The sequence below is a fragment of the Megasphaera sp. UBA4233 genome, assembly GCF_002395615.1.
GTDB classification, from domain to species: Bacteria; Bacillota; Negativicutes; order Veillonellales; family Megasphaeraceae; genus Megasphaera; species Megasphaera hexanoica.
Genome location: NZ_DGXL01000029.1, coordinates 57,672 through 101,376 on the forward strand (window position 1 = coordinate 57,672; position 43,705 = coordinate 101,376).

A 43,705-nucleotide genomic window follows, 5' to 3' on the forward strand; every position below is an offset into this window, starting at 1 on the left:
CGGGGGTTTGCCGCAATTTGGGTAAAGTATTCTGCCATGCCAGGCAGGAAATCGCCGGTTTGTGTCAAATTATATATATAGAAAATAAAATCATAACCGGCGGGCATATTGCAGAACGAGATGCCTGCTTATAAAGGAGTGATTTATATGGCACAGCATATAGCATCAGAAATCATGGAAAAAGCCTTTGTGACGGCCGGCCCGGATACATCTGTCTATGAACTGGTCAATTTATTTGTCAAGAATAAGGTGACGGCCATCCCCATCATCAACGATGAAGATGAACTGGTCGGTATCGTCACCGATGCGGACCTGCTGTACAAAAAAGTAAAACCCCACGTGCCGCATTACGTCAACCTTCTCGGCGCCAGTATTTATTACAGTGGCATCAGCGCCTACAACCGGGGATTCAAGAAACTCATGGCCGGGACGGCGAAAGAACTGATGACCAAAGATGTCATCATTGCCGCACCGGATGCACCGGTCGAACAGATTGCCGGCGTCATGGTGGCGGAACATCTGAAAGTCATTCCCATCGTGGACAAGAAACACGTCGTAGGCATCGTGACACGTGGCAACATCCTGGACGAATTGTATCAGGAATACGGTGAATCGTAGGGGAGGCGGGCTATATGGATGAAGCAGAACTGAAGAAACAGCCCGGCACAGACGGAACGGAAAAGAAACAGGCTCCTGTCGTACCGGTCCGCGATGTCATGTACAAGATGTTTGTCTCTGTCACGCCCGATACGCCGGTGCGCAAGTTATTCCGACTTTTCGTCAAACACCGCCTGCTGGCCGTGCCCGTCGTCGATGATGAAGAACACCTTATCGGCATCATTACCAGTGCGGACCTCATGTACCGCAGTTCCAGGCCCCACATTCCCCGGGCTCTGCCGTTTATCGGTTCGAAAATCATGACCAGCCGCATCAATAAGTATGCCAAGGAATTCCGGACGCTCATGGATGAACCCTGTGAAAAACTGATGACCCGCGACGTGGTCATCACGACGCCCGATACGGACGTAGAACAAGTAGCGGCCGCTATGGTCATCGAACACCTGAAAGTCATCCCCGTCGTCGTCAACAAGCGAGTCGTCGGCATGATTACCAGGTCTAATGTCTTGAAGCAGCTCTACAAAGAATACAATGAATAACAGAATATAGAAAAAGCGGCTGGTGCACTACGTAATCACACGTAATGCACCAGCCGCTTTTATCATTTGAAGTCACGTCAAACGTCAAACATCAGGCTTCTTTCTGCTGTCTGTACGGCGTGAACGTAAATTGCTGGCCATCGTAGTTGATGGAGACCGTATCGCCTTCACGGACGACGCCGCTGATGATGTCGCGGCTGAGTGCCGTTTCGACGGTATGGACAATCAGGCGGCGCAGCGGACGGGCACCGAACTGCGGGTCATAGCCCTGATCGGCCAGCGCCTGCAGTGCTTCATCGGTCCAGGTGAGGTGAATCTTGACCTGTTTTTCCAGACGTTCACTCAGGCGTTTGAGCAGGATGGTGGCAATATTGCGTACCTGATCTTTGCCCAGAGCCTTGAAGACGATGATGTCATCGACACGGTTGAGGAATTCCGGACGGAAGTATTTTTTGAGCAGTTCCCGGACGGCTTTTTCTGCCTGGGCGAAATCTTTCGTTTCCAGGATTTCATGAGAGCCGAGGTTACTGGTCATGATGATGATGGTGTTCTTGAAGTTGACGACCCGGCCTTTGCCATCGGTCAGACGGCCATCGTCAAGAATCTGCAACAGGACGTTGAAGATATCGGGATGAGCCTTTTCAATTTCATCGAGGAGGATGACGCTGTAGGGATGACGGCGTACGGCTTCGGTGAGCTGGCCGCCTTCATCATAACCGACATATCCCGGAGGCGCACCGATCAGACGGGATACAGTGTGCTTTTCCATGTATTCTGACATATCGATACGGATGATATTGCGTTCATCATCAAAGAGGGCTTCTGCCAGTGTCTTTGCCAGTTCTGTCTTGCCGACACCCGTAGGGCCGAGGAAGATGAACGAGCCGATGGGACGGTTGGGGTCCTTGATACCGGCACGGGCACGGATGATGGCATCGCTGACGACGCGGACTGCTTCGTCCTGGCCGACGACACGCTGATGAAGCGTATCATCGAGGTGGAGCAGTTTTTCCCGTTCGCCCGTCATCATTTTGGAAACGGGGATACCCGTCCAGCGGCTGACGACGCCGGCAATATCTTCTTCGCCGACTTCTTCCTTCAGGAGCTGGGAATCCTTGTGGGCATCCATGAACTTTTCCTGTTCTTCCATCTGTTTCTGCAGTTCCGGCAGTTTGCCATATTTCAATTCCGAAGCTTTGCCCAGATCGTATTCCCGTTCGGCCTTTTCCATTTCATTCTTGGTGGCATCGATTTCTTTCTTCAATGCCTGGGTGCGGGTGATAGCGGTCTTTTCTTTTTCCCACTGTTCTTTCAGGGCATCTTCTTTTTCTTTCAGTTCATTCTTCTGGGCGGTGATTTTTTCCAGACGTTCTTTCGAAGCGTCATCCGTTTCCTTACTCAGTGACTGTTCTTCGATTTCCAGCTGCATGATCTTGTGAGTCAGGTCATCAATGGGAGCCGGCATGGATTCGATTTCCGTACGCAGTTTCGCCGCAGCTTCATCGACCAGATCGATAGCTTTATCGGGCAGGAACCGGTCGGAAATATAGCGGTCGGAGAGAACGGCTGCCGCGACGAGGGCCTTATCACGGATGCGGACACCGTGATGGGCTTCGTAACGGGATTTCAGGCCACGGAGAATGGTGATGGTGTCTTCCACAGACGGCGGATCGACCATGACCGGCTGGAAACGCCGTTCCAGAGCGGCATCTTTTTCGATGTATTTCTGATATTCGTTGAGGGTTGTAGCCCCGATGCAGCGCAGGTCACCGCGGGCCAGCATCGGTTTGAGGATGTTGCTGGCATCCATGGAGCCTTCGGACGCACCAGCGCCGACGACCGTATGGATTTCATCGATGAACAGCAGAATCTGACCATCCGATTTAGCGATTTCATTGAGGACGGATTTCAGTCTTTCTTCAAATTCACCACGGTATTTGGCACCGGCAATGAGGGAGCCCATATCAAGGGAATAGAGTGTCTTGTTCTTCAGTGATTCCGGCACATCACCGGATACGATACGGCGGGCCAGCCCTTCGACAATAGCTGTCTTGCCGACGCCCGGTTCACCAATCAGCACGGGGTTGTTCTTTCTCCGGCGGGAGAGGATTTCTACGGTACGACGGATTTCATCATCACGGCCAATAACCGGGTCGAGTTTGCCTTTGCGGGCAGCGGCTGTCAGATCGCGGCCGTATTTTTCCAGTGCCTTGTAATTGCTTTCCGGGTTATCGCTGTTGACATTCTGTTTGCGGTTTGCCCGGATAATGGACATGATTTTGTCCTTGGCCAGACCGAATTCACGGCACAGCGTCTGTACGTCACTGTCGCTTTCTTCGACGATGCCGAGGAGCAGATGTTCCGTGCTGATGTATTCATCGTGCATTGATTCGGCATACTGCTGGGCCTTGCCGATGACACGGGCCATTTCTACAGCCATGGTCAGCTGGCTCTGTCCCTGGACGGACGGAATCTTTTTCAGGAGTTGTTCCAGCCGGGCCTGGAGCATAGGCACATCGGTGCCGCATTCTTTAAAAATCGTGGCCAGCAGGCCTTCCGGTTCCTTGACCAGTCCCATGAAGACGTGGACGGACGTAATTTCCTGATTGTAATGCAGGGCGGCTATCTGCTGCGCTGTCTGGAACGCTTCGATGACCTTCTGCGTATATTTTTCATTTCCCATACTAAGACCTCCTTACGTAGGGCGTAAGTTGCATGTAAAAGTAGTGAACAACTAAGTTCAATTATCATTATATCCATAAAAGTCAAAAAGTCAATAAGACAAAAAGAAAAAATTGAACTTTTTTGTTTTTTTTCATTGCGAGTGCTGCCGCTGCCGGAAACATTGACAAGAAAGGCCGTTGTCCGTACAATCAGGTACAGAATAGAAAGGAGAGATATATTGATGGGACGGACGTTGTGGCAATGGGAAAAACAGGCTTTTCAGGGAGATGTACAGGCCCAGCGCGAAGTGGGCGACCAGTATTTCTTTGCCGCCTATGAAGAAGAAAAAGAAGAATTGCTGCAGCTGTCGTTGTACTGGTATGGCATGGGCGCCCGGGCCGGTGATGCCCGATGCCAGTATGATCTGGCCTATCAGTATGAACACGGCCTGGGGATAGAACCGGATATCCGTAAGGCTGCGTACTGGTATGCCCGGGCGGCCGTCCAGAAACTGCCTGAAGCGGAAAATAACCTGGGCCATCTCTACGAAACAGGATGCGGCGTCGTACAGAATTACGAGCTGGCCGTATATTGGTATGAACGTTCTGCCCGCCACGGCGATGCTGATGGACAGTGCAATCTGGCTATTATGTATCAGTTTGGCTACGCCGGGACAGCCGATTACAAAAAAGCCGCCATGTGGTATACACAGGCGGCAGAGCAGGGCAATGTCATTGCCCAGAATAATCTGGGATATTTATATGAAACGGGGAAAGGCGTTTCTCAGGATTATACAGAAGCGGCCTACTGGTACCGGCTGGCTGCTGAAGGTGGTGACGGGCCGGCAGCCAACAATCTGGGCCAGCTCTATGAACAGGGATTTGGCGTCGAAAAAGATCCGGAAAAAGCGGCCGTCTGGTTTTCCCGTTCTGCCCGGACCGGATACACGGAAGGCATCCGCAACTATATCCGCATACTGGAAACGGGAACAGGGCTTCCCATGGACAAAGAAGCTGCCGCGTATTGGCGCAGGCAGCTCGATGAACAGATTAATGGAAAAGGTTGATAAAAATCGTAATGACCGATGCGTTGACCGGGTCGATGATGAGTGATCCGATGAGGGGGATGACGAAGAATGCCGTCGGTGCCGGGCCGAATAATTCTGTCATGGCCGTCATATTGGCGATGGCGTTCGGTGTAGCACCCAGACCGAAGCCGCAGACGCCGGACGTCATGACCGCTGCTTCATAATCCCTGCCCATCATGCGGAATACGACGAAATACGCAAAGAGGGCCATGATGACGGCCTGACTCAGGAGCATGACAATCATGGGCACGGCCAGATCGCTGAGCTGCCATAATTTGAGGCTCATGAGGACGCAGGTCAGAAAGACTGTGAGCCCCAGATTGCCCAGCACTTCGCTTTCTCTCTGATACACCTTATATACATGGGTGAAATCGGAGATATTGCGGATAACGGCAGCGACCAGCATAGAGCCGATATAAGCCGGGAAAATCAGTCCCAGGCTGTTCAGGAATCCGCTGACCAGTGTTCCCAGCCCCATGGCCAGGAACAGATGGGCCATGGCATTCATGAAATGATGATTGTTGATGGACTGGCCAGTGATGTGTTCCTGCTTGATGACTTCTGCCGCTTTTTCTTTGCTGCTGGCAATAGAGGACAATTTGTCTACTTCTTCCTGGCTGACCGACGGGTCGAGACGTTCCGTATCGGCATGACTGTGCAGGTGGTGTTTGTGGACCAGCTGTTCACCGACAGGGCCGCCGATGAGGCCGCCGGCGACGAGGCCGAAGGTAGCTGCGGCGACGGCGATGGTAGCGCCGCTATCGAGACCCATTTCTTCCAGGAGGGGACCAAAGGCAGCCGCTGTAGCATGACCGCCGACCATGGGAATGGAGCCGGTTGCCAGCCCCATATAGGGACTGAGGCCGAACAGGGAGGACAGGCTGATGCCCAGGATATTCTGGATGACGATGAGTACCGTCGTGATGACAGCCATTTTAAAGACCATGATGCCGCCGCGGCGGATCAGGCTCAGACTAGCCGTATAGCCGACGCTGGTGAAGAACAGCATCATGCAGACGTTCTGCATGACTGTATCCTGCTCATAAGACCAGATGCCCTGTGTATACAGCAGGCAGTTCAGGACTGCGAACAAGATGCCGCCGATGACCGGGGCAGGAATGCAGTACGTCCTGAGGGCAGAAATTTTTATACGCAGGAAAACGCCGGCATAATACACCAGGATGGCCGCAGCCAGCGTCTGATAGATATTGAGTTGTATAGACAACGAAATACTCCTCCTTTGCACAACGTGAAATTGATTTGCTGGTATAGAAAACAAATCTAATCATATCAGAAAAAATCCACATTGACAACATGGGAGCAAGAAGGAAAATGTGTCAGCGTATGCGGGGAGACTGATAATAATCCTGCCGCGACAGGCGGGCCTGAGTGCCATGGAAGCAGTAGTACTGCATATCGGTGCAGCGCAGGTCCAGTGCCAGCTGTTTCCGGCCCAGTGGGGAAAGAGAATCGGCGGCTGTGATGCGGGTGATGACAGGCAGTTCTTTCTTTATTTCTTTTATATAAAAGGATGCCTTTTGAGATAAGGCCAGCAGCCGGGCATACTGGGGTCCTAGCTGGTATGACTGGTCCATGAGGCTGCGGCCGGGTGAAAGGAGCGTATAAGCGCCCATGCGGCACAGACGGCTGTAGGCATAGCGGCGGGTCTTGATGGCAGCCAGTGCCTCTTTGTACGTGACGGAATCCTGCATACAGCGGTGCCAGCGGTTCTCCAGCCCTTCGTTAAAGGCCGGGAGCTGGCGGAGCATTTCCGGTGTCAGCAGCCTGTTCTGGAAGAGAATGAAATCGCCATAGCGGTCATAATCGGTGTATGCTCCCTGTGAGAGGAGTGCGGCCATATCTTCCCGGGCTTGTGGTGTCAGATAGCGGTGAAGATGCTGGCAGCGGCCTGTCTGGATTATATCCTGACGCAGGGCAGAGGCGCTGGCAAAGGAATGGGCCAGCGACGGGTCGTGATGGCTGCCCTGACGCAGGATTGGCCAGAACTGCAGGGACAGGTCCTGTTGCACGATGGCTTTGGCGTAGGATGCCGCCAGCAGGGCATTGGGCTGATCCAGAAGTAAGGCCGTTTGTTCCCGAATCCGGGCAGCCAGGGCTATAGTCTGCCGGCGTCCGGCCGTTTCCCTGCCCCGGCAGGGCCGGATATCCTGTGCAGCCCGGGCCAGAGCGTAAAAATCGTCTGCCGTGCCCCGTTCGACACCACAGGCCAGATGGCTGCATCCCAGCCGGGACGCCAGCCATACGCCTCCCAGGGCGAATCCGTCGGCACTGGACAGACTATAGACCGCTGGCAGTTCAAAGACCAGATCGGCCCCGCCTTCAACAGCCCAGGCGGCACGATGCCACTTATCGAATAATGCCGGTTCGCCCCGCTGGACAAAGGAACCGCTCATGATGACCACGATCAGCGACTGGGGACCGGCCTGCTGCCGTACCTGGGACAGCAGCCAGGCGTGGCCTGTATGAAAGGGATTAAATTCTGCAATAACGGCAATACGCTTCATACCATACTCCTCGGACATACATATCCTATGTATTATGCTATTTCTTCTTCAACACATTAATCATAATATATATATGAATAAAAAGAAAGGAAACAGTCGATTTGCCCGGCAGATTGACAAATTATCCTTTTTCTCTTATGGAGAATATGTTATAATGAAACCAGTCTGTGAGAAAGTATAATAGGTGATAGCATGAAACGAATGAGAAAGTTCCTGGTAACGGTGCTTGCGGCTTCGACAATACTCATGACTGGCTGCGGCAATGCATCGATTCTGGAAGAATATAGCTTTGGCTATACACAGTTGAAAAGCGGTAATTCCGAAGTATACCTCATGACTCCTATGGAAATGGGGAAATCCCAGAATAATGATGGAACCGTATTATATGGCGCCAACGATTCCCATTGGTGGATGGCTGCCGAATCGCGTCCCGCCAGTGAAATCACCATACAGCAGTGGGCCGAAAAACCTATTTCCTTACTGGAACAGACGCATTATACAGATCTGCAAACGAAGGTCTCTGAAACGACTGTCCTCGACAGGCCGGCGACAGAAGTCCACTGTACGTTCAATCTGAATGTGCAGGGCCATGCCGTTCAGATGGTGGGGCAGAGTCTCTTCTTTGAAGATAATGGTCAGATATGGGATATTACCTACTTGTACAATCCGGCCGACCCGGTGGGCAAAGAAGTAATAGACCATGTATTTGGCCAGATAAAATAATTTCGTAAACATGAAAGAGGGTAAATTGCATGATCGTATTGGTTGTAAACTGCGGCAGCTCGTCCTTGAAATACCAGTTGGTAAACATGGACAATGAAGAAGTCATGGCAAAAGGGTTGGTAGAAAAAATCGGTCTTCCCGATTCCCAGCTGACTCACAAATGGAATGGCCAGAAAAAGGAAATCCAGCAGTCTATTCCGGATCATAAAGTCGCTGTAAAGCTCGTTCTCGATATTCTGACCGATGCCGAATGCGGCGTTATCAAATCCATGGATGCCATTGACGCGGTAGGTCACCGTGTTGTCCATGGCGGCGAAGCCTTTGCCAGCTCCACGGTAATTGACGATGAAGTCATGAAAGCCCTGGAAAAATGCTCCGCCTATGCACCCCTTCACAATCCGCCGAACATCATCGGCATCAACGCCTGCAAAGCTATCATGCCGGGCGTACCGCAGGTCGCTGTTTTCGATACAGCATTCCATCAGACCATGCCGCCGGAAGCCTTCATGTATGGCCTTCCGTATGAACTCTATAAAGAAAATGGCATCCGCCGCTACGGCTTCCATGGCACGAGCCATCGCTATGTAGCCGGCCAGATTGCCAAAGTCATGGGTGTTCCCGTTGAAAAACTCCGCATCATCAACTGCCACCTTGGCAACGGTTCTTCCCTGGCTGCCATCAAATATGGCAAATGCGTAGACACGACTATGGGCTTCACACCGCTCGCCGGCTGCCTCATGGGCACGCGCTGCGGCGATATCGACCCTGCTATCGTTACGACGGTCATGGAACAGAAAGGCCTGTCCACGAAAGAAATGGATACGCTCATGAATAAGAAATCAGGCGTACTCGGCATTTCCGGCGTTTCCAGCGACTTCCGCGATCTCGGCGAAGCTGCTAAAGAAGGCAACGAACGGGCTAAACTCGCTCTCGATATGTTCCATTATCAGGTACGCAAACTGATTGGCGCACTGGCTGCTGCTATGGGTGGCGTCGATGTCATCACCTTTACAGCCGGCGTTGGCGAAAATGGTATCGAAGACCGTGCAGCTATCTGCCAGGGCCTGGAATACCTGGGTGCCAAACTTTGCCCGACCCGCAATAACGTCCGCGGCAAAGATGCTATGATTAGCACCGATGATTCTACGGTAAAACTTTATGTCATCCCGACAAACGAAGAAATCATGATTGCCCGCGATACGAAAGAACTCGTTTCCAAATAATAAGGGCATGAAATAATACTGGCTGAGGGGGCTGGGTATGCGGCATACAACGGCGGCTGTCGTTGCGTGCTGCTGCCCGGCTCCTTTTCGTATAGGGGGGAGAATTATGGATATATTATATTGGGATATAGATGGGACACTGGTCAATACGGGAATGGCCGGCATGCATGCCATTCAGGAAGTATTTCACGAATTGCAGGGTGACGACCAGGCCGTGCCGAAAATCGCTGCCGGCGGCCGGACGGATAATTACATCTGCCAGCAGCTGCTCTATCAGGCCAGAGGCGTCATGCCTACCGATGAAGAAGTCAATCACTTCTGCCGGAATTACGAACAGAAACTGATGAAATGGCTGAAAAAAATGAAAGGTGAAGTCATTCCGCCGGCCCGGGAACTCCTGCCATACCTGGCTAAAGCCGAAGGATACCATCAATGTCTGCTCACGGGAAACAGCATCTATGGCGCTAGACTGAAACTTGATTTCTTCGGCCTGACCCAGTACTTTGACTTTGACCATTCAGGATTTGCCTGTCAATTCTACTATCGCGACGACATGGCCCGCCACGCCTGGGAACTGGCGAAAAAAGCCTGGGGTGACACTATCGGTACCATGTACGTCATCGGCGACACCCCCTACGATATCCAGTGCGGCAAAGCCATCGGAGCAAAAACCATTTCCGTCGCCACCGGACGCTACACCTACGACCAACTGGCAGAACACACTCCCTGGCGCCTACTGCATCGCCTGCCCGGACCTGAAGGATTTATGCAGATACTGAAAGGATAGGAAAGGATAGTTTGCAGTGGTAAGTTTGTAGTTTGCAGAAAAAGCCGGTTTGTCGAATCGGCTGCTTTTCATACCCCAAAGATTAGCAAAATAGGACCCCCGACCGGGGACGATTCAGGATGAGAACCGTCTCCGGTCGGGGGTCCGGCATTACAATATATTCATACATTTAATTATGATAATATAAATCAATTGCATTGACATAAAACCTTGTCTGATAGTATACTATGTATATATTTAGTACGTGCTTTTTTGCACGTAAAATAGATGAGAATGTTAATTTATTGCTAAAAATAGTAAATGAGAGGAAACTAGGAACACTCGCCATTGAACTTTTTGTCAATAAGTTGCTTCTTGTCAGATACATATTTCTATCAGAAAAGAGGCTATCGAATGAAAAAGAAAATCATTTCAACTCTCGCTGCTACTATGGCTGTCGGTGCTACCTGCGCTTTCGCAGCGAATCCGTTTATTGATGTACCGACCGATTCCTGGGCTTATAAATCCGTAGTAGAACTCGCCGACGCTGGCATTATCCAAGGGGGAGACGGCTCCTATTTCCAGGGCGACCGCAACATCACCCGTTATGAAGCAGCTGAAATGACGGCTAAAGCGATGGCTCACATGGACAAAGCTTCCGTTGAACAGCGTGCCCTTATCAATAAACTGGCTGATGAATATGCTGATGAACTGAACAACCTCGGCGTTCGCGTATCCAATCTGGAAAAGAGAGTAGGCAATGTCAAACTTACCGGTGATGCGCGCATCCGTTTCCAGCATCAGAACGGCAATGATGATTATCGCAACGACCATTCCTGGGATTATCGTGTCCGCCTCCGGGCCAATGCCCAGGTCAATGACCGCACAACCGTAACTTATGGCATCAGCACCGGTGATATTAATTTTGGTGATAATAGTGCAGCATCAGGCGCCGATGACGACAATGGCGATACCTTCACAGATGATGCCAAAGTGGATTACAATTTTGGCGGCGACCGCTGGAATCTCAGCGTTGGCCGTACCGATACATATATCCTCGGTGGCGACAATGCCTACGGATTCCAGTATGGCGACGTATTTGACCGTGCCGAATTGAAATACACCAGTGATCACTTTGCAGCGACTGCCGGTTATGGTAAATTTAAAGAAGGCTATGCAGCTGATGATGCCGATGCAGAAGTGGTAGGCAATGGCCTCCTCGGTGTCAAGACCGGCTATGGCGAATTAGAAGGATTCTTTGGCGGTGGCCGTGCAGCTGGTTCGGCTGTTGGCGTATATTACAATGATTTCAGTGGCGGCGCGAAAGGCTTTAAAGCCGATGACCTCTGGGGAGCTTATGCCAGCCTGAATCTCGGTAAATGGAATGCATTTGCAAACTATGAAAAAATCAGTAATGACGTAACCGATGACCCGGAAGTATGGATTGGCAAACTGACCTATGGCAGTGCCGACAGCGAAACCCGCGGTACCTGGGATGCCTGGGTTGAATACATCAACTCCGACAGAGGAGCTCTCCTCGGCGGTGCAACCAACTCCTGGCGTGACGACAGCGTCCTCGATAACGTGAAATCGTGGGGCGTAGGCATCGACTACACACTGGCTAAAAACGTAGTCCTCACAGCAGCTCAGACCTTCGGAACTGAAGCCAAACATGGTTCTGATGATCCCGATGAATTTACCGACGTAGAAATCAACTTCTTTTTCTAAAAGAAATAGTGAACAAGCCGTGTGCCGAAATGGTGCGCGGCTTGTTTTTTTTACCCCTAAAATCAGCAATACAGGACCCACGACCGGTGACGGTTTCCATCCTGAATCGTCAGCGGGGCCGTCATATGCAAGGAGGATGGAGGGAGGCATAGCGGGGCTACGTTGACCGACGACGCAGTAGATGATGGTCACGCTGGCGAGGCAGGGAAAATAAGTCACTGGCCGTGGGTCCTAATTTATACGTTTAACCCTAAATCAATATGATGTAGATTTATATCTATGCAAAATTGGCATAAGCAATAGTTCCCGCTGGCAAAGTATGTGAAAAAAGTGGTTTTTGCTATGGCTTGTGAAGGGCATAACGATGGGACGGAGAGCGATTTTTTAACGGTTTATTTTACCGCCTGTTTTTGTTACAAATCCGATACAAATTTAAGAATGATTGAGATAAAATTTAATAAATTTTTAACTGCAAGGTTTACATTTACCTTGTAAAATGCCTGTAAAGCGCATGGTTGACACATTCTTTACGCCATTTTGACAAAAAATCAATCTTGGGGTATAATGTCATCAAGGTCGCAGGTGGGAATGTTCCCAGGCAGTGACTGAGATTGAGAGCAGACAAACTTATAGAAACCAGGGTAGTAAAAGAGAGGAAACTAGGACAACTCGCCAATGAACCCCTTGTGGAAATAAGTACAATGCTCGACCGTAATGAGTGGTAAAACTTATTTTTAGAAAAGGGGTAATTCACATGAAAACAAAAGTTTTAGCAGCTTTAGTTGCAACCATGGCTGTTGGCGCTACTTGCGCTTTCGCAGCTAACCCGTTCGTTGATGTACCGACCGATTCCTGGGCTTATAAATCCGTAGTAGAACTCGCTGACGCTGGCATTATCCAGGGCGTAGACGGCACCTACTTCCAGGGCGACCGCAACATCACCCGTTATGAAGCAGCTGAAATGACGGCTAAAGCTATGGCTCACATGGACAAAGCTTCCGTTGAACAGCGTGCCCTCATCAACAAACTGGCTGACGAATATGCTGACGAACTGAACAGCCTCGGCGTTCGCGTATCCAACCTCGAAAACAAAGTTGGCAACGTAAAACTCACTGGTGACGCTCGTATCCGTTATCGTTTCCAGAACAATGCGAAGGAAAACGATGATTCTTGGCAGTATCGTATCCGTCTCCGCGCTAATGCCCAGGTTAATGACCGCACGAAAGTAACCTACGGCATCAGCTCGAACAACCAGACTTTTAGTCAGAATGGTGCAGCTTCCGGCGGAGATACAAATGATGAAGATATCTACACGGATCTCGCTAACATCGATTACAACTTCGGCGGTAACAATTGGGATCTCATGGTAGGCCGTTACACTTATATCCTCGGTGACAAAGTTGGCTACCAGTTCGGTGATGCTTTCGATGGCGCTCAGTTGCAGTACAAGAATGACAAATTCAAAGCTATCGCTGGCTTTGGTAAGTTCAAAGAAGGCGATTTAGCAGGTGTAGCTAAGTTTGGTAATACAGCTGAAGTTGACGGCGTTAAGACCGGTTATGGCGAATTGGAAGGCTTCTTCGGTGGCGGTTCCTTCGCTGGCTCTTCTGTAGGCGCTTACTACAATGATTTTTATGGTCAGAAAGGCTTCACAGCTGACGACCTCTGGGGCGGTTTTGCAAGCTTCAACTTCGGTCAGAAATGGAATCTGACAGCTAACTATGAAAAGATTAACGACGATGCAACGGACGATCCGGATATGTGGTATGGCAAGCTCCAGTATGGCACAGCTTCCTTCGCAGCTCCGAAGTCCTGGGATGCTTGGGTTGAATACCTCAATGCTGAAGACGGCGCATTCCTCAATGGCTCTACTAACATGTGGAGATGGGCTGGCATGGATAACATCAAGACTTGGGGTGTAGGCGTTGACTACACATTTGCCAAGAATGCTATGTTCTCCGTAATGCAGTCCTTCGCTTCCGAAGCTAAAGATAACTCGAAGGATCCGGAAGAATTGACTCGTGCACAGTTCGTATTCGTATTCTAATCTGTACGGTGCGGAATCAAAAAGACCACTCGAAAGAGTGGTCTTTTTTTCGTTGGGAAAAGGGATAGTGGGAAAGGCCGTAGTTCGTTCGTTGCAGGTCATTCATCGAAGCCGGAAGGCCCGCAGGTAGTAGGCCGGTTTGACGGACAGAGTGTCTTTGCCGTCCCCGTGAGGGGAAGGAGGGCCACAAAGTGGTGGAAGGGGCTTTATTTCAATCCAAAGTCTTATTATGAGTCCGTTTTTACATGCGTTGATAAAGCCAGTTTGCAAGGTTGGAGCCAGTCCGGCATGCTACGTTTCTCGGACTCAGATACTGGAACTCAGATGATATAAAGCCCCCTCTGCCGAAACTACGATATTCATATATATCTGGCAATGTGCTACAATAGGGCACTGTGTTTCGGCATAGGCGAGGGCTCACGACTGGGGCGCTTTGCATCGGAATCATCGGCTATGGTGTCAGATACAAGGCGGAGGAAAGAGGCGTAGCGGGGCTACGTTGATAGACGACAACGCCGTAGATGATGCTATAGCCGGTGAGGCAGACAGAAGAAGTCCCCCGGCCGTGAGCCCCTACACACATTTGCGCGTCGCTACGCTCCTTCAAATGCGGTTCTCTGCCTAAGTCGGCCATTGGCGCCAGCTCCCGCTTCCCAGGGGAGCCATGATACACGGTGCTTCTAACCGACGATATATACTGATAGCTGGCTCGTCGAACTGGCTATTTTTTATACCCCAAATCAGCAATACAGAACTCACGACTGGAAGCGATTTCTGTTCTGAATCGTACAAAGTGGTTGCTTATAGACCGGAATTTTCGGTTTGTAGAAATGCCGATTCATCGAACTGCATGTTGTTATACATAAATATTAAGCATAGTGCCACAATGGCTTACATTAGAATAATCCTTACTCAAATCTTGCCTCTTGATAGCATTTATGCTATCATCTAAATAAGGGAATAAAGGAGATCATAATGTACAAGATTGAATTTTATGAGAACAAGCGTGGTGAATCAGAAGTCTGGGATTTTCTGGAAGCCTTGCGGGAGAAAAGCCAAAGCAGCAAGGATGCCCGTATTCAGTACAACCAGATTATCTTCTACATCGATCTGCTCGCAAAAAACGGCACCAATCTGCCGGTCAATATCACAAAGCATCTGGAAGAAGATATCTGGGAACTGCGTCCAGGAAACAACCGGGTCTTTTACTTCTACTATGATGAGAGCCAGTATGTACTGCTCCATCATTTCCGCAAAAAATCACAGAAAACGCCAAAACGGGAAATCACCCGTGCCAAGGCAGAACGTGACGATTACATCCGCCAGAAGGAGACAGAACAATGAGAACATGGGAAGATTATAAAAATCATGTAAAGGCAATCAGCGAAGAAGAACGCCACAATATGGAAGAAATTGAAGAAGTAAGCGACATTGTTTCCTCCATCATCCGGCGGAGACGGGAGTTGGGTATCAGCCAGCGCGCCCTTGCAGAGCAATGCGGTATCCCCCAGTCCTCAGTAGCCCGTATCGAAACGCTGAAGACAACGCCAAAGCTCGATACCCTCATCAAACTCATGCGGGCCCTTGACCTGAGACTCCAGGTAGCTACAGCTGGTTGACAAAATCAAAACGCAATAACATCCCCTTCATTATAGATACATTTACTGATTGGACTGTTGCAGATGCAGCAATCCAGGTCCTTATTTTTATTCACAGTTCTATTATGAGTCCTTTTTTGCGTGTAGTGTGATAAAGCCAGTTTGCAAGGTTGGAGCCAGTCCGACATGCTACGTTCTCGGATTCAGATACTGGAACTCAGATGATATAAAGCCCCCTCTGCCGTAACTACGATATTCATATATATCTGGCAAGGTGCTACAATAGGGCACTGTGTTTCGGCATAGGCGATTCACACACATTTGCGCGTCGCTACGCTCCTTTAAATGCGGTTCTCTGCTTATCACGGGGACGCCATGCTACACGGTGCTTCAAACCGACGATATATACTGATAGCTGGTTCGTCGAACTGGCTATTTTTTATACCCCAAATCAGCAATACAGAACTCACGACTGGGAGCGGTTTCTGTCCTGAATCGCTGGAAAGGGTGTCAGATACAAGGCGGAAGAAGGAGCCATAGCGGGGCTATGGTGACTGATGACAACGAAGCAGATGGCGCCCTTTCCGGCGAGGCAGGGGAAACAAGCTTCCAGCCGTGAGTTCTATACTAGTCACTCTATGTTACCTATGGTATAATAAAAAATAATCAAATGGAGGCAGCACAGGTTGTTTCCGGGAATGTATAAGAGGAGGAAGTAATGGATAACAAAGAACTTGTCATTGTTGTCGATTTTGGCGGACAGTATAATCAGCTCATTGCGCGTCGCGTCCGTGAAAATCATGTATACTGTGAAGTGTATCCGTATCATAAAGCCGTAGCTAAAATCAAGGAATTGCAGCCGCAAGGGATTATTTTTACGGGTGGTCCGGCCAGTGTATACGAAGAAAATGCGCCTAAGATAGAAGCCGACGTATTTGAACTGGGGATTCCTGTACTGGGGCTTTGTTATGGCATGCAGTTCATGGCCCAGACGCTGGGCGGGGAAGTGCGTCATGCCGACCGCCGCGAATTTGGCAAGACGGAAACCGACGTAGATACGTCGTCGCCACTTTTCAAAGGACTGGCGGAAAAGGAAATCGTCTGGATGAGTCACCAGGATTATGTAGCGGAATTACCGGCTGGTTTTTCTATCGTCGCTCATTCGGAAAACTGCCCTGTGGCAGCGATGCAGAATACGGAACGCAAATTGTATGCCATGCAGTATCATCCGGAAGTGCTTCATACGGAACATGGCAAGGAAATGCTCCATAACTTCCTCTTTGAAGTCTGCGGATGTACGGGATCGTGGACCATGGCCAATTATGCCAAGACGGCAATTGCCCATATTAAGGAAACGGTCGGCAACGGCAAGGTCGTATTAGCTTTATCTGGCGGCGTCGATAGTTCCGTTGCCGCGGCTCTGATTTCAAAAGCCGTAGGAAGCCAGCTGACCTGTATTTTCGTCGATCACGGCCTGCTCCGCAAGAATGAAGGCGATGAAGTAGAAGCAGCTTTCAAAGACAGCGGCATGAATTTTGTCCGCGTCGATGCTTCTGAACGCTTCCTGGGGAAACTGGCCGGCGTGACCGATCCGGAACGGAAGCGGAAAATCATCGGTGAAGAATTTATCCGCGTCTTTGAAGATGAAGGCCGCAAAATCGGATCTGTCGATTTCCTTGCCCAGGGAACGATTTATCCGGACGTCATCGAATCCGGTGCCGGCGATGCCGCTGTCATCAAGAGCCATCATAATGTAGGTGGTCTCCCGGCGGTTGTCGATTTTAAAGGCCTCATTGAACCACTCCGCAACCTCTTTAAAGATGAAGTCCGCGAACTGGGTGCAGAACTGGGCCTGCCGGATTATCTCGTATGGCGCCAGCCATTCCCCGGTCCGGGCCTTGCTATCCGCATTATGGGTGAAATCACGAAGGAAAAACTGGCTATCCTCCGCGATGCCGATGCCATATTCCGTGAAGAAATCGCCAATGCCGGCCTGCAGCGGGATATCAACCAGTACTTCGCCGTTTTGACCAACAACCGCTCTGTCGGCGTCATGGGTGATTTCCGTACCTATGATTACACGCTGGCACTGCGCGGCGTTACGACGACCGACTTCATGACGGCCGACTGGGCACGCATTCCTTACGATGTCCTCGATAAAATCTCCAGCCGCATCGTCAATGAAGTAGATCACATCAACCGCATCGTGTACGATATTACGAGCAAACCACCTTCCACTATTGAATGGGAATAATAGCGAAAATCCCCGCAAGCTGTTCACTAATAAGCAGCTTGTGGGGATTCTTTTTTTTGCATCTGGGAGCAGGAATGAATAAAAGATGTTTACCCCTTCTTCCCGTCCTTGTTCTATTCCTTCCCGGCGTTCCTGTGCTAATAGTGCTGTCAGTTTCATATATTCCCGCCTCGTTTCTCTTTACTTAAAAATGATTATACCATGAATAGTTTAGCCTTGTGAACGGCCCGGGATCACCAGCTTTCCTGAAGAGACTTTTCGCTAACGACCTTGTATGTTATAATCATGATATATTTGAAAATAGAAGTTGTTTATGTGAAGCGTGGTGTCATTTATGTGGCTGCAAAGTTTAACCGGAGGATGTTCGCTATGCTATGTATGAACAAGGACGCAGTGTAACGAGAGAACGCGCGAATTGAATGGTGATGGTGGACGGACGACCAGCCGTAATGCTAAGGAACTTATGGATTATGCTGCCTGCCTTCAAAAAAATATTCGGAATGGCAATTAGAATGGGAATATGAGATTATTAGTCTGTTTTTTATAAGAAAGGTCTGGCGGATATTTATGAAAGGGGAGGACGGTATGTTTCAGATTGGGCTTACGGGAGGTATTGCTTCGGGGAAGAGTACAGTTGTGGCCATGCTGCGTCAGCTGGGGGCGGGAATCATCGACTGTGACCAGATCGCCCATGATGTCGTCCGGCCCGGGTCGGAAGGACTGAAGGCCGTTGCTGACGCCTTCGGACCGCATACGTTGTGCGCAGATGGCACGATGGACCGGGCGTATATAGGCCGCGTCGTTTTTGGAAACAGGGAGAAAAAGGCGCAGTTGGAAGGCATTTTATTTCCTCTCATCCAGCGGGGAATCAATGATACAATTGAAATAATTGAAAAAAATAAAAAAAATCCGGTCATTTTCCTTGACATGCCATTGCTATTTGAGATAAAATACAACACGTACGTTGATGAAGCATGGCTCGTATATGTGGATCCGGCGACGCAGCTTTCACGGCTGATGGCGCGGAATCACTATACACGGGACGAAGCAATGGCACGCATCCATGCTCAACTTCCTATTGATACAAAACGGTCATTGGCTCAGGTTATCATCGACAATACTGGTTCTTTGGAAGATACAGAAGAACAGGTGCGGTATGAGTGGCATGAACTGATGAAACGGATTCAATCTGGGGAGTAAGCTGTGAGACGGAGAAATAATACAAAGGTAAAAATTGTAGCAGCTGTATTGGTTGCCTGTTTCTCTGCGTCGTATTTCTTTACCTGGAAAGACGATGTAATGCGTAAAATCGTATATCCTCTGCAGTATGACTATATGGTCAGACAGTATGCCTATGAAAACCATGTGGATCCGGCGCTGGTAGCGGCAGTGATTCTGGTGGAAAGCAAGTTTGACCGGTCGGCCTCGTCTCACCGGGGTGCCAGCGGTCTGATGCAGATTATGCCTGATACAGGCAAATGGATTGCTGAAAAGATGGGGATGGAAAATTTTCGTCCTGCCCAGCTGAACGATGTACAGACGAATATCAGGATGGGTACCTGGTATCTGGCATATCTTCTCAAAGAGTATGATGGCAATGAAGTTTTGGCTCTGGCAGCGTATAATGCCGGACGCGGCCATGTCGATTCCTGGATGGATGAATATGGCTGGGACAAAAACTTTAAAAAAATTGAAGAAATACCCTTTACAGAAACGAGAGAGTATGTTAGAATAGTCTTGTTGAACGAAAGGCAATACAAAAAACTGTATAACTTTTAATTTCTTTTTATGCGGTTGTGGCGGAATGGCAGACGCGCTGTCTTCAGGCGGCAGTGATCATCGATCGTGTGGGTTCAACTCCCACCAACCGCACCATTTTTTTGCCCTATGGATGATACATTGATTGAAACAGTCAAACAATGGAATATCACTTCGAGTCTCCCACTTCAGGTGGGAGATTTTAAGTTAACGGCAGAGCAGCACATGGTACAGGATCATGGGAAAGATAAGGAATACCTGATTTTTCTATATACGAATGACGATAATGGCTGGACCGTACGGGGGACAATCAATCCGGAAACGAATGAATTATTTGTCCGTACGGATATTGGAATGCTGGAGTTTGCGCTCATTGAATTTATTACGGAAAATTTTGAAAGTTTTCGTAATATGGTAGAATCCCGGCTCCCGGAGCTGATCCGGACGTATTATGTAGATCGGGAAGAGAATTTCAGTGTATTGTTGAAGGATAAAGGAATCACGACGGTGGACTGGGATGACTTCCTGCCGAAATCATATGCCGGTTTCAGGCGGCTGATCCGTCCCAATGATGCCGTGCGAATCATTAATGGGTCGTATATGATCCTGGCTTACTATGATGGAGCGACGCGTAGCGGTTTGTCACTCATGTACAACATACTCCGGGATGATTTTTTTGCCGAACGGCGGATACATAATTTCCCCAATCTGGTACATGATTTTGACAGCAGTGATCTGAAGCTCCTGAAAAAAGCATTGCAGGAACGTCTCCTGCCTGTGCTGGACTCCATTGCTGCTGATTTAAAGGCGGCAGAGTGAGCGTTTTTCATTGTCAGAAAACGCTGTTGGTGGTATACTTTAGTTAATTAGATGTAAACTTTTCTAAGAGTGGGTGGAAGCCCACTCTTAACTTTTACTTGCAGGGTTTCGTCGGGAAAGATACAGGTGAATTATGAGACGCGAACATATTGAAGAACTGGTAGCTGAAGAAGTTGAAAAAATCATTGCCGGTACGGCATTAGAACTCGTCGATGTGGAATACGTCCGGGAACGGAACTGGTATTTACGGGTTTTTATTGATAAGCAGGGAGGCGTCGATCTGGAAGACTGCCAGGCCGTCAGTGAAAAACTCAGTAAGATACTGGATGAAAAAAATCCCATCAGTGACAATTATCTTTTGGAAGTATCTTCCCCGGGACTGGACCGGGTCCTGAAAAAGGAAAAAGATTTTATCCGTTACCAGGGCCGCGATGTCGATATTCATTTCTTCAAGCCCCATAATGGAACGAAACTTCTGACCGCTGTGCTGAAGGGCAGGGAAGGCGATGTCCTGACAGTCAGCCATGATGAAACGGAAGAAACATTGGACATGAAAGATATATCCCAGATACGGTTACATATTGATTTTTAGTGGAGGTACATGAAAGTGAACAAGGAATTACTCAATGCGATTGCCTATTTGTCCAAAGAAAAGGGCGTTTCTGCCGATGTCATCTGTGATTCGCTGGAAGCGGTCCTGATTACGGCCTATAAAAAAGAGCCAGATGCCAATCCCAACGCCGTCGTAGAATTAAACCGCCTGACTGGCGATTATAAAATCCTGGCTCCTAAGACGGTAGTGGAAACGGTAGAAGATGAAGACGCCGAAATTTCTCTGGCCATGGCCCAGATCCTGGACCCGGAATATTCGGCAGGCGATGTCATCAATGTCAATGTGACGCCCAAGAATTTTGGCCGTGTCGCTGCCCAAGCAGCCAAACAGGTCATGATCCAGCGGCTGCGTGAAGCCGAACGGAGCATCGTCTACGATGAATTTTCCAACCGTCAGGATGACATCATCACGGGAATCATCCAGCGTATCGAACAGCGCAATGTCTATGTTGATCTGGGGAAAGCAGAAGCGGTCCTGCCCGTTTCCGAACAGATTCCGACGGAAACGTATACGGTCGGCCAGCGTATCAAGTGTTATGTGGTAGAAGTACGCAAGACGACCAAGGGCGCCCAGATTCTCGTTTCCCGGACACATCCGGGCCTGTTAAAGCGCCTCTTTGAACTGGAAGTTCCGGAAATTTATGATGGCGTCGTAGAACTGAAATCCGTTGCCCGTGAACCGGGCCGCCGGTCGAAAATTGCCGTCTATTCCCGCGATGAAAATGTGGATTGTGTCGGCGCCTGTGTCGGTCCGAAAGGAGTACGGGTGCAGAATATTGTGACAGAACTGCAGAATGAAAAAATAGATATCGTGAAATGGGATGAAGATCCGGCTGTCTACATTGCCAATGCCCTGAGCCCGGCAACGGTGGTTTCGGTAACGGTTGATGAAGCGGAAAAGACCTCTAACGTCGTCGTTCCCGATTACCAGCTGTCCCTGGCTATTGGCAAAGCCGGTCAGAATGCCCGTCTGGCGGCTAAGCTGACCAACTGGAAAATCGATATCAAGAGCGAAAGCCAGGCTGCGGAACTGGCGGAACAGAAACAGGATGAACCGGCTGGCGAAGAGCTGGACGGTGATGACCTGTTAGCCGACCTGGCCATGCCTTCTGCTCCGGAAGCAGAAGATGCAGCAGTTTGCGATGTGGAAGCGGACCAGCATACGGAAGAGTAGGTGAGGACCATGAAAAAGAAAAAAATTCCCTTGCGGGTCTGTGCCGGCTGCCAGGAACAGAAGAGCAAAAAAGAGATGATCCGCATCGTACGCACGCCTGAAGGAGATGTCGAAATCGACAAGACAGGGAAGAAATCCGGGCGCGGCGTGTACATCTGCCAGAATCCGGAGTGCCTGGAAAAGGCCTATGAGGAACACAGGCTGGAACGTTCTTTAAAGACAAAGGTGTCTCCTGAAATTTATGAAGAACTCCGCAAGGATCTGGAATGACAGGGCAGGAACGGATCGGCAATCTTCTGGGCCTTGCCTGTCGGGCACGGAAGACGGTGTGTGGTGATTTTGCTGCAGAAAATTATTTGAAGAAACATGCAGTGCCGCTCCTGTTTGTAGCCAGCGATGGCGGTGAGAATGCAGAAAAATACCGCCGCATTGCAGTGCGCAGGAATATAGCGGTTGTAGATATATATACGAAAGAAGAACTGGGCAGAACAGTCGGGAAGTCTCAGAATGTGGTAGTATTATTGACGGACCGGGGATTTGCCAAGGCGATAGATGACGTGATACAGGCGATGAAGAAGGGGGCAACCAGATGACGAAACGAGTATATGAAGTGGCAAAGGAGTTGGGCGTATCGGCCAGCGATATTATTAAAACTCTGGGAGAACATAATATAAAGGCAACGAATTTTTCTGGTGTAGATGATCAGGCAAAGCGTGTACTGGATAAGGCATATGCGCCGAAAAAAGAAAATACTGATGCTCATGGCACGAGAAAAAAGGCGGCTATGCAGGCTGGGAAAAATAACGGCCAGAACGTCCGTAAAAATGAACAGAGACCAGAAAAGAACAACAAGAACCGGAATAACCGCCCGCAGAATAATCAGGGACAACGGCCGGAAACAGAAAAGGGAAATGTCAGAAAAGAAGGACAGTCCCGCAATAATTTCAATCGTCAGCAGCAGAATATGAAGAAGACTCAACAGACTAACCAGAATCATCAGGGCAATCAGAATCCCAATCACAAAGGGAATGTGAATAGTAAAAACGGCAGTCAGCCGGCTCGTGAAAATGATACGAAGCGTACGAAGTATTTTGGCCACAGTCAGCAGAATAATACGGGACGCAATGACAACCGGAAGAATAACAAACATTCTGGTCCGTCCGGTCATAATGGCAAGAACGCATCAAACCAGAACCGGCCTCATACGCTTTTGTCCAATGTCCTGAATAAAGGCAAGAATAAGAATAAACGGAATAAGAACCAGCATGGTGGCCAGAATGTGGCTATGCAGGATACGTCGGCGAAAAAGAAAAATTACCCGACGTCTATCGAACTTCCGGAAACGATTATCGTCAAAGATTTTGCCGAACGGCTGGGCCGCGAAGTCAGTGAAGTCATTAAAAAGCTGCTCATGGGCGGCATTATGGCTACCATCAATCAGGAAATCGATTATGATACAGCTTCGCTGATTGCCGATGAATTTGGCGTCGCCGTCACGAAGGAAGCACCGCCGGAAGATCCTACGGAAATCGAAGAAATCATCGATCCGCCCGAATCTCTTCAGCCGCGTCCCCCCGTCGTCACAATCATGGGCCACGTTGACCATGGCAAGACCAGTCTGCTCGATGCTATCCGCCAGAGTCATATCACGAGTCATGAAGCAGGCGGTATTACCCAGCATATCGGGGCTTATCAGGTCCGCTATGAAGGCAAGAAAATCGTATTCATGGATACGCCGGGGCATGAAGCTTTTACGGCCATGCGTGCCCGCGGTGCCCAGGTAACGGATATTGCTGTCCTCGTCGTTGCCGCCGATGATGGTGTCATGCCCCAGACGATTGAATCAATCAACCATGCCAAATCGGCTGGTGTCCCGATTATCGTTGCTATCAATAAAATCGATAAAGAAAGTGCCAATCCCCAGCAGGTCATGCAGCAGCTGACGGAATATGGCCTGATCAGTGAAGAATGGGGCGGCGATACGATTATGGTCCCCGTTTCCGCTCATAAGAAAATCGGCCTGGATGATTTGCTGGAAAACATCCTGGTACTGGCAGAAGTACTGGATCTCAAAGCCAATCCTAACCGTCCGGCCCAGGGCGTCGTTATCGAAGCCAAACTGGATAAAGGCCGCGGTCCTGTAGCCTCCGTACTGATCCAGAAAGGGACGCTCCACGTAGGCGATACGATTATCGTCGGCTCCTGCTACGGCAAGGTGCGGGCCATGACCAATGAACGGGGCGAACGTGTCAAGAAAGCAGAACCGTCTATCCCGGTAGAAATCCTCGGTCTGAATGATGTACCGGAAGCCGGTGATATCCTCGATGCGACGGATGAAAAGACGGCCCGTTCGGTTGCCGAAAAACGACTGGAAAAGAAACGGTCGTCTGAACTGCACGTCAATGCCAAGGTTACGCTGGATGACCTGTTCAATCAGATTCAGCAGGGCGAATTGAAAGAATTGTCCCTCATTGTCAAGGGGGATGTACAAGGGTCCGTAGAAGCGCTGAGCCAGTCGCTCATGGCCATCAAGAGTGATGAAGTCCGCATTTCTATCGTTCATTCCGGCGTTGGAGCTATCAATGAATCGGATATTATGCTGGCGTCGGCATCGAATGCCCTCATCATCGGTTTCAACGTCCGCCCTGATGCATCGGCCCGCAAGGCTGCGGAACATGAAAATGTCGATATGCGTACGTACCGGGTCATTTATGATGCCATCAATGATGTTGAAGCAGCTATCAAAGGGATGCTGGAAAAGAAATACGAAGAACATATTACCGGACGGGCAGAAGTACGCAAAGTCATTACGACTCCCAAGGTCATTGTCGCCGGTTCTTATATCAAAGAAGGCAAAATCTCCAGCACATCCAAGGTACGCCTGATCCGCAATGGCATCGTCGTCCATGAAGGCGAAGTAGACGGCCTGCGCCGTTTCAAAGATGATGTGAAAGAAGTTGCCGAAGGGTATGAATGCGGTATCACGCTGGAAAATTACCGCGATATCAAGGAAGGCGACGAAATCGAAGCGTACGAAATGGTAGAAGTCGAACCGGAATAAAGTGAGGGAAGACAACTATGGGAGAATTACGAGTACGTAAAATACAGGAATTCATCAAGCAGGAAGTTTCCAATATTATTTTGCGGGAGCTGAAAGATCCGCGCATCGGTTTTATCACCGTAACCGATGCACGGATTACAGGCGACCTGCGGGAAGCGACCGTATATGTCAGCCTGTTTGGCAGCGATGCCGAAAAGGCCGATACGCTGAAAGCACTGAAAAGCGCGAATGGATATATCCGTTCCGAAGTCGGGAAAAGGCTGGGAATCCGCTATTCGCCGACGATTGAATTCAAAGAAGACACATCCCTCGATTATGGGATGAAAATCGATAAGATACTGCGTGATATAGAAAAGAAGGACTGATGTCCATGAATATTACACCAGAAGAAATCCGCCACCTGCTGCAGCATTACAGCCATGTCCTGCTGACGGCCCATGTCAATCCCGACGGGGACGCCATCGGGTCCCTGGTGGCCATGCAGGACTATCTGGAGCGGATGGGCAAGCAGGTCGTCACCGTCATCGATGATGACATTGACGACAAGTTTTTCTTCCTGCCCGGTGTCAGCCTGTTTAAAAAGCCGGCTGCTGTCCATACGGATGATTCCTGGCTGACCGTTATCCTCGATGCGACGTCAGCCGACCGCTGCGGTGCCGTTGAATCACTCATCCATGGGGATGTACTGAATATTGATCACCATATTTCCAATGCGCATTTTGCCCGGTACGAATATATCCGGCCGGAATGCGCGGCGACGGGAGAAATCCTGACACAGCTTTTTCTTACATGGGGCGACGGGGTGAACCAGCCGGAGGCCATGGCTCTGTACATGGCTATTGCAACTGACAGCGGCTTCTTTAAATTCAGCAATACGACAGGTCATACATTGCGCATGGCAGCCTCTCTTGTCGATGCCGGTGCCATGCCCCATGTCATTTCGGAACATCTGGAAGCCCAGTCTCTGGTAAAGCTTCACGCCCTTTCAGAAGTGCTGAAACATATTGAATTATTTGGCAACAACAAAGTGGCGGGCATTACATTTTCACCGGATGTCCTGAAATATACGGGAGAACATACAGGCGGGTATATTGACTATGCCCGGACAGTCAAGGGCGTCGATATAGCTTTTACGGTGAAGTATATCAGCGATGAGGAAACGCGGGTCAGTCTCCGTTCCAAACAGGCGGATGTCAACGCCATAGCGTCTGTTTTTGGAGGGGGCGGTCATGTCCGTGCGGCTGGATGTACTATCGGTGCGCCTCTGGAAAAAGCAAAAAAAATGCTTATAAAGGAAATTTTAAAAGCTGTATGATACAGGGAATTGTCAATGTGTTAAAACCGACTGGCATGTCCAGTCACGATATAGTAAGTCAGATGCGCCGCATCTACCAGATGAAAAAAATCGGTCATGCCGGTACACTGGATCCGCTGGCGGCAGGTGTACTGCCTGTGTATCTGGGACAGGCAACGCGGCTCATCGAATATGGAGACAGCGATACGAAGACGTATCATGCGGAATTTCTGCTGGGAATTGCGACCGACACAGAGGATATTACCGGACAGGTCGTAGACCGGAAGCCCGTTCCTGCTGTGAGCGCCGTGGACATGACAGCGGCGCTGCAGCATTTTATGGGGCCGATCAAGCAGACGCCATCGCGGTATTCCGCTATCAGTATACACGGCGTGAAGGCTTATAAATTAGCCCGCAGCCATCAGGATTTTACCCTGCCGGAACGGGATGTGACGATACATGATATACGGCTCCTATCCTGGCAGGAACGCCGGGGGACGCTGGCCGTGACCTGCTCCAAGGGGACCTACGTCCGTTCTCTGGTCCGGGATCTGGGCGAGTATCTGGGAACCTGTGCCTGTATGTCTTATCTGGTGCGCGTACAGGCCGGCGTGTTTACTATCGAAGATGCGGCGACGCTGGAAGAACTGACCTGTGACCCGCTGCGCTATGTCCTGCCGGCAGATGCTTCTATGGGAGCCGTACGGAAGGTAACTCTGTCCCGGGAAAACTGCCTGTATCTTCTTCAGGGCAGGCCTGTTCCTTTCGCCGGACGGCAGATGACGCATGGTGAAATCCTGCGTGTCTATACGGACCGGGGCGTGCTTACGGGGATTGCCCGTTTCGATAAAGAACATCATGTCATCCGCCCGCACAAAATGTTTGCGGATTCATTGTGAGGTAATCGACGATGCAAGTATTTCATTCTTTTGAAGAAGCGCAAGACTACACGGCAACGGTAGTCGCTCTGGGAACCTTTGATGGCGTACATCTGGGGCATCAGATGGTCATGAAGACGGCTATTGATACGGCGCGCAGGCTGCAGGCCAAAGCTGTAGTCGTGACCTTTGCAGCTCACCCGCTGTCCGTGCTGTGTCCGGAAAAGGAACCGGCGCGCCTGGCTACGGTAAAGCAGAAGGAACGGTATATAAAAGAACTGGGCCTGGATGGTCTCGTCCTTTTGCCCATGAATCGTCACCTCATCGATGAATCACCGGATGAATTCTGCCAGCAGCTGCTGGATTATCTGCATCCCAAATCGGTAGTAGTGGGAGCGAATTTTACTTACGGCGCCAGGGCGGCAGGCAACACGGAAACACTGCGTGACTTTATGGATGGCCATGGAGTTCCCGTACAGGTGCTGCATCTGCTGGAACGGCCCGGCCGGGCGACGCCCATCAGCAGTACGGTCATCCGCAAACTGGTCCTGCTGGGTCACATGGAAACGGCGGCCAACCTGCTGGGCAGACCTTTTGAAATCGAAGGGATGGTCGTGGAAGGTGACCGGCGGGGACGGCTTATCGGCTTCCCGACGGCCAATATGGAAATACCACCCCGCATGGCTATGCCACCGGATGGCGTGTATGTAACCGAGGTATTCGTCGATGGTGCGTACCGGCCGGCTATGACCAATATTGGCGACAATCCGACTTTTACCAATCAATACCGCCGGATAGAAACGCATATCATCAACTGGCAGGGAGACATATATGGCAAATGCCTTTGCGTCCGTTTTTATAAACGGCTGCGCCATGAAATCCCCTTTCAGACGACGGAAGCGCTCCAGCGTCAGATGGAGCAGGACCAGGTTGATACGCTGAATTATCTGGATGATAATGACAGGACTTGTTTTAAATGACAGGTCCTGTCATTTTTAATCTGCTTTTAATCTGATTTTAATTTAATTCTCATCTGAGTTAAATTGAATTTATGTCATAACAATGATATAATTAAAGCATAGATAAAGGTTGCGTTCAGTTTTGCGAAGGAGTGGTAGAGTATGGAATACAAATTTTCAGATCTTGCAAATGGATTAAAAGCTTCGGAAATACGTGAACTGTTGAAATTGACAGCCCAGCCAGAAATTATCTCTTTTGCCGGCGGTCTTCCGGCTCCGGAATTATTCCCTCTGGAAGAATTAAAAAAAGTAGATATTGCTATTATTGATAAGGAAGGGAAAGCGGCTGTACAATATGGCACGACGGAAGGATATGTACCACTGCGGCAGCATATTTGTGAACGGATGAAAAAATCATTTATGGTCGATTGCGGAATCGATGAAGTCTTTATTACGTCCGGGTCGCAGCAGGGCCTGTCGTTCATCCCTCAGATTTTTATCAATCCTGGCGATATCATGCTCGTTGAAAGTCCAACCTACCTGGGAGCACTCAACGCATTCAAACTGTGCGGACCTAAATTCGTAGAACTTCCAACCGACGACAAGGGCGTCATTCCCGAAGAATTAGAAAAAATCCTGAAACAATATGGCGATAAGATCCGCCTGGCCTATGTCATTCCTGAATTCCAGAACCCGACAGGGGTAACATGGCCTATCGAACGGCGTAAAGCGTTCATGGAACTCATCAACCAGTACAATTTCCCGGTCATTGAAGATGACCCGTATGGCGAACTGCGGTATGACGGTGACAAAGTTCCGTCCCTGAAATCGATGGATACGAAGGGGAATATCATATTCCTCGGCTCGTTCTCGAAGATTATGATGCCAGGTCTGCGCGTAGCCTGGATGGTAGCCGACCCGGCGATTATCGATAAATGCGTTAAATACAAACAGGCAGCTGACCTGCAGACATCGTCCTTTGCACAGCGTCAGGTATCTTTCTTCCTCGATATGTTCGACATCGATGCCCATATCAAAGATATTTGTGATCTTTATGGCAAACGCCGCACACTTATGCTCGACAAGATGAAAGAATACTTCCCGGCAGAATGCAAATTCACCTATCCGGAAGGCGGTCTCTTCACTTGGGTTGAACTGCCTGAAGGTATGGATGCCAAAGAACTGATGCCGAAAGTACTGGAAAAGAAAGTAGCTTATGTACCGGGCGGTGCTTTCTATCCGAATGGCGGAGGAGAAAATCACTTCCGCATGAACTATTCGTGCATGCCGGAAGACAAGATTGTAGAAGGCGTAAAACGTCTGGGCGATGTACTGAAAGAAGAAATTGCCAAAATGAAATAACGACTGAACGCAGAGAACAGGGCAGGGAGAAAATCCTTGCCTTGTTTTTGTATACGTATTACTTTTTGCCATCACTGGAATTTTGTAATTTGCAATCTCTTTATGTTAGTGTTATAATTTGACCACTGGGGAGTAATATTAACATAGGGGTGATTTACATGACAAAATTTTCTGATTTTGCAAACACATTAAAAGCTTCTGATATTGCGGAACTGCTGGAACTTACGGAAAAACCGGAAGTAATTTCGTTTGCAGGGGGGCTGCCGGCACCAGAATTGTTCCCAATCGAAGAAATGAAGCAGGTCGATCAGGCTATTTATGAAAAGGAAGGCCGCAAGGCGGTTCAGTATGGTACGACAGAAGGGTATGTACCACTGCGCGAAGAAATTGCCAAACGGATGAAGAAGTCCTTCTTCGTTGACTGCGAAGCAAAAGATATCGTTATTACGACGGGTTCACAGCAGGGCCTGTTTATCCTGTCGCAGATTCTCGTCAATAAAGACGAAACGATTGCTATGGAAAGCCCGTCTTATATGGGTGCCATCATGGCCTTTAACCCGGTAAGACCTAACTATATTGAAGTACCGACGGATGACAAGGGCATTATCCCGGAAGAGCTGGATAAAATCCTTGCTACAGATAAAAGCGTCCGCATGATTTATGTTATTCCTGAATTCCAGAACCCGACAGGTATCACCTGGCCAGTAGAACGCCGGAAAGCATTTATGGATGTCATCAACAAATATGATGTCGTGGTCGTCGAAGACGATCCCTACGGTGAAATCCGTTATGACATTGAAAAACTGCCGTCCCTGAAGTCCATGGATACGCAGGGAAAAGTCGTATTCCTCGGCTCGTTCTCCAAGATTTTCATGCCGGGCCTGCGCTTGGGCTGGACTATTGCTAATCCGGAAATTATCGATAAATTCGTCAAATTCAAACAGGCCGTCGATCTCGGCACTTCGACCTTTGGTCAGCGCCAGGCCGCATATTACTGCCAGATGTTTGATATGGATGCCCACATCAAAGAAATCAACGCATTATATGCCAAACGCCGCGACCTCATGTGTGAATCGATGAAGAAGTACTTCCCGGAAGAATGCAAGTTTACCTATCCTCAGGGCGGTCTCTTCACGTGGGTTACCCTGCCGGAAGGTATGGACGCCAAAGAATTGATGCCGAAATGTCTGGCAAAAGATGTAGCGTATGTACCGGGTGGTATTTTCTATCCCAATGGCGGCAATGGCAACCACTTCCGCCTCAATTACTCCAACATGCCAGAAGACCGTATCGTAGAAGGCATCAAACGGCTGGGAGAGGTGCTCAAAGAAGAATTATCGAAATAATCCGTGAATTTCTGGAAGGATTCATGATCAAGGGCGTGCCTGTGGCATGCCCTTTTTTTAGAGAGGAGAGATAGTTTTGCGGCCTTTAGATGTCCTGAAACAGTATTTTGGCTATTCATCGTTCCGCCCTGGACAGGCGGAGGTCATTGCCACGATCATGGAGCATCGTGACTGCCTGGCCATTATGCCGACGGGAGCCGGAAAATCACTTTGTTTCCAGATACCGGGATTGCTGATGTCCGGCCTTACACTGGTCATTTCTCCCCTCATTTCATTGATGAAAGATCAGGTAGATGCGCTGCTGGCACAGCATATACCGGCCGTGTTTATCAATAGCCAGTGCACACTGGAAGAGTCGAGACAGCGGTTTTCAGAAATACGGAGTGGCCGGGTCAAGCTCGTCTACATTTCTCCTGAACGGCTGCAGAATGAATTTTTTACGAGCTTCATGCAGTCTATGCCAATCGATATGGTCGTCATCGATGAAGCTCATTGTGTATCCCAGTGGGGTCATGATTTCCGGCCCGGGTATTGCGCTATCCGCCCGTGGATCGAAGCACTGCCTCACCGTCCGGTGGTGGCGGCCTTTACGGCGACGGCGACTCAGAAGGTAAAAGAAGATATGATGAACCTCCTGGGCCTTCAGGATGAACGGGTCTTTATCGGCGGGTTTGACCGTCCGAATCTGTACTTCCGCGTCGTCCGCAATACAGACCGGACTTCTTTCATCCTGTCCTATCTGGCCCGGAATAAAGAGGACAGCGGAATCATCTATGCGGCGACGCGGAAAGAGGTAGACCGCCTGTACAAGGAAATAAAAGCACGCGGGTTTGCCGCAGGGCGGTATCATGCCGGTATGACCGATGGAGCGCGCAAGAAGGTACAGGAACAGTTTACCTATGATAAAATTTCCGTCATTGTAGCAACCAATGCCTTTGGCATGGGCATCGACAAGAGCAATGTCCGGTACGTCATTCACTATCAGATGCCAAAAAACATCGAAAGCTATTATCAGGAAGCGGGCCGGGCCGGACGGGACGGAGCTCCCGGAGAATGCATCCTGCTGTATAACCGGCGTGACATCATGATTCAGAAATTCCTCATCGAAAACTCTGTCCATTCACCAGAACAGCAGAAAAAAGAATTGCAGATGCTGAACGCCATGATTGAATATTGCGAAACCCGTCACTGCCTGCGCCAGTATATTCTCCGGTATTTTGGAGAAAAACCATCCTGGGACCGCTGTGAACATTGTGGCAATTGTGATCAGGAAGTCGTCCAGGAAGATACGACCCAGATTGTCCGGCCGATTTGCCTATGTATCGACGAGGTGAAAGGGCGTTTTGGAATGACGATGGTCTGTGATATACTAAAGGGGAGTATGACTGCCCGAATCCGCCATTATGGTTTCCAGCGCTGTACGAGCTTTGGCATGCTAAGCAATTATGCGGCCAGAGAAATCCGCGATATGATCCGGCAAAGTCTGGAAGATGGATTCGTGCAGCAGTCCGAAGGGCAATACCCCGTCCTTTCTCTGACTGCTGACGGACGGGATGTATTGAAAGGCCGGAAACGGGCTATACAGGAAATTGCCATCGCGGCAGAAACAGAACCGGCGGCCCGGCCGGCGCGGAAGAAAAAATCTGTATCTGAATCTATCGATGAAGAAGCCTGCCGGCCCCTCTTTGAGGTACTCCGGTCAGTTCGCATGGATCTGGCAAAAAAAGAACATATTCCGCCTTTCGTCATTTTTTCCGATGCCACACTTTGGGAAATGGCAGCCAGCCGCCCCGTATCGGAAGAGGCGATGTCCCGCATTAAAGGGGTAGGTGAGTTCAAGCTGCATAAATATGGCCGCATTTTTTGCCAGGCTGTTCAGGATTTTCAAACTACACAGAGGTGATGTACATGAGTTCAGCCGATACACAGTATCTGGATATGGTAGAACGGATTTTAAAACAGGGATATTACTCGAATAACCGCACAGGGATACCGACGTATAAACTTCCTCATCAGATATTTCAGTTTGACCTGGAAAAAGAATTTCCCATTCTGACTACGAAATTTGTTGCGTTTAAGACGGCCGTAAAGGAGATTCTCTGGATCTGGCAACTGCAAAGTAATGATGTACGGGAGCTGCAGAAGATGAATTGCCATGTCTGGGATGAATGGATGCGCCCTGATGGAACGATTGGGAAAGCTTACGGGTATCAGATACGTAAATACAAGCAGGTAGATCATTTGCTGGATATGCTGCGTCATGACCCGCAGAACCGGCGGATGATTGTTACGCTGTGGAATATAGATGACCTTCCCGACATGGCATTGCAGCCTTGTGCCTTTCAGACGTTGTGGGATGTCAGCGACGGACGACTCAATTGCATGCTGGTACAGCGCAGCGGCGATATGGGACTGGGCGTACCGTTCAACATGACGCAGTATGCCGTACTCATCCATCTCATTGCCCAGACGGTTGGCCTGAAGCCGGGACTGTTTACCCATGTTATCAATAATGCCCATATTTATGAAAATCATATCGATGCGATGAAAACACAGCTGTCACGGCGCAGTCAGGCTTTTCCGGCGCCCAGGCTCTGTATTAATCCCGATATTCACGATTTCTACCAGTTTACTATTGATGATATCGCCCTTGACGGATATCAGCATTTGGGTAAATTACCAATGGAGGTGGCCGTCTGATGCTGCACATGATTGCTGCTGTGGATAAGGCGCGGGGAATTGGAAAAGATAATCAGCTGCTCTGCCACTTGTCTGCCGATTTAAAGCATTTCAAGAACCTGACTATGGGGCATACAATCATTATGGGACGGAAGACCTTTGAAAGTCTTCCGGGACTGCTGCCGGGGCGGCCACACTGGGTGCTGACCGGACAGAGGGATTATGAAGAAACTCATCCCGGCATCACCGTATTTCACGATATGGATGATATGGTACGGGCTGTCCGGACTGGTGAGGAGTATTTTATCATTGGCGGTGCTTCCTTATACACGGAATTCATGGGGCGTGCTGACAGCCTGTATCTGACGGAAATTGATGCGGAACTGCCGGCAGATACGTTTTTTCCGCCGTTGGACCGGACGCGCTGGCAGGAAGTGGCAAGGGATGCCCATGAGGCAGATGAACGCAATGCTTATCCCTTCTCTTTTGTTCATTATCTGCGTAAATAAAGATTTACATTATGCTTTTATGTCATAATGAAAATAAGAAATTGGTTGACATTGAATGTTTGGTATGATACACTACCTATTAGAGCTAGAGAATAGCTGCATTTGTTTTTTTTAGGAGGATTTTGTTATGCACGGTAAAGTAAAATGGTTCAGCGCAGAAAAAGGTTATGGCTTCATTGAAAGAGAAGATGGCGGCGACGTTTTCGTACACTTCTCCGCTATTCAGGAAGACGGCTTCAAATCCCTGACAGAAGGTCAGGAAGTTGATTTTGATATCGTAGATGGTGCACGTGGTCCGCAGGCTGCTAACGTAGTTAAAGCCTAATCGAGCGCTTTCAGGATATAGACCTTTTAACCGGTAACCTCATGGTTGCCGGTTTTTTTTTAGAGTGAAACGGGAAAGATAATATGCAGATGAATTTTACTGCATATTTATTGCATAAAAACTTGAAATATACACGCTTATATGCTATGATATACACATATTCAAGAGAATATACAGGATTGATTGCATATGGAGGGTGAATATATATGAAACACGTCAACAGTTTTGCCGATTATACGGCGGATGAATTAAAAGGCATATTACTTCTGGCAGAAAAAATTAAACAGAATCAGCAGGCTTTCTCTCATTTACTGGATGGGAAAAAGCTGTATACTCTGTTTGAAAAGACATCGAACCGGACATATTTATCGTTCAATATCGGGATGGAAGAACTGGGTGGCAAGTCGTATAATCAGCTCTGGAAAGACAGTAATTTTACTATTGGCGATCTTCCCAGTGAAGTTAAATACGTAGGGCGTAACGTGGACTGCATTATGGGACGTTTCAAAAAATCGGAAACGACCCATGGTTTCATGGATGCTTCGATTGTTCCGGTCATCAACGGCTGTGATAATACGTTCCACCCGACACAGGCGCTGGCCGATATGCTGACGCTGTATGAAAAGACGGGTCATTTTGATGTCAAAGTCTTGTATATTGGAGCCAAGAATAATACGTATAATTCCCTCAGTGAAATTGTTACCATGCTGGGTGGCAAGATGTATGGCCTGACTCCGTTCAGCCAGGTCATGGGCGTCGGTGATGAGTTCTACGAAGGCCTCAAGGCTACAGGTCATTATGAAGAACTGCCTGACAATATCAGTAAGGAAGATTTGAAAAAAGTCGTTGCTGAAGTCGATTGCGTCTACACTGATACGTGGGTCGATATGGAATTTTTCACCAATCCGGACTATGCGGAAAAGAAAAACAAGATTATCGGCATGATGATGCCCTATCAGATCGATGCAGACCTGATGGCAGGTACGGATACGATGGTATTCCACGATATGCCGATTCATCCGGGCTATGAAATTACCCAAGATGTGATGGAACAGCATCTGGAAACGATTCTGGATGAAGCCGAAAACCGCCGCCATGCCGAAAAAGGTCTTCTCGTATACCTCATTACCGGTAAACTTGATTGGTAAATCCTTATATTTGCAATGCCTCTATAAGCCGGAACGTATTATTTCGGATTATAGGGGCATTTTTATCAGCAACTTTTTCAAGAATCTCACGTTTCTCTAATCGGACGGAGTTCCATAAAAAGCGCTTGCAGAAATGATGGTGGATAGGTACAATTTGGTTAGAGTACCGGTGATTATGAAACAAGGAGTGATGTTGATGTATAATTTTGAATTTTATGCTCCCACCCGGGTTGTCTTCGGCAGAGGAACGGAAAGCCAGGCGGGGGCACTCGTGAAAGAATATGGCGGTACGTCTGTTCTGATACACTACGGCGGAGGCAGTGCCGTCCGTTCTGGCCTGATCCAGCGGGTCAGACAGTCTCTGGATGAAGCCGGTGTTTCGTATGTCGAACTGGGCGGTGTCGTCCCCAATCCTCATTTATCACTGGTGTATCAGGGGATTGAACTGTGCCGGAAAGCCCATGTCGATTTCGTCCTGGCAGTGGGAGGCGGCAGCGTCATTGATTCAGCAAAGGCCATCGCCTATGGGCTGGCAAATGATGGGGATGTCTGGGATTTTTACTGCGGGAAACGCAAGCCCCAGGACTGTATGCCTGTAGGCTGCGTACTGACCATTGCCGCAGCGGGCAGTGAAATGAGCAATAGTTCGGTCATCACCAAAGAAGATGAAGGGCTTAAACGGTCGTGCAATACAAACCTGGCACGGGCAAAATTTGCCATTATGAATCCTGAGCTGACCATGACCCTGCCGGACTGGCAGACCCAGGCCGGGTGTACGGATATTATGATGCACACGATGGAACGATATTTTACGCAAGGTGGCAATATGGAAATTACCGATAGCATAGCGGAAGGATTACTCCGTACGGTAATGAAATATGCCGTCATTCTCCATGCACATCCGGAACAGTATGAAGCGCGGGCAGAAATCATGTGGGCCGGCAGCCTGTCTCATAACGGCCTCACGGGATGCGGCAATGACGGCGGCGATTTTTCCTGCCACAAACTGGAACATGAACTGAGCGGCATGTTTGATGTGACCCACGGGGCCGGCCTGGCAGCTATCTGGGGTACATGGGCACGATACGTCTATCGCGATTGCCTGCCACGGTTTGTGCGGTTTGCCAGACAGGTCATGGGTGTGTCCGAAGGTCCTGACGACAGGGTGGCTTTGGCGGGGATTGAACAGATGGAATCGTTTTATCATTCCATTGGAATGCCCATCTCTATTCACGAATTAGGCATCACTCCTACAGATGATCAGCTGAAGCAAATGGCTCGTCTGTGTGCCAGAGGGTGTGGCGGTCATCAGGGATCGGCAAAAGTTCTGGATGAAGAAGACATGTACCGCATATATAAAGCGGCACTGTAAACAGCCTGAAAATAAGTAAAATCGTTAATATGGAAAAGTATATTAGTGCATTTTTGAGGAGGATTTGTATGAAAATAGTAGTAGCTATGCCGGTGACAGAAGAACACAAAAAGTGGCTGAATGCAGCCGCCGGAGATTACCCGGTTTATTTTGCCGATAATCAGGCAGCCGTAGGTGCACAGGTACCGGAAGATGTATTGTCTGATACAGAAATCATCATAGGCAATCTGGATCCTGAACTGGTGAAGAAAGCACCGAATCTGCGCTGGATGCAGCTGAACAGTGCCGGGACTGGTGCGTATATAAAAAAAGGGGTCCTGCCGGAAGGGGCGGTCCTCACCAATGCGACCGGAGCCTACGGACTGGCACTGTCGGAACATATGCTGGCCCAGCTGCTGGCGATGATGAAGAAATTATATGCCTATTATGATAATCAGAAGCAAAGCCTTTGGAAAGACGAAGGACCGGTCACATCCGTATACGGGGCCCGGGCGCTGGTCATCGGGTTCGGCGATATCGGCAGTGAATTTGGCAAACGCCTGAAGGCTTTAGGGGCCCATGTGACGGGAATCCGCCGCCGCAGTACGGTAGTCCCGCCGGAAGCAGATGAAATGGGAACGATGGATAAACTGGATGACTATCTGGCTAAGGCGGATATTGTGGCAACCAGCCTGCCCGATACGCCGGCTACATACCATCTTTATAACAAGGAACGCTTCGCGGCGATGAAACAGGGAGCCTGGTTCCTCAATATCGGCCGCGGCAACTGTGTCGTTCAGGAAGATCTGATGGAAGCCGTGAAAGCGGGGCATCTGGCAGGTGCTGCTCTGGATGTGACCGATCCGGAACCGCTGCCGGCCGATGATCCTATGTGGCAGGTACCGGGGATTTATATTACACCCCACGTTTCCGGCGGATATCATCTGGCAGAAACGCACAACCGGATTGTGCAGATTGCCTGTGAAAACTTAGAGGCCTATTTCTATGGTGGCAAGATGAAAAATATCGTAGATTTTCAGACAGGCTATAAAAAATAGGGAGGCAAGGAATATGATTCAGACAATAGCTTTTATTGGTGTAGGTATTATGGGAAAACCGATGGTACGGAATCTCATGAAAGCCGGTTTTTCGTTACATATCTTTGCGCGGCACAAAGAAAAAGTCGAAGATGTCATTGCCGAAGGGGCTGCTTTTTATCATTCTATCAAGGAATGCGTGCAAGGGTGTGATGCGGTCATTACCATGGTCGGATTTCCAAAAGACGTAGAAGAAGTGTACTATGGAAAAGATAATATCTTTGATTCGGCCAAAAAAGGAGCGTATTTGATCGATTGCACGACATCCAGCCCGTCTCTGGCAGTCCGGCTTCACGAAGACGGCAGCGAAAAAGGATTTCATGTTCTGGATGTCCCCGTCACAGGTGGTGAAAGCGGGGCTATCAAAGGTATTTTGTCTATGCTGGTCGGCGGAGACAAGGAAGATTACGAAGCTTGCATGCCGATTTTCCAGGCTGTAGGCACCAATATTAATTACCAGGGCCAGGCGGGAAATGGCCAGCATGCCAAAATGGCTAATCAGATTCTCGTGGCCGGTGCCCTGAGCGGTGTCTGCGAAGCACTGGCCTATGGGAAGGCCCGTGGCATGGATTTGCAGGTATTATTTGACTCCCTGTCTACGGGAGCCGGCGGCAGTGCCCAGCTGTCTGCTCTCGGCCCCAAGATTCTTGCTGGAAATTATCAGCCGGGATTTTTTATCAAACATATCATCAAAGACTTAAAACTGGCTTCGCAGGAAGCGGATACATTGGGGCTGAAGCTGGATATGGTTCCAGAAGTACTGGCTGATTTTGAAGACCTGGCAGCCAAAGGACATGAAAACGAAGGATCCCAGGCTCTGATTAAACATTATATCGATATGGAAAAATAGCACGGTCTGTCCGTAGAACTGATGCGGAGGTAAGCTGGAGTTAAATGAACCTTTTTTCATTTTGCTCCAGCTTTCTTTTTAGGAAGATACGACTTGACAAATCACTCTATTCTTTCTATACTTTGCTTAGTTGAACTTTCAACTAAGCAGGAGGGATGAGATGATGACATTACAGAGTCTTTTATTGCGGGATATAGGAGCTATATACCGTAGTATCCAGTCTGTTATGGAGCTTAGGTTTCGTAATAAGCAGTTGCAGCGTGGGCAGTTTATTTTTTTGACGCGCATTTGTGAACATCCGGGTATTAAGCAGATTGAGCTGACACGGATGTGCCGCGTCGATAAAGGGACGACTGCCAAAGCCGTGCGCAAACTGATGGAAGCCGGCTATGTCCTGCGCAAACCTGATTCCCGGGACGGCCGGGCATGGAATCTGTTTCCTACGGTGAAAGCCGGGCAGGTATATGATGAAATCCTGGCGGAAGAAAACCGCGAGCTGGAAGTTTGTTTCCGAGGCATGTCGGCAGAAGAACGGCGTCTGCTATTGGGGCTGATAGAGCGTGTCCAGCAGTCAGTCGAAACAGACTGGCTATTATTTCATGAGTATAAGAATCCTTCTGATATAGGAAAGGGAGGCGTATGATGGAATTCAGGAAAGCACAGGAAAATGATACGATGCGCATTATGGAACTAATCCGGCAGGCCAAGGCTTTTTTAAAGGCAAACGGTGTCGATCAATGGCAGGATGGATATCCGGAACAAGAGGATATAGAAAGAGATATACGGGATGGAATCGGGTATGTCATGACTGATGACGGTATTATTATGGCTTATACGGGAATCGATTTCCGCGGGGAACCGGCTTATGACTCTTTAAAGGGAACATGGCTGAATGAGGAGCCGTATGCCGTCATTCACAGAACTGCCGTAGATAATGCTGTCAAAGGCAGGGGACTGGCGCAGCAGATCTTTGCCGAAACAGAACGGATTGCCCGGGAACGGGAAGTATATAATATCCGTATCGATACGGATGAAGACAATAAAATTATGCGGCACATCATTGAAAAAATGGGATTTACCTATTGTGGTGTTGTCATTTTTGCCAATAGTCCCAAGATTGCCTTCCAAAAATGCGTTTATCCGGACCGGGACCGGTAATAATCTGCAGAGAAATAGCCGGAGACACATGTTTGAGCGTTGCTTATCAGGATATAATATGATACCATTAATGTGAAATAGACATAATCATGTGCTATAACTGTGGGGAGAGATGAATATGGCCCAACGAAGAGATATTCAAAAAATAGTAGTTATTGGCTCCGGCCCGGCTGTCATTGGACAGGCTTCTGAATTTGATTATTCATGCACGCAGGCGTGTAAAGCTCTGCGCAGCCTGGGCTATGATGTCGTGCTCGTTGATTCCAATCCGGCAGCAGTTGTGACGGATCCATCTGTAGCAGATCATACTTATATTGAACCACTCAATGAAGAATGCCTGACGCGGGTGATTGAAAAGGAACGGCCCGACGCACTATTGCCCGGTATGGGCGGGCATCTTGCCATTCGTGTATGTGCCGGATTAAATAAAAAGGGAATCCTGGCACAATACGGAGTCCGTATTGCCGGCATACCGATGAATATTGTCGAAGGCGGAGAAAACCACATCGCATTTAAAAAGTCCATGGATGAATTGGGACTTCAGACTGCCCGGAGCATTGTCTGCTCCAGCGTCGAGGAAGTCCTGGCGGCGGCAGGTAAAATGGAATATCCCGTCGTACTCCGCCCTGCATATACATGTGGAGGCAGCGGAAGCGGCATAGCAGAGGATGAACTGTCGCTCCGGGCGCTTTGTGCCCGTACTCTGCAGTCCGGCCAGGCCCGGCAGGTCCTGGTTGAAGAGACGCTGACCGGGTGGAAAGAATTGGAACTGGTGGTGCTCCGTGATGCGGAACATGCCGTTGTGCCGGTGTGCTTTATGGAAAATCTGGACCCTGTGGGAATTCATACGGGGGATTCTGTTTCTGTGATTCCTATGCTGACTGTTCCGGAGGATGTACAAAAGGAAATTCAGCGTCAGGGAACCTTAATTGTGGAACATATGGGAATCATCGGCTGTGCTGATATAAAATTTGCCTGGAATCAGCAGGATGGCCGCGTAACTGTCATCTCCTTCAATCCACGGATGTCCCGTTCTTCTGTACTGGCTTCAAAGGTGACGGGGGTTCCCGTTGCCAGCATTTCAGCCAGACTGGCAGCCGGTCTGTTACTCCGGGAAATCCCCTGTGCTGACTGGGGAACGATGGATCAGTATCAGCCGGGGCATGGTCCGATAGCTGTAAAATTCCCGCGCTGGGATTTCCATCCCTATGATGGTGCCAAAGACATACTGGGAACGCAGATGCGGTCCATCGGTGAAGCGGTGGCACTGGGGAGAACCTTTAAAGAAGCATTGCAAAAAGTTGTCTGCTCGCTGGAACAGAAACGGTACGGACTGGGCCAGGATGAAATGTTCATGGCAATGACCCCGGATGAATTGATGCGAAAGTTAGCTGTTCCTTCATCGGAACGATACTTTATGATGTATGAAGCGCTTCGCAAGGGAGCTGCCCCGGAAGAAATACAAAAAATAACACAGGTTCATTCCTGGTTCATTACACAGATTAAAGAATTGGCGGATGAAGAAAATGCCCTCAGAGAATTGAAGGGGGCAATTCCCTCTGATGCGGTACTGGTACAGGCCAAGAAAAATGGATTTTCCGATGCCTGTCTGAGCCATATTCTGGAGGTGCCGGAAGATGCAATCCGCATACACCGGCAGTCGATTGCTCTGACGGAAAAATGGCAGGCTGTTTCCGTTAACAGCGCTATGCGGCAGACGGGCTGTTTTTCTACATACAATGGAGAAAATCAGCATATCGTACGGCAGGGGAAACCTAAAATTATCGTATTGGGGAGCGGTCCTGAACGTATTGGCCAAAGCGGGGAATCCGATTATGGATGTATCCGGGCTATGGCAGCGTTGAAAAAATCAGGATTTGAAACCATTATGGTCAATTGTGACCCGGCAGCTGTATCGACTGGAGAGGATGCTGCAGATACGGTGTATATTGAACCGCTGACAGTCGAACATGTACTGGAAATCTGCCGTCATGAAAAACCAGTCGGCGTCATCGGCCAGTTTGGAGGAAGGGCAGCAGAAAAACTTATAGTGGCTCTGCAGGCAGAAGGCGTGCATATTCTGGGAACGGACCCGGGCAGCCTGAATCTTGCCGGGGACTGGCACCAATTCCAGGACATGATGAACAAGATCGCTGTTCCTGTGCCAGAGTCTGGTTCAGCTGTCCAGCCAGAGGATGCGTTGCATGTAGCAGAACAGATAGGATATCCGGTGGTGCTGCATATAGGTGATTCCAAGACCATCATTCATGATCCGGCCACTCTGGAAACGGCGATGAAAAAGGCTGGTATTACGGCTGACTACCCTGTATATCTTGATCGTTTCCTGCACACGGCGCTGAAATGTGAAGCCGATGCCGTAAGCGATGGCAGACACGTATTTATACCGGCGGTCATGGAGCATATTGAACTGGCAGGGATTCACTCCGGAGATAGTGCCTGTGTCATTCCAAGCCGTCATATTGCCGGAGAAGCACTGAAGCAGATTCAGAAATATACGGAAAAAATAGCAGTGTCTTTCCACGTTATGGGGTTAATGAATATACGATATGCCATTGAAGATGACCAGGTATATGTCCTGGAAGTCAATCTGGGAGGGTCGCGTACGATGCCCCTGGTTTCCAAGCTATGCCATATCCCCTTGCCAGAACTGGCTGCAGAAATCATGACGCTGCCACTGACAGGGAAGGAATCGCCTGTTCCTTCGTTAACAGAAAGACATATTCCCTTTTATGGAGTTAAGGAATCCGTATTCCCGTTTGATATGTTCCCGGAAGTAGACCCCGTATTGGGACCGGAAATGCGTTCTACGGGTGAAGTATTGGGACTGGCAAAGACATCAGGTGAAGCGTTCTATAAGGCAGAAGAAGCGGCAGGGGGAACACTGCCTCTGGAAGGAGCTGTACTTATTTCCGTCAGTGATGCTGATAAACCCTATATCGCTGCAATTGCACAGGAATTCGCCGAAGATGATTTTGCTATCTATGCGACGGATAAGACATTTGAACTGCTGCAGGCGGCGTGTATCCCGGTCAAACGGGCGAACAAGCTGGGAGAAGGCAGCCCGAATATAGAAGACCTGATTGCCGATGGTACGGTTCAGATGGTAATCAATACGCCATCTGTGCGTAAAGATGCAGCTGATGATGATGGGGCCCTGCGTAAAGCAGCCGTCCGGGCTCATATTCCCTATGTGACTACCATTGTCGCGGCCAGAGCCAGCGTAGAAGGCATGCACCGCATGATTACTCATGGGCGCAGTCCCGTATTGTCATTGCAGGAATGGCAGCATACTATTACGGATAAGTGAAAAAAGAGGAAAATTTAATTATCAATTAAAGGAAGGGGCTGCTGTATTTTTCACGATACAGTGGCCTCTTTTGCTGTATAATGGCCTTGTCAGAGATAAATCAAAAGAAATGTCAAAAAAATTAGATTTTTTACTTGACATCAAACGAAGGATTTGGTAAGATATACAAGTCGTCGGGAGACAACAGAAACAAAGACGACGAGATGACCTTTGAAAACTGAACAA

General features: G+C 49.2%; 39 protein-coding genes and 1 tRNA gene. 37 read left to right on the plus strand and 3 right to left on the minus strand.

Features of this window, described 5'->3' with window-relative positions; genetic code table 11:
- Positions 1 to 147 precede the first annotated feature (147 nt).
- Both B2U90_RS10400 and B2U90_RS10405 read left to right on the plus strand, forming a co-directional pair.
- A complete protein-coding gene (locus B2U90_RS10400; protein WP_059075779.1) occupies positions 148 to 618 on the plus strand; it encodes a CBS domain-containing protein in 471 nt (156 codons plus the stop codon).
- A 14-nt stretch (positions 619 to 632) separates the two neighbouring features.
- Complete coding sequence (locus B2U90_RS10405; RefSeq protein ID WP_292017730.1) at positions 633 to 1,157, plus strand: CBS domain-containing protein; 525 nt, start codon at positions 633 to 635, stop codon at positions 1,155 to 1,157.
- A gap of 91 nt (positions 1,158 to 1,248) precedes the next feature.
- Here the strand turns inward: B2U90_RS10405 and clpB are convergent, their stop codons facing one another.
- Positions 1,249 to 3,840: an ATP-dependent chaperone ClpB gene (gene clpB / locus B2U90_RS10410; protein WP_292017731.1), complete on the minus strand. Its 2,592-nt coding sequence runs from the start codon at positions 3,838 to 3,840 to the stop codon at positions 1,249 to 1,251.
- Between the two features lie 222 nt (positions 3,841 to 4,062).
- Between clpB and B2U90_RS10415 the strand changes: the two genes are divergently transcribed.
- Positions 4,063 to 4,887, plus strand: a complete 825-nt coding sequence (locus B2U90_RS10415) for a tetratricopeptide repeat protein (protein WP_292017732.1) — start codon at positions 4,063 to 4,065, stop codon at positions 4,885 to 4,887.
- Here B2U90_RS10415 and gltS read toward each other — a convergent pair.
- Positions 4,871 to 6,133, minus strand: coding sequence for a sodium/glutamate symporter (gltS, locus tag B2U90_RS10420; protein WP_059075745.1), 1,263 nt, complete (start codon positions 6,131 to 6,133; stop codon positions 4,871 to 4,873). The genes B2U90_RS10415 and gltS overlap by 17 nt on opposite strands.
- A 112-nt stretch (positions 6,134 to 6,245) precedes the next feature.
- Positions 6,246 to 7,433, minus strand: a complete 1,188-nt coding sequence (locus tag B2U90_RS10425) for a tRNA(Met) cytidine acetate ligase (protein ID WP_292017733.1) — start codon at positions 7,431 to 7,433, stop codon at positions 6,246 to 6,248.
- 192 nt (positions 7,434 to 7,625) lie between these two features.
- On the opposite strand from B2U90_RS10425, the gene B2U90_RS10430 reads away from it, so the two are divergent.
- The 34 genes from B2U90_RS10430 (at position 7,626) to carB (ending at position 43,480) form a co-directional block, all read left to right on the plus strand.
- The gene (locus tag B2U90_RS10430; protein ID WP_070807723.1) at positions 7,626 to 8,156 is read left to right on the plus strand and encodes a hypothetical protein; all 531 of its coding nucleotides are present in this window, start codon (positions 7,626 to 7,628) and stop codon (positions 8,154 to 8,156) included.
- Positions 8,157 to 8,185: 29 nt separating this feature from the next.
- Positions 8,186 to 9,379, plus strand: a complete 1,194-nt coding sequence (locus B2U90_RS10435) for an acetate/propionate family kinase (protein WP_059075748.1) — start codon at positions 8,186 to 8,188, stop codon at positions 9,377 to 9,379.
- 106 nt (positions 9,380 to 9,485) lie between these two features.
- A complete protein-coding gene (locus B2U90_RS10440) occupies positions 9,486 to 10,166 on the plus strand; it encodes an HAD family hydrolase (protein WP_059075749.1) in 681 nt (226 codons plus the stop codon).
- A 393-nt stretch (positions 10,167 to 10,559) separates the two neighbouring features.
- Positions 10,560 to 11,873 (plus strand): S-layer homology domain-containing protein, encoded by a 1,314-nt coding sequence (locus B2U90_RS10445; RefSeq protein WP_292017734.1) that lies wholly within the window; start codon positions 10,560 to 10,562, stop codon positions 11,871 to 11,873.
- A gap of 754 nt (positions 11,874 to 12,627) precedes the next feature.
- Positions 12,628 to 13,920 carry an S-layer homology domain-containing protein gene (locus tag B2U90_RS10450; RefSeq protein WP_292017735.1) on the plus strand — a complete coding sequence of 431 codons (1,293 nt, stop codon included), beginning with the start codon at positions 12,628 to 12,630 and terminating at the stop codon, positions 13,918 to 13,920.
- A 975-nt stretch (positions 13,921 to 14,895) separates the two neighbouring features.
- Entirely contained in the window at positions 14,896 to 15,264 is a 369-nt protein-coding gene (locus tag B2U90_RS10455) for a type II toxin-antitoxin system RelE/ParE family toxin (protein ID WP_059075752.1), read from the plus strand.
- Positions 15,261 to 15,539, plus strand: a complete 279-nt coding sequence (locus B2U90_RS10460) for a helix-turn-helix domain-containing protein (protein ID WP_059075753.1) — start codon at positions 15,261 to 15,263, stop codon at positions 15,537 to 15,539. The genes B2U90_RS10455 and B2U90_RS10460 overlap by 4 nt, the downstream gene beginning before the upstream one ends.
- 697 nt (positions 15,540 to 16,236) lie before the next feature.
- A complete protein-coding gene (guaA, locus tag B2U90_RS10465; protein ID WP_292017736.1) occupies positions 16,237 to 17,772 on the plus strand; it encodes a glutamine-hydrolyzing GMP synthase in 1,536 nt (511 codons plus the stop codon).
- 585 nt (positions 17,773 to 18,357) lie between these two features.
- Positions 18,358 to 18,972, plus strand: a complete 615-nt coding sequence (coaE, locus tag B2U90_RS10470; protein ID WP_059075756.1) for a dephospho-CoA kinase — start codon at positions 18,358 to 18,360, stop codon at positions 18,970 to 18,972.
- A 3-nt stretch (positions 18,973 to 18,975) separates the two neighbouring features.
- Positions 18,976 to 19,551: a lytic transglycosylase domain-containing protein gene (locus B2U90_RS10475; RefSeq protein ID WP_170087657.1), complete on the plus strand. Its 576-nt coding sequence runs from the start codon at positions 18,976 to 18,978 to the stop codon at positions 19,549 to 19,551.
- An 11-nt stretch (positions 19,552 to 19,562) separates the two neighbouring features.
- Positions 19,563 to 19,647 (plus strand) — tRNA-Leu (locus B2U90_RS10480).
- A gap of 24 nt (positions 19,648 to 19,671) precedes the next feature.
- Positions 19,672 to 20,349: a hypothetical protein gene (locus tag B2U90_RS10485; RefSeq protein ID WP_292017737.1), complete on the plus strand. Its 678-nt coding sequence runs from the start codon at positions 19,672 to 19,674 to the stop codon at positions 20,347 to 20,349.
- 133 nt (positions 20,350 to 20,482) lie between these two features.
- Positions 20,483 to 20,941 (plus strand): ribosome maturation factor RimP, encoded by a 459-nt coding sequence (gene rimP, locus B2U90_RS10490; protein ID WP_292017739.1) that lies wholly within the window; start codon positions 20,483 to 20,485, stop codon positions 20,939 to 20,941.
- Between the two features lie 15 nt (positions 20,942 to 20,956).
- Positions 20,957 to 22,135, plus strand: coding sequence for a transcription termination factor NusA (gene nusA, locus B2U90_RS10495; RefSeq protein ID WP_059075782.1), 1,179 nt, complete (start codon positions 20,957 to 20,959; stop codon positions 22,133 to 22,135).
- Between the two features lie 9 nt (positions 22,136 to 22,144).
- Positions 22,145 to 22,405, plus strand: coding sequence for an RNase P modulator RnpM (gene rnpM, locus B2U90_RS10500; RefSeq protein ID WP_059075759.1), 261 nt, complete (start codon positions 22,145 to 22,147; stop codon positions 22,403 to 22,405).
- Entirely contained in the window at positions 22,402 to 22,728 is a 327-nt protein-coding gene (locus B2U90_RS10505; RefSeq protein WP_150824248.1) for a L7Ae/L30e/S12e/Gadd45 family ribosomal protein, read from the plus strand. The genes rnpM and B2U90_RS10505 overlap by 4 nt, the downstream gene beginning before the upstream one ends.
- Complete coding sequence (gene infB, locus B2U90_RS10510) at positions 22,725 to 25,196, plus strand: translation initiation factor IF-2 (RefSeq protein WP_059075761.1); 2,472 nt, start codon at positions 22,725 to 22,727, stop codon at positions 25,194 to 25,196. The genes B2U90_RS10505 and infB overlap by 4 nt, the downstream gene beginning before the upstream one ends.
- Positions 25,197 to 25,213: 17 nt before the next feature.
- A complete protein-coding gene (gene rbfA / locus B2U90_RS10515; RefSeq protein ID WP_059075762.1) occupies positions 25,214 to 25,561 on the plus strand; it encodes a 30S ribosome-binding factor RbfA in 348 nt (115 codons plus the stop codon).
- Between the two features lie 5 nt (positions 25,562 to 25,566).
- Positions 25,567 to 26,511 carry a DHH family phosphoesterase gene (locus B2U90_RS10520; protein WP_059075783.1) on the plus strand — a complete coding sequence of 315 codons (945 nt, stop codon included), beginning with the start codon at positions 25,567 to 25,569 and terminating at the stop codon, positions 26,509 to 26,511.
- A complete protein-coding gene (truB, locus tag B2U90_RS10525; RefSeq protein ID WP_059075763.1) occupies positions 26,508 to 27,389 on the plus strand; it encodes a tRNA pseudouridine(55) synthase TruB in 882 nt (293 codons plus the stop codon). Before B2U90_RS10520 ends, truB begins: the two co-directional genes overlap by 4 nt.
- Positions 27,390 to 27,400: 11 nt before the next feature.
- Positions 27,401 to 28,348, plus strand: a complete 948-nt coding sequence (locus tag B2U90_RS10530; protein WP_113855514.1) for a bifunctional riboflavin kinase/FAD synthetase — start codon at positions 27,401 to 27,403, stop codon at positions 28,346 to 28,348.
- Between the two features lie 141 nt (positions 28,349 to 28,489).
- Positions 28,490 to 29,689, plus strand: a complete 1,200-nt coding sequence (locus tag B2U90_RS10535; RefSeq protein WP_113855515.1) for a PLP-dependent aminotransferase family protein — start codon at positions 28,490 to 28,492, stop codon at positions 29,687 to 29,689.
- A 158-nt stretch (positions 29,690 to 29,847) separates the two neighbouring features.
- A complete protein-coding gene (locus tag B2U90_RS10540) occupies positions 29,848 to 31,035 on the plus strand; it encodes a PLP-dependent aminotransferase family protein (RefSeq protein ID WP_059075766.1) in 1,188 nt (395 codons plus the stop codon).
- Positions 31,036 to 31,111: 76 nt separating this feature from the next.
- Positions 31,112 to 32,938, plus strand: a complete 1,827-nt coding sequence (gene recQ / locus B2U90_RS10545; protein WP_075582074.1) for a DNA helicase RecQ — start codon at positions 31,112 to 31,114, stop codon at positions 32,936 to 32,938.
- Positions 32,939 to 32,943: 5 nt separating this feature from the next.
- The gene (locus B2U90_RS10550) at positions 32,944 to 33,735 is read left to right on the plus strand and encodes a thymidylate synthase (RefSeq protein WP_059075768.1); all 792 of its coding nucleotides are present in this window, start codon (positions 32,944 to 32,946) and stop codon (positions 33,733 to 33,735) included.
- The gene (locus tag B2U90_RS10555; RefSeq protein WP_059075769.1) at positions 33,735 to 34,223 is read left to right on the plus strand and encodes a dihydrofolate reductase; all 489 of its coding nucleotides are present in this window, start codon (positions 33,735 to 33,737) and stop codon (positions 34,221 to 34,223) included. The genes B2U90_RS10550 and B2U90_RS10555 overlap by 1 nt, the downstream gene beginning before the upstream one ends.
- Before the next feature lie 127 nt (positions 34,224 to 34,350).
- The gene (locus B2U90_RS10560) at positions 34,351 to 34,548 is read left to right on the plus strand and encodes a cold shock domain-containing protein (RefSeq protein ID WP_059075770.1); all 198 of its coding nucleotides are present in this window, start codon (positions 34,351 to 34,353) and stop codon (positions 34,546 to 34,548) included.
- A gap of 206 nt (positions 34,549 to 34,754) precedes the next feature.
- Positions 34,755 to 35,696: an ornithine carbamoyltransferase gene (locus B2U90_RS10565; protein ID WP_059075771.1), complete on the plus strand. Its 942-nt coding sequence runs from the start codon at positions 34,755 to 34,757 to the stop codon at positions 35,694 to 35,696.
- Positions 35,697 to 35,892: 196 nt separating this feature from the next.
- Positions 35,893 to 37,068 (plus strand): iron-containing alcohol dehydrogenase, encoded by a 1,176-nt coding sequence (locus B2U90_RS10570; RefSeq protein ID WP_292017740.1) that lies wholly within the window; start codon positions 35,893 to 35,895, stop codon positions 37,066 to 37,068.
- 68 nt (positions 37,069 to 37,136) lie between these two features.
- The gene (locus tag B2U90_RS10575; RefSeq protein WP_292017741.1) at positions 37,137 to 38,105 is read left to right on the plus strand and encodes a D-2-hydroxyacid dehydrogenase; all 969 of its coding nucleotides are present in this window, start codon (positions 37,137 to 37,139) and stop codon (positions 38,103 to 38,105) included.
- 13 nt (positions 38,106 to 38,118) lie between these two features.
- On the plus strand, positions 38,119 to 38,994 hold the full coding sequence (locus B2U90_RS10580; protein WP_201784356.1) for an NAD(P)-dependent oxidoreductase: 876 nt from the start codon (positions 38,119 to 38,121) through the stop codon (positions 38,992 to 38,994).
- 160 nt (positions 38,995 to 39,154) lie between these two features.
- Entirely contained in the window at positions 39,155 to 39,637 is a 483-nt protein-coding gene (locus tag B2U90_RS10585; protein WP_059075774.1) for a MarR family winged helix-turn-helix transcriptional regulator, read from the plus strand.
- Entirely contained in the window at positions 39,634 to 40,152 is a 519-nt protein-coding gene (locus B2U90_RS10590; RefSeq protein ID WP_292017742.1) for a GNAT family N-acetyltransferase, read from the plus strand. The genes B2U90_RS10585 and B2U90_RS10590 overlap by 4 nt, the downstream gene beginning before the upstream one ends.
- Positions 40,153 to 40,270: 118 nt before the next feature.
- The gene (gene carB / locus B2U90_RS10595; RefSeq protein ID WP_292017743.1) at positions 40,271 to 43,480 is read left to right on the plus strand and encodes a carbamoyl-phosphate synthase large subunit; all 3,210 of its coding nucleotides are present in this window, start codon (positions 40,271 to 40,273) and stop codon (positions 43,478 to 43,480) included.
- Positions 43,481 to 43,705 lie beyond the last annotated feature (225 nt).

Bases quoted from the DNA above. Each gene is read 5' to 3' on its own strand.
- B2U90_RS10400 (WP_059075779.1), top strand. From the start codon at position 148: ATGGCACAGCATATAGCATCAGAAATCATGGAAAAAGCCTTTGTGACG.
- B2U90_RS10405 (WP_292017730.1), top strand. From the start codon at position 633: ATGGATGAAGCAGAACTGAAGAAACAGCCCGGCACAGACGGAACGGAA.
- clpB (WP_292017731.1), bottom strand. From the start codon at position 3,840: ATGGGAAATGAAAAATATACGCAGAAGGTCATCGAAGCGTTCCAGACA.
- B2U90_RS10415 (WP_292017732.1), top strand. From the start codon at position 4,063: ATGGGACGGACGTTGTGGCAATGGGAAAAACAGGCTTTTCAGGGAGAT.
- B2U90_RS10425 (WP_292017733.1), bottom strand. From the start codon at position 7,433: ATGAAGCGTATTGCCGTTATTGCAGAATTTAATCCCTTTCATACAGGC.
- B2U90_RS10430 (WP_070807723.1), top strand. From the start codon at position 7,626: ATGAAACGAATGAGAAAGTTCCTGGTAACGGTGCTTGCGGCTTCGACA.
- B2U90_RS10435 (WP_059075748.1), top strand. From the start codon at position 8,186: ATGATCGTATTGGTTGTAAACTGCGGCAGCTCGTCCTTGAAATACCAG.
- B2U90_RS10440 (WP_059075749.1), top strand. From the start codon at position 9,486: ATGGATATATTATATTGGGATATAGATGGGACACTGGTCAATACGGGA.
- B2U90_RS10445 (WP_292017734.1), top strand. From the start codon at position 10,560: ATGAAAAAGAAAATCATTTCAACTCTCGCTGCTACTATGGCTGTCGGT.
- B2U90_RS10450 (WP_292017735.1), top strand. From the start codon at position 12,628: ATGAAAACAAAAGTTTTAGCAGCTTTAGTTGCAACCATGGCTGTTGGC.
- B2U90_RS10455 (WP_059075752.1), top strand. From the start codon at position 14,896: ATGTACAAGATTGAATTTTATGAGAACAAGCGTGGTGAATCAGAAGTC.
- B2U90_RS10460 (WP_059075753.1), top strand. From the start codon at position 15,261: ATGAGAACATGGGAAGATTATAAAAATCATGTAAAGGCAATCAGCGAA.
- guaA (WP_292017736.1), top strand. From the start codon at position 16,237: ATGGATAACAAAGAACTTGTCATTGTTGTCGATTTTGGCGGACAGTAT.
- coaE (WP_059075756.1), top strand. From the start codon at position 18,358: ATGTTTCAGATTGGGCTTACGGGAGGTATTGCTTCGGGGAAGAGTACA.
- rimP (WP_292017739.1), top strand. From the start codon at position 20,483: ATGAGACGCGAACATATTGAAGAACTGGTAGCTGAAGAAGTTGAAAAA.
- rnpM (WP_059075759.1), top strand. From the start codon at position 22,145: ATGAAAAAGAAAAAAATTCCCTTGCGGGTCTGTGCCGGCTGCCAGGAA.
- B2U90_RS10505 (WP_150824248.1), top strand. From the start codon at position 22,402: ATGACAGGGCAGGAACGGATCGGCAATCTTCTGGGCCTTGCCTGTCGG.
- infB (WP_059075761.1), top strand. From the start codon at position 22,725: ATGACGAAACGAGTATATGAAGTGGCAAAGGAGTTGGGCGTATCGGCC.
- rbfA (WP_059075762.1), top strand. From the start codon at position 25,214: ATGGGAGAATTACGAGTACGTAAAATACAGGAATTCATCAAGCAGGAA.
- B2U90_RS10520 (WP_059075783.1), top strand. From the start codon at position 25,567: ATGAATATTACACCAGAAGAAATCCGCCACCTGCTGCAGCATTACAGC.
- truB (WP_059075763.1), top strand. From the start codon at position 26,508: ATGATACAGGGAATTGTCAATGTGTTAAAACCGACTGGCATGTCCAGT.
- B2U90_RS10530 (WP_113855514.1), top strand. From the start codon at position 27,401: ATGCAAGTATTTCATTCTTTTGAAGAAGCGCAAGACTACACGGCAACG.
- B2U90_RS10535 (WP_113855515.1), top strand. From the start codon at position 28,490: ATGGAATACAAATTTTCAGATCTTGCAAATGGATTAAAAGCTTCGGAA.
- B2U90_RS10540 (WP_059075766.1), top strand. From the start codon at position 29,848: ATGACAAAATTTTCTGATTTTGCAAACACATTAAAAGCTTCTGATATT.
- B2U90_RS10550 (WP_059075768.1), top strand. From the start codon at position 32,944: ATGAGTTCAGCCGATACACAGTATCTGGATATGGTAGAACGGATTTTA.
- B2U90_RS10555 (WP_059075769.1), top strand. From the start codon at position 33,735: ATGCTGCACATGATTGCTGCTGTGGATAAGGCGCGGGGAATTGGAAAA.
- B2U90_RS10560 (WP_059075770.1), top strand. From the start codon at position 34,351: ATGCACGGTAAAGTAAAATGGTTCAGCGCAGAAAAAGGTTATGGCTTC.
- B2U90_RS10565 (WP_059075771.1), top strand. From the start codon at position 34,755: ATGAAACACGTCAACAGTTTTGCCGATTATACGGCGGATGAATTAAAA.
- B2U90_RS10570 (WP_292017740.1), top strand. From the start codon at position 35,893: ATGTATAATTTTGAATTTTATGCTCCCACCCGGGTTGTCTTCGGCAGA.
- B2U90_RS10575 (WP_292017741.1), top strand. From the start codon at position 37,137: ATGAAAATAGTAGTAGCTATGCCGGTGACAGAAGAACACAAAAAGTGG.
- B2U90_RS10580 (WP_201784356.1), top strand. From the start codon at position 38,119: ATGATTCAGACAATAGCTTTTATTGGTGTAGGTATTATGGGAAAACCG.
- B2U90_RS10585 (WP_059075774.1), top strand. From the start codon at position 39,155: ATGATGACATTACAGAGTCTTTTATTGCGGGATATAGGAGCTATATAC.
- B2U90_RS10590 (WP_292017742.1), top strand. From the start codon at position 39,634: ATGATGGAATTCAGGAAAGCACAGGAAAATGATACGATGCGCATTATG.
- carB (WP_292017743.1), top strand. From the start codon at position 40,271: ATGGCCCAACGAAGAGATATTCAAAAAATAGTAGTTATTGGCTCCGGC.